The 41,702-nt window shown below is 40.9% G+C and carries 37 protein-coding genes and 12 tRNA genes; 26 read left to right on the forward strand and 23 right to left on the reverse strand.

Features of this window, described 5'->3' with window-relative positions; genetic code table 11:
• Positions 1–37 precede the first annotated feature (37 nt).
• Positions 38–113: transfer RNA gene (locus J8L98_RS22680), tRNA-Ala, on the reverse strand.
• 1,210 nt (positions 114–1,323) lie between these two features.
• Between J8L98_RS22680 and J8L98_RS22685 the strand changes: the two genes are divergently transcribed.
• The 8 genes from J8L98_RS22685 (at position 1,324) to J8L98_RS22720 (ending at position 3,807) form a co-directional block, all read left to right on the forward strand.
• A tRNA-Val gene (locus J8L98_RS22685) sits at positions 1,324–1,399 on the forward strand.
• Between the two features lie 19 nt (positions 1,400–1,418).
• Positions 1,419–1,494 (forward strand) — tRNA-Val (locus tag J8L98_RS22690).
• Between the two features lie 16 nt (positions 1,495–1,510).
• Positions 1,511–1,586 (forward strand) — tRNA-Val (locus J8L98_RS22695).
• A gap of 38 nt (positions 1,587–1,624) precedes the next feature.
• Positions 1,625–1,700: transfer RNA gene (locus J8L98_RS22700), tRNA-Val, on the forward strand.
• 16 nt (positions 1,701–1,716) lie between these two features.
• Positions 1,717–1,792 (forward strand) — tRNA-Val (locus J8L98_RS22705).
• Positions 1,793–1,826: 34 nt separating this feature from the next.
• Positions 1,827–1,902, forward strand: a tRNA-Val gene (locus J8L98_RS22710).
• Positions 1,903–1,923: 21 nt separating this feature from the next.
• Positions 1,924–1,999 (forward strand) — tRNA-Val (locus tag J8L98_RS22715).
• A gap of 173 nt (positions 2,000–2,172) precedes the next feature.
• Positions 2,173–3,807 (forward strand): tetratricopeptide repeat-containing response regulator, encoded by a 1,635-nt coding sequence (locus J8L98_RS22720; RefSeq protein WP_192508177.1) that lies wholly within the window; start codon positions 2,173–2,175, stop codon positions 3,805–3,807.
• Here J8L98_RS22720 and msrB read toward each other — a convergent pair.
• The 7 genes from msrB to J8L98_RS22755 all read right to left on the reverse strand — a co-directional run bounded on the left by msrB (position 3,804) and on the right by J8L98_RS22755 (position 15,071).
• Entirely contained in the window at positions 3,804–4,250 is a 447-nt protein-coding gene (gene msrB / locus J8L98_RS22725) for a peptide-methionine (R)-S-oxide reductase MsrB (RefSeq protein ID WP_210998340.1), read from the reverse strand. The two genes, J8L98_RS22720 and msrB, sit on opposite strands and share 4 nt — an antisense overlap.
• A gap of 574 nt (positions 4,251–4,824) precedes the next feature.
• Entirely contained in the window at positions 4,825–5,307 is a 483-nt protein-coding gene (locus J8L98_RS22730) for a DUF2919 domain-containing protein (RefSeq protein WP_210998341.1), read from the reverse strand.
• Between the two features lie 69 nt (positions 5,308–5,376).
• Positions 5,377–7,395 carry an NAD-dependent DNA ligase LigA gene (gene ligA / locus J8L98_RS22735; RefSeq protein WP_210998342.1) on the reverse strand — a complete coding sequence of 673 codons (2,019 nt, stop codon included), beginning with the start codon at positions 7,393–7,395 and terminating at the stop codon, positions 5,377–5,379.
• An 85-nt stretch (positions 7,396–7,480) separates the two neighbouring features.
• On the reverse strand, positions 7,481–8,212 hold the full coding sequence (gene zipA, locus J8L98_RS22740) for a cell division protein ZipA (RefSeq protein WP_210998343.1): 732 nt from the start codon (positions 8,210–8,212) through the stop codon (positions 7,481–7,483).
• A 17-nt stretch (positions 8,213–8,229) separates the two neighbouring features.
• Positions 8,230–11,622 (reverse strand): AAA family ATPase, encoded by a 3,393-nt coding sequence (locus J8L98_RS22745; protein WP_210998344.1) that lies wholly within the window; start codon positions 11,620–11,622, stop codon positions 8,230–8,232.
• Between the two features lie 49 nt (positions 11,623–11,671).
• Positions 11,672–12,403, reverse strand: coding sequence for an RNA methyltransferase (locus tag J8L98_RS22750; RefSeq protein ID WP_210998345.1), 732 nt, complete (start codon positions 12,401–12,403; stop codon positions 11,672–11,674).
• Positions 12,404–12,551: 148 nt separating this feature from the next.
• Positions 12,552–15,071 (reverse strand): S8 family serine peptidase, encoded by a 2,520-nt coding sequence (locus J8L98_RS22755; RefSeq protein WP_210998346.1) that lies wholly within the window; start codon positions 15,069–15,071, stop codon positions 12,552–12,554.
• A gap of 497 nt (positions 15,072–15,568) precedes the next feature.
• Here J8L98_RS22755 and J8L98_RS22760 point away from each other — a divergent pair, with 497 nt between their 5' ends.
• From J8L98_RS22760 to J8L98_RS22780, 5 genes are all read left to right on the forward strand, one after another.
• Positions 15,569–16,048, forward strand: coding sequence for a curlin subunit CsgB (locus J8L98_RS22760; RefSeq protein ID WP_210998347.1), 480 nt, complete (start codon positions 15,569–15,571; stop codon positions 16,046–16,048).
• 24 nt (positions 16,049–16,072) lie between these two features.
• Positions 16,073–17,587 (forward strand): curlin, encoded by a 1,515-nt coding sequence (locus J8L98_RS22765; protein WP_210998348.1) that lies wholly within the window; start codon positions 16,073–16,075, stop codon positions 17,585–17,587.
• Between the two features lie 65 nt (positions 17,588–17,652).
• The gene (locus J8L98_RS22770) at positions 17,653–18,036 is read left to right on the forward strand and encodes a CsgE family curli-type amyloid fiber assembly protein (protein WP_192508187.1); all 384 of its coding nucleotides are present in this window, start codon (positions 17,653–17,655) and stop codon (positions 18,034–18,036) included.
• 1 nt (position 18,037) lies between these two features.
• On the forward strand, positions 18,038–18,451 hold the full coding sequence (locus tag J8L98_RS22775) for a curli assembly protein CsgF (RefSeq protein WP_210998349.1): 414 nt from the start codon (positions 18,038–18,040) through the stop codon (positions 18,449–18,451).
• A complete protein-coding gene (locus tag J8L98_RS22780) occupies positions 18,448–19,242 on the forward strand; it encodes a CsgG/HfaB family protein (protein ID WP_210998350.1) in 795 nt (264 codons plus the stop codon). Before J8L98_RS22775 ends, J8L98_RS22780 begins: the two co-directional genes overlap by 4 nt.
• Here J8L98_RS22780 and J8L98_RS22785 read toward each other — a convergent pair.
• Positions 19,235–19,942, reverse strand: coding sequence for a response regulator transcription factor (locus J8L98_RS22785; protein WP_210998351.1), 708 nt, complete (start codon positions 19,940–19,942; stop codon positions 19,235–19,237). The genes J8L98_RS22780 and J8L98_RS22785 overlap by 8 nt on opposite strands.
• Positions 19,943–20,379: 437 nt before the next feature.
• Here J8L98_RS22785 and J8L98_RS22790 point away from each other — a divergent pair, with 437 nt between their 5' ends.
• Positions 20,380–20,676, forward strand: coding sequence for a hypothetical protein (locus tag J8L98_RS22790; protein ID WP_210998352.1), 297 nt, complete (start codon positions 20,380–20,382; stop codon positions 20,674–20,676).
• Positions 20,677–20,787: 111 nt separating this feature from the next.
• Here the strand turns inward: J8L98_RS22790 and J8L98_RS22795 are convergent, their stop codons facing one another.
• Complete coding sequence (locus J8L98_RS22795) at positions 20,788–21,378, reverse strand: hypothetical protein (RefSeq protein WP_210998353.1); 591 nt, start codon at positions 21,376–21,378, stop codon at positions 20,788–20,790.
• A gap of 54 nt (positions 21,379–21,432) precedes the next feature.
• Positions 21,433–21,714, reverse strand: coding sequence for a hypothetical protein (locus J8L98_RS22800; protein ID WP_210998354.1), 282 nt, complete (start codon positions 21,712–21,714; stop codon positions 21,433–21,435).
• A gap of 286 nt (positions 21,715–22,000) precedes the next feature.
• Here J8L98_RS22800 and cysZ point away from each other — a divergent pair, with 286 nt between their 5' ends.
• Together cysZ and J8L98_RS22810 are read left to right on the forward strand one after the other, a co-directional pair.
• Positions 22,001–22,726, forward strand: coding sequence for a sulfate transporter CysZ (cysZ, locus tag J8L98_RS22805; RefSeq protein ID WP_210998355.1), 726 nt, complete (start codon positions 22,001–22,003; stop codon positions 22,724–22,726).
• A 113-nt stretch (positions 22,727–22,839) separates the two neighbouring features.
• Positions 22,840–24,144, forward strand: a complete 1,305-nt coding sequence (locus J8L98_RS22810; protein WP_210998356.1) for a glycerophosphodiester phosphodiesterase family protein — start codon at positions 22,840–22,842, stop codon at positions 24,142–24,144.
• Between the two features lie 68 nt (positions 24,145–24,212).
• Here the strand turns inward: J8L98_RS22810 and rlmM are convergent, their stop codons facing one another.
• The 12 genes from rlmM to hemA form a co-directional block, all read right to left on the reverse strand.
• Positions 24,213–25,286, reverse strand: a complete 1,074-nt coding sequence (gene rlmM, locus J8L98_RS22815) for a 23S rRNA (cytidine(2498)-2'-O)-methyltransferase RlmM (protein WP_210998357.1) — start codon at positions 25,284–25,286, stop codon at positions 24,213–24,215.
• A 12-nt stretch (positions 25,287–25,298) separates the two neighbouring features.
• Positions 25,299–25,667: a DUF423 domain-containing protein gene (locus J8L98_RS22820; RefSeq protein ID WP_210998358.1), complete on the reverse strand. Its 369-nt coding sequence runs from the start codon at positions 25,665–25,667 to the stop codon at positions 25,299–25,301.
• Positions 25,660–26,289 (reverse strand): alpha/beta family hydrolase, encoded by a 630-nt coding sequence (locus J8L98_RS22825; protein ID WP_210998359.1) that lies wholly within the window; start codon positions 26,287–26,289, stop codon positions 25,660–25,662. The genes J8L98_RS22820 and J8L98_RS22825 overlap by 8 nt, the downstream gene beginning before the upstream one ends.
• 2 nt (positions 26,290–26,291) lie before the next feature.
• The gene (locus J8L98_RS22830; RefSeq protein ID WP_210998360.1) at positions 26,292–27,185 is read right to left on the reverse strand and encodes a transcriptional regulator GcvA; all 894 of its coding nucleotides are present in this window, start codon (positions 27,183–27,185) and stop codon (positions 26,292–26,294) included.
• Positions 27,186–27,236: 51 nt separating this feature from the next.
• Positions 27,237–28,091, reverse strand: a complete 855-nt coding sequence (gene kdsA / locus J8L98_RS22835) for a 3-deoxy-8-phosphooctulonate synthase (protein ID WP_210998361.1) — start codon at positions 28,089–28,091, stop codon at positions 27,237–27,239.
• Positions 28,092–28,103: 12 nt separating this feature from the next.
• Complete coding sequence (locus J8L98_RS22840) at positions 28,104–29,354, reverse strand: DUF819 family protein (RefSeq protein ID WP_210998362.1); 1,251 nt, start codon at positions 29,352–29,354, stop codon at positions 28,104–28,106.
• 27 nt (positions 29,355–29,381) lie between these two features.
• Positions 29,382–30,185, reverse strand: a complete 804-nt coding sequence (locus tag J8L98_RS22845; protein WP_210998363.1) for a tetratricopeptide repeat protein — start codon at positions 30,183–30,185, stop codon at positions 29,382–29,384.
• Positions 30,186–30,367: 182 nt separating this feature from the next.
• Positions 30,368–30,742 carry a SirB2 family protein gene (locus J8L98_RS22850; RefSeq protein WP_210998364.1) on the reverse strand — a complete coding sequence of 125 codons (375 nt, stop codon included), beginning with the start codon at positions 30,740–30,742 and terminating at the stop codon, positions 30,368–30,370.
• A 22-nt stretch (positions 30,743–30,764) separates the two neighbouring features.
• Positions 30,765–32,306 carry a DUF3369 domain-containing protein gene (locus J8L98_RS22855; RefSeq protein WP_210998365.1) on the reverse strand — a complete coding sequence of 514 codons (1,542 nt, stop codon included), beginning with the start codon at positions 32,304–32,306 and terminating at the stop codon, positions 30,765–30,767.
• A gap of 43 nt (positions 32,307–32,349) precedes the next feature.
• Positions 32,350–33,195: a peptide chain release factor N(5)-glutamine methyltransferase gene (prmC, locus tag J8L98_RS22860; RefSeq protein WP_210998366.1), complete on the reverse strand. Its 846-nt coding sequence runs from the start codon at positions 33,193–33,195 to the stop codon at positions 32,350–32,352.
• 2 nt (positions 33,196–33,197) lie between these two features.
• Positions 33,198–34,283, reverse strand: coding sequence for a peptide chain release factor 1 (gene prfA / locus J8L98_RS22865; RefSeq protein WP_210998367.1), 1,086 nt, complete (start codon positions 34,281–34,283; stop codon positions 33,198–33,200).
• A gap of 7 nt (positions 34,284–34,290) precedes the next feature.
• Positions 34,291–35,547 carry a glutamyl-tRNA reductase gene (hemA, locus tag J8L98_RS22870; protein ID WP_210998368.1) on the reverse strand — a complete coding sequence of 419 codons (1,257 nt, stop codon included), beginning with the start codon at positions 35,545–35,547 and terminating at the stop codon, positions 34,291–34,293.
• Positions 35,548–35,630: 83 nt separating this feature from the next.
• Between hemA and lolB the strand changes: the two genes are divergently transcribed.
• From lolB to J8L98_RS22920, 10 genes are all read left to right on the forward strand, one after another.
• The gene (gene lolB, locus J8L98_RS22875; protein WP_247682670.1) at positions 35,631–36,215 is read left to right on the forward strand and encodes a lipoprotein insertase outer membrane protein LolB; all 585 of its coding nucleotides are present in this window, start codon (positions 35,631–35,633) and stop codon (positions 36,213–36,215) included.
• A 1-nt stretch (position 36,216) separates the two neighbouring features.
• On the forward strand, positions 36,217–37,062 hold the full coding sequence (gene ispE, locus J8L98_RS22880; protein WP_210998369.1) for a 4-(cytidine 5'-diphospho)-2-C-methyl-D-erythritol kinase: 846 nt from the start codon (positions 36,217–36,219) through the stop codon (positions 37,060–37,062).
• A gap of 83 nt (positions 37,063–37,145) precedes the next feature.
• Positions 37,146–38,093: a ribose-phosphate pyrophosphokinase gene (locus tag J8L98_RS22885; RefSeq protein WP_192508208.1), complete on the forward strand. Its 948-nt coding sequence runs from the start codon at positions 37,146–37,148 to the stop codon at positions 38,091–38,093.
• A 175-nt stretch (positions 38,094–38,268) separates the two neighbouring features.
• Positions 38,269–38,883: a 50S ribosomal protein L25/general stress protein Ctc gene (locus tag J8L98_RS22890; RefSeq protein ID WP_210998370.1), complete on the forward strand. Its 615-nt coding sequence runs from the start codon at positions 38,269–38,271 to the stop codon at positions 38,881–38,883.
• 18 nt (positions 38,884–38,901) lie between these two features.
• The gene (gene pth, locus J8L98_RS22895; RefSeq protein WP_210998371.1) at positions 38,902–39,486 is read left to right on the forward strand and encodes an aminoacyl-tRNA hydrolase; all 585 of its coding nucleotides are present in this window, start codon (positions 38,902–38,904) and stop codon (positions 39,484–39,486) included.
• A 49-nt stretch (positions 39,487–39,535) separates the two neighbouring features.
• Entirely contained in the window at positions 39,536–40,627 is a 1,092-nt protein-coding gene (gene ychF / locus J8L98_RS22900) for a redox-regulated ATPase YchF (protein WP_119859670.1), read from the forward strand.
• Positions 40,628–41,227: 600 nt separating this feature from the next.
• Positions 41,228–41,304, forward strand: a tRNA-Met gene (locus tag J8L98_RS22905).
• Positions 41,305–41,349: 45 nt separating this feature from the next.
• A tRNA-Leu gene (locus tag J8L98_RS22910) sits at positions 41,350–41,434 on the forward strand.
• Positions 41,435–41,474: 40 nt separating this feature from the next.
• Positions 41,475–41,549: transfer RNA gene (locus J8L98_RS22915), tRNA-Gln, on the forward strand.
• A 2-nt stretch (positions 41,550–41,551) separates the two neighbouring features.
• A tRNA-Met gene (locus J8L98_RS22920) sits at positions 41,552–41,628 on the forward strand.
• The last annotated feature ends 74 nt before the right edge of the window (positions 41,629–41,702 follow it).

The following is a 41,702-nucleotide window of genomic DNA, read 5'->3' on the forward strand; positions in this document are numbered from 1 at the left end:
TTAAATGTGTACTCTAGGACAATGCACTATGATAATTTGGTGGAGCTATGCGGGATCGAACCGCAGACCTCTTCGCTGCCAGCGAAGCGCTCTCCCAGCTGAGCTATAGCCCCAAACCTAGCAAACTTTGAAAGATTAATCTTTCGTGTCTGTATCGCTGAGTGCGGGCCGCATTCTATGCAGGCACACAAACAAAGTCAACAGTTTTCACGGAACTTTTTATCGAGCGTTCTAAAAACCACCAACTTGGTGCTAATATAACCACACCGCCATCATGTTTCAATTAAAACCCTTGTTTTTGTTCAAAAAACTACCAATAGTCCACTCAAGTAATAATCAATCATAAGTATATGAGTGATTTAACATGATAATCCAACAGTAAGCACCCGATTGATTCATTTTATTTACAGTCATTGGCCAATGAAAGTATGCGTAAGTACCCATAGCCCTCTCTTCTATCACCTATGAAGCCATTCCACTTCTATAGGTAACCAGCTCTCCACCATAAATAGAGAATCCCGATTCAGAGGAATACTTTCTCGATTCACGTAACCACAATCAATTTAACTCCCAACATCAAAGTAAAGTGGTTCGCCAGCCATTAACAAATACGGCGGCTATTACACGACTCAGCTCAAAAAATGACGCCGTAACAAGCTGCGCTATTTATGCGTGCTTCTTGTTGACCTCCCCGTGTTGCTTTACTCGTTATAGTTACTCTTACTGATTAGGGGCTGTTGATCTTTCAGGTTCATTTTTGCAGCCGTTTGATTGGGTTTTATACAAGGCAGAGGTTGCGTGGCATGGTTATTCCATGTGAGTCAGCCGATAACACAGTAGAAAAGCCAATCAAGCGCTGCCTACCGGTTCTTTTGAGCACCCCTTTCTCTTTGTTGCTTAATATTCGCTTAGATTACTAAGCCACATTAAGCGCCGCGATAAAAGAGAACAAAAATAGAACAGCAAAGTTCAACAGCTCCTAGATAATTCTTACTCATTGGCACCTCTATGCTGCTCATTCATATGAAGCTCAATACTTCCAACTTATAGATTAACCCCTGCCTAATCAGCAAGAGTTACAACAAATGGCTATAAAAACAACACTTAAAAGCTAATGGCATACTCCATATTGCAGCAACATTGAGCGCCTTCTCAATTCAACTAAAAAATAAATTCCCTATAGGTAATAAATGAAGAGCTAAAGAAAATTGGCGATAAAAACCGCATATGAACTAATTTTGTAACTTCAAGTGTTGACTCTATTTCAAGTCTCCCTATAATAGCGCCCCACAATGACGCAGCAAACGTTGTTGATTTAGATATGGGTCGTTAGCTCAGTTGGGAGAGCATCGCCCTTACAAGGCGAGGGTCACTGGTTCAAGTCCAGTACGACCCACCATTATCTAAATATTCTATTTGGGTCGTTAGCTCAGTTGGGAGAGCATCGCCCTTACAAGGCGAGGGTCACTGGTTCAAGTCCAGTACGACCCACCAAATAGAATTATAATCTGGGTGATTAGCTCAGTTGGGAGAGCATCGCCCTTACAAGGCGAGGGTCACTGGTTCAAGTCCAGTATCACCCACCACTTTTTGTGGACATCAGATTATTTTGCAATTCTAAAATGGGTCGTTAGCTCAGTTGGGAGAGCATCGCCCTTACAAGGCGAGGGTCACTGGTTCAAGTCCAGTACGACCCACCATTTTAGAAACATTTGCGGGTCGTTAGCTCAGTTGGGAGAGCATCGCCCTTACAAGGCGAGGGTCACTGGTTCAAGTCCAGTACGACCCACCATTTTTATTATGGTGGTTGCAAATATTGATTATTTGGGTGATTAGCTCAGTTGGGAGAGCATCGCCCTTACAAGGCGAGGGTCACTGGTTCAAGTCCAGTATCACCCACCAAATAATCAAAAAACTATATGTGGGTGATTAGCTCAGTTGGGAGAGCATCGCCCTTACAAGGCGAGGGTCACTGGTTCAAGTCCAGTATCACCCACCACATATAGGTTTAGAATCCTTTTTACCCTTATACTTCATCTCTCTTTTCAGCTATATTTTTCGCTGAATCAATTACGCGAATTAAATTTTTTTGTCCACATAAAAGCTATTTCAAAAACCGCATTAACCGACTAAACTATTCACAGCACTATTTATTATAAGTTATTCATTTGCATGAGTGTTCAGCCATTTATCAACACCAAAATCTTAATTGTTGAAGAGCAACCTTTGGCGCTTAGCCATATGAAGCGCTCACTAGAGCAGTTAGATTTTCGTAACCTGAAATTTGCTGAACATGCACAAGCCGCGATAGAACACTGCCGAATTGATAAATTTGACCTCGTCATTTGCTCTTTTGATTTAACTAAACGTCAAGATGGTTATCAACTTTACGAAGAGTTAAAAAGTAAACGCCTTGTCAGAAATGCCACTTCCTTTATTTTTGTATCCGCCGAAACCAGTGGAGAATTGGTCCACAGTGTTATTGAATTGCAACCGGATGACTTTTTAGTAAAACCATTCACTATCAAAGAACTTCGAAGTAGGATTGAGCGCGTTCTTAAACGTAAACAATCTTTAAAAAAAATCTACACCTTTATTGATGATGGCAATGATTCAAAAGCTGTTAGGTTCATTGATGCAGAACTTGATAAGCGTGGACATACCCACAGCCCTATTTTACTAAAACTCAAAGGGGAAGCATTACTGCGCCTTGGCCGAGTTAAAGATGCAAAACAATTTTATAAATCGGCCTTGAATGTACAGAAATTTACATGGGCAAAAATTGGACTTATCGAAGCACTTATAGCGAATAACGAAGATGCGCTTGCTCAGCGTATGCTTAAAACCATGCTTGAGCGCTCTGAGACACGTTTAATTGCCCTAGACCTACTTGGGCGATTAGAAATTAAGTTAAGCCAGTTTGAAACGGCTCAGGGCTTCTTAAGTGAAGCATCCAAAATTGCCCCCCGTAACATTGATAGACAAAAGTCTCTAAGCCGCATTGCTTTGATAAACCACGATTATGAACGCAGCTATCATGCACAAAAAGACATTGCCCAGTACGCTAAGCATTCAATTCATGATAACCCTGAAATATACCTAAATACTGTGAGAGCCGGAATCGATTTCGCCTTAAGCACAGACCAAACTGAACAGATCAGCCGTATTACCCGGCAAACTCAGCAATATTTGGGTGAACTCAAAAAGCAATTCCCAAACGCTGATAATCAAGCGCAAATAGATGTACTTAATGCTCGTATTCATTATTTAAAAGATGAAAGTAGAAACGCCCGAAAACTCATTGAGCAATTAGAAGATGAGCCATCCATACGCTCAGTTGACGCCTCCTTGGATAAAGCGAAGGCGTACCATGAACTGGGGTTCCACCACAAAGCTCAAGAGCTGTTCGCGCAAATTGTGGCACATTGTGAACGCCACGATAATGTAAGTGATCCTATTACCATGCACTATATTCAGCAGCAGCAAAGTGAACGTCGTGATATCACCATGGGCCCAAAAGAATTAAACAACCATGCGGTCAATCAATTTAATCGTGGCCACCTTGATATGGCTTTAGAAGCATTTTCACAGGCTTTTCGGATTATGCCAAAAAACGCGAGCATTGCCCTTAACCTCCTGCAATGTTTGCTTGATAACACGGGTAAGAATGGCCAAACATTCAATTCAGCATTAGCAAAAAAGTGCATTTCAACATTGAACAGCAGCAGTACATTAGAACCCGAACAAATCACTCGATTGGATAAACTAATAGCCCAACTTAAAGAAATGGGCTTATCAGTGGATTAATCTGACACTTTTACCATTGAAAGCGCATTAACACAGTACCTTAAGCCACTAGGCTTTGGCCCATCAGGGAAAACATGCCCTAAATGAGCATCACATACATTGCATACGATCTCAATACGTTGCATAGCATGTGAGTCATCGCCAATATACGCAATGGCATTTTCAGTTGCAGGTTGCGTAAATGAAGGCCAACCAGAGCCACTATCAAACTTCTCTTGCGCATCAAATAACAGGTTATCACAACATACACAGCCATATTTACCAGGCTCAAATAAAGTACAACTACCACCACTAAAGGGCCGTTCCGTACCCTTGTTTCGCGTAATATAATATACCTCTTCTGGTAATTGAGATTGCCACTGAGCCGCTGTTTTTTCGACTCTGCGCGAAGGTGTTGGGTTGCCTTCATTACTGAATCTTAATATATCGCGCCATTTAAGCATGTTTATTACCTCAGTTAATTAATACATCATTAAAATAGTTTGGAAATTCATTTGCTAAACACTCAAACTGCGGCTGAATTCGAGTCATACAAAAGTCAGGGCGGATCAGTCATATCATAATGCTGATAATGCTGATAATGCTGATAATGCTCCTCTGATGGAAAAAACAAGCGTAAACCCAATACCAGAGTCTCCACAGCCCGTTCTTAGGAGAGTAAGTCAATCACGTCTGTTTTTTTGAGCCGAGCTAACACAATAAACTGCACTATGATATTTACGCCGTAACTGGTGCTCAGCTTTTGCACTATAAATCATTGAGTATACTTTGATCAGTACTGACAAAGGCACTATTTAGCCGTCAAATGTTGCCCTCACGCCCTCTGAAAATAATTCGTTAGGCGTGTGCAGCGCCAAATACCCCTGATCCACGTTACACACAGCACGTATCGACATAAAAACGGCTTCTGTTGTACATCTGTGATAGGCCCCACCAAGCCATAACATCAATATCAACAGACTCACCATCTACCTTATTACAACCAATATACTCCGTTACACCCGTATAATAAGACCTCTAGGTTTTTAATTTACTTTCGGGTTCTGGCCAGTCATTGAAAAAACAGACCAAATAACGGCTTTTCACTAAATACAAAATCACCCATAACAGCATCACCATCTGCACCGCTAAATAAAATGAAAATTGATAGTAACTTTGTGATGCTTGCAAAATTAACCATATTAGGTCAGCTGCTGCCGTGATGAGTAAAGGCCAACGCATATAGCGCCAGTATTTAGCCAACACTTGCGAACTTGTTGGCCTGCGCAATGAGAAAATGACCGTCGGGACCAAGGCGAGTGTGCCAATGGCCAAAGAGACGAAAAAGTGTTGTTTGGACTGAAAAAATAGTGACATAAAATCTAAATCAGGCCGCCTAGCTACCGCAGAAAAAATCCACAACAAGTAAGCACGTAGTAATACTAACAGAGTAAGATTAAACCCAACTGGGGTTCTATACACGCCATATTTATCCCAATACTCTGGACCATATTGCTTCATAACAACACTCCGGCCACCAGCAAGGAGCCCACTATTAATGAGTCATTACTGGTAGCGCTTCAGTTTCAATTATTCGTGCTCAGAAAATAATGCAACAAGTGCATCTTCATCAAGCACATCAATGCCTAAATCTTGTGCTTTCGTTAATTTAGACCCCGCCTTTTCACCTGCAACGAGCGCATGAGTATTTTTAGAAACACTGCCTGACACTTTCGCACCGAGTGCTTGTAAGCGTGCTTTAGCATCATTACGATTTAGCTGAGTTAAAGTCCCTGTCAGCACATAGGTCAGCCCTTCAAGCGGTTGACTTAATGATGACTTTTCAGCGATGTCTGGCCAGTTAACACCAACTTCAATAAGCGCACTCACGACGGTTTGATTGTGCGATTCATTAAAAAAGGCATGTAAATGCTGCGCAACAATAACGCCCACATCACTGACTTCTTGTAAACTATCAATGGTGGCTACTGAGACTTTTTCAAGCGTTAAGTAATGATTGGCAAGGTTTTGTGCCGTTGCCTCACCGACTTCCCTAATACCGAGCGCATAAAGAAACTTGGCCAAAGTCGTTGTTTTGGCGTCCTCTAACGCAGCCACCAAATTTTTCGCTGATTTTGGCCCCATACGTTCTAATGATTCAAAATGCCCTTGCTTTAATATGAACAAATCAGCAGGTGTATGTATCAGCTCTCGGTCAACCAGCTGCTCGACAATTTTATCCCCTAAGCCATCAATATCTAACGCTTTGCGCGATGCAAAATGCTTAATGGCTTGCTTTCGTTGTGCTTGGCATACTAAACCACCGGTACATCGCGTTGTAGCCTCTCCTTCTACTCGCTCAACATGAGAACTACACACTGGGCATGAATCAGGGAATATAATGTCTTTTACATCATTCGGACGCCGCTCTAACACGACTTGCGTCACTTGTGGGATCACATCCCCTGCTCTGCGCACAATGACAGTATCACCAATTTTAACGCTTAATCGTTCAACCTCGTCACGGTTGTGCAAAGTCGCGTTAGACACAGTCACCCCCCCCACAAACACGGGCTCAAGGCGTGCAACGGGTGTAATTGCCCCCGTTCGGCCTACCTGAAATTCCACATCAAGTAGCTGCGTGATTTCTTCCTGTGCTGGAAATTTAAATGCAATCGCCCACCTCGGTGCTCGCGCAACAAAGCCCAATTGCTGTTGATAAGCCTTGTCATTCACTTTAATAACGACCCCATCAATCTCATAGGGTAACTCTGTACGACGCTGCATAATATCTTGATAATATGCCAATGCAGACTGTGCTCCAGAAACCAACTTTGTTTCTGGACACATAGGCAGTCCCCATGCTTTCAACTGTTCAAGCTGCGAAAAATGCGTTTCTGGTAAATCAACCCCAGTGACAACCCCCATAGAGTAAGCGTACATCATCAGAGGTCTTTTAGCTGTGACCTTGGAGTCGAGTTGCCTCAAGCTCCCTGCGGCTGCATTTCTAGGGTTTGCAAACGTTTTCTCATCTTTCGCGGCTGCCGTTTTATTTAAACGTGCAAACCCTGCGCTATCCATAAATACTTCACCACGCACTTCCACTTCTTCAGGAATATTGTCTCCCCGCAAACGCAGTGGAATATTGCGTATCGTTTTAACATTCGCCGTTATATTCTCACCTACTTGCCCATCACCACGTGTAGCGGCTTGTACAAGCGCACCATTTCGATACAAAATAGACACGGCTAACCCATCTAACTTGGGTTCACAACAAAACTCTAACTCTTTACTTTCAAGCAATCGCTCTTTGATGCGACGGTTAAATGCGCTGAACTCTGTTTCATCAAATGCATTATCTAACGATAACATAGGCACCTGATGATTAACTTGCTCAAACTTACCAAGTGCTTCACCGCCTACTTTTTGTGAAGGTGAATCTGGAGTGAGATACTCAGGGTGAGCTTGCTCTAATGCCATTAGTTCACGCATGATACGATCATACTCAGCATCGGGAATAGATGGGTTGTCTAGCACATAATACTGATAATTATGTTCCTCTAATTGCTGCTTTAATAACTGAATTTGTTTATTAATTGACTCTGACATCTCAACCTCTGAAAAAACAAAAGCCACGAGTGTGCGCGGCTGCAACTCGTGGCTTATAAAAACGGCGATGGCGCCTAAACTTTAACTATGCAGCGTATTCACGTACTTTTTCTACGTAGGCACGCACGGCGTTCACAGACAAGGGCTCTCGATTGCTATCTAACACTGTCGCGCCAAACTCATCTGCTAGCTTTTTAGCCGCACCATGCAACATGTTAAAAGCGGCTAAACTATCACCTTCACATGGCAGCGTCATAAATAAGCTCACACCCGCAGTACCAAACTGTTCCATATTGTCTATATCGAATGTGCCTGGGTTAAACATATTAACTAAACGAAATAGCACAGGCCCATTACCTGATGGCTCTACATGACGATTAAAAAAGCCTTCATCTGAATACTTAAAACCCAAACTCAGTACTGTTGGTAACAAACGAGAACCAGCCATTGTCAGCCCTTCAGGCATCGCTATATGCAATATAATAAAATCACTTGGTTCTTGTGATGAGTGCTCTGCAGCGCCTGTCGTTGGCGTTTCAGTCTCACTGTCTGTTGACACATTTTGAGAGTGCTCATTCGTATCTTCTTCAGAGCTATTTATGACAGCTCCCTCATCAACAGCCGCAAAATTCATTTCACCCAGGTCAGGCTCATCATTATTTCGCAAAGAGTCTGTTTGCACGGGTTCAGGCTCTTTTTCTCGTTGCTGTTCTTGTGGCTGTTCCTTTTTACGAACAGACCATAAACCATGGATCAGTAATCCACCAATTACTAACGCGCTGATCACGATTAGCGCCCATCTCAATTCTGTGGCCATTGCTCACCTTTTTATTCTCATGCTTGTGCCATCTGCACTGCTTGTTCTACGTCAACGGCAACCATTCTCGAAACACCAGGTTCCGCCATAGTTACCCCCGTCAGCCTACCAGCCATTTCCATCGCTATTTTATTATGACTGATGTATATAAATTGCACCGAATGTGACATTTCCTCCACTAAACGACAAAAGCGTCCAACATTGGCATCATCTAGCGGTGCATCAACTTCATCTAACATACAAAAAGGTGCTGGATTCAGTCTAAATATAGAAAATACCAATGATAATGCGGTCAGCGCTTTTTCTCCACCACTTAGCAAATGAATTGTTGAGTTTTTCTTTCCCGGTGGCCTCGCCATGATACTGACGCCACTTTCTAATAAGTCATCACTTGTCAGTTCTAAGTATGCACTACCTCCGCCAAAAACTTTAGGAAATAACTCTTTTAAGTCATCATTTATTTGATCAAATGTGGTTTTAAATCGTATTTTCGTCTCTTTATCTATTTTGCGGATTGCATTCTCTAATGTCTTCAGTGCCGATGTTAAATCATCCAGTTGATCATCCAAATAAGTTTTTCTCTGCGCAGCCTCATCAAATTCTGTAATGGCAGCTAAATTAACCGCACCGAGTTCATTTAATGAAGAAATCGTCTGGTTTAACATAGTTTGTAAACCCGAAATATGTGCGCCATCAAATAAGTTGGCCTGTACTTTTTGCAAGTCTTGCTCTAATGCCTCAAGGGGCTCTAACGCCGCTTGTGCTTTAATCGCCAGCCCTTGTTCCTCTAACAGATGCTTTTGCAATAACTCTTTAAGTCGAGACACTTCACCGCTTGCTCCCTTTAAACTCACTTGTTTTTGTTGTAGCTGAGTTTTCGTTGCTTGTAATTGTACAGTCAGTGAATCGATAGCAGTCTGTTGTTTTGTCTGCTCGGCCAATAAGCTGACAATTTGCTCATCGACATCAAGCATAGGCTCCTGAAGTAATTGCTGCTCATCCAATAACCCTTGCGCCCTTTCATGCGCCACATCAAGGCTTTTTTGCACATGGTCAACTTTTGATTGTGCCAGTTGCAGGGTACTTCTAGCTTGCTGTTCTTTCAAGGTTTGTGCGTGTACATTCGCTAATGCACGATCTTTGTCGCGCAGCGCATGCTGCTGAGATTGTGCTTTTAGCTCGTAATCGGCTTTAGAGGCTGTAATGTGCAGTTGATGCTGTGATAAACGCGCTTGCGATTGTTCATATGCTGTTTGTAGTTTGGCTAATGCAGCTTGCTCAGTATGTAACTGACCTGACAACTCAGCTTGTTTTTTTTCCAGCATGGCATAACTTTCATGCCACTGTTCCACGGCTGATTTGAGCATTTCGTGGCGTGATTGCAACCCTGCAACTTGTTGCGCTAAAGCGTGTATTTCTTCCTTATTAACAACTTCAGCATGGGCGCTTTGTGCCCTTTGGGCTGTCAAAGTCTCCACTTCCTCTTCCAACTTAGTCAGTTGAGACTCTGCTTGCGGTACTTGTTGCTGCAACGCCCTTAACTTTGCATGTTGACTCAACAAACTATCTGAATCAGTGTGTTTGAGCGTCGCACGCCAATTTTTTCCATATAAGGTTCCAACCCTGTCGACCCCCAAAACCCAAAACTGAGAGGGATTAAATGACTCCCCTTGCGCTAACAACTGAATGTGATTTAATAGTGCTGGATACACACCGTCAGCAATAACTTCCGCGACAGACCCACTTATTACACCAGAAGCATCAGGCCACACAGCATCATCTGCAGCAGATGTGGTGACTTTCAAATGATTTAACCCAAGTAATGCCCTTTCCACAGGTATTTCAAACCCAGCTTTCACTCTTAATTCACTCAGTAAAGAAACATAAGGCTCACTGTTGTCTGGATCTAGTACTCCAGTCAGAGCCTCTATACTTGCAACCAAAGCTGTATTCTTTTGTTGGTGACTATCAAATGCCTGTCTAGCCACATTTAAATTACCGGTCAGTGTGTCTGTTACGTTTTGCTGGTCTTGAACTGAAGCTTGCAACCTAGCAATCTGGCGTGTTTTCGCCGCTAATTCATGTTGCACATCTGTGAGCTTTTTACTTGGATCTTCTTGCCCTAAAACTTGTATTTGCACTTCACATTCGCGATACTTTTCTGCTGTATGCTTTTCATGCTGCTGGCATTGTGTATACTGCTGCTCCGCTTTAATATGAGAAGATTGCGCACGTGCGACTTCGTCGACCAACTGCTGTTGGTGCGCTTCAACGCTCTGAAACTCTTGCAATACCTGCTGACAATATACTTCCAACTCTTCTAATTGAGTATGTGATGCAAGCACACTGTTTACACAGTCTTGTAATGCCCCATCTAGCACGACAATATCAGCTTGATTGATTTCTAGCTGCGCACGCTCTTCTATGACATTTTTACGGTGTTTATCTATTTGCGCCTGTAAGCCGCGAGATTTGTCTATAAAATGTATTTTTTGTTGTTCTGCTTTAGTCAAACTAGTATGTGTTTTATGCAGGCTCTGACGTTGTTCAGTCGCACTATCTGTAAGCTGCGCAATTTGGGTATCAAGGGTTGCCAAAATATCATTATGCCCACTATGCGCAACGTTCAAAAAATCGATTTCTGAGCGTACCTTTTCTATATGGTGTAATTTTTGTTGCTGTTTTTCGTGAAAATTTTGCCATTTAAGCACCGCAAGTTGCCCTTTATAAGTGCGCTCTTGCTGTTTAAGTGTACGGTATGATTTTGCATCTTTTGCTTGTATTGCAAGCCTATCTAGCTGTAATTGCAACTCTTTTCGGACATCGAGTAGACGTTCTAAATTTTCTCTGGTACTTTTAATTCGAGTTTGAGTTTCACGCCGGCGCTCTTTATATTTTGATACCCCAGCCGCTTCCTCTAAAAAAGTACGCAACTCTTGTGGTTTACTCTCGATCAGCCGCGAAATCATACCTTGCTCAATAATGGCATAACTACGAGGCCCAAGGCCAGTACCAAGAAAAATATCCGTGATATCACGTTTTCGACATTTACTGCCATTAAGAAAGTAAAGTGATTGACCATCTCGCGTTACAAGTCGTTTAATAGACACCTTGCTTCGGTCGGCCAAGGTTCCTGGTAAACGACCTTGTGCGTTATCAAACATGAGTTCAACTGACGCTTGCGATATAGGCTTTCGATTCGTTGAGCCGTTGAAAATTACGTCAGTCATCGCATCACCACGCAAATTCTTCGCCGAGCTTTCACCAAGTACCCATCGTACGGCATCAATAACATTCGACTTACCACAGCCATTGGGACCAACAACACAGGTCATTTGATCAACAAATGGAATTTTCGTGGGTTCAACGAAAGACTTAAAGCCCGCAAGTTTAATACTACTTAAGCGCATATACTAATTAGCTACTCATTAATATGAATATGTACAAACAAAAACATAGTTATTGGTGACGTTTGATATTATCTAAAATAATACCTGTCGCCATTGCCACATTAAGAGATTCCGCAACACCGAACGCAGGGATGGTTATAGGTGTATTTATGTACTTACTTACGGGCTCTCGGATACCGTGCGATTCGCTTCCCATCACGAGTACACCCTGAGTGGAAAACGCCGTTTTATGTACATTTTCGCCATTTAAATACGCACCATATATAGCACCCGAGTAAGACGCTAAAAACTCAGTTAAATCACAACGCACCACATTAATGCGAACAAAAGAGCCCATCGTTGCACTGATCACTTTTGGATTTAGATGATCGGCACAATCTTCACTGACAATAACTTGCTTTAATCCGTACCAATCAGCAACACGAATAATCGTCCCCAGATTACCAGGATCTGATACACCGTCTAAAGCCAAAACCATACCTGAGGTATCTATCTCGCTCCCCTTTGGAAACGGCACCACAGCAATTGCAGCACTATTGCTCACTAACGTACTTACTTTTGTTAAACTTTCACTATCCGCTTCTGTTACGTTAACGCCCTGCAACTTTGGTTGATAGCTAGACAAAAACTCTGCCGTTGCAAATAGTTGTTCAATTTTTAGACCTGCATCTAGTAATTCAAGGACATTCTTTTCTCCTTGAACTAAATATAGTTGATGCTGTTTGCGGTATTTTTTTTGCGCTAAAGCACGCAAGAGTTTGGATTGGTTCTTAGAGATCATAGCCACCTCAGTGTTGAGTGACGAAGATTATACCTGAGGTAAAGAAGATTGCGAATATCTCTTTGTATTGAAAAGGCGAAACAGTGGTTGATCCATTTCCCAAAAAAATAAGGCTCATATGAGCCTTATTTTGTACCTTGGGGAGTGATTAATTAAAAGTAACAGTCACTTCTTCAGAACAAATGTCTACAGAGTTAACTGATGTACATACTTTATATACATATTGACTTTGTGTAGCGCGACGAATGAAATCACGATACGCGCCGGTGTTCAAAGTCGTCGCCAGTAGCTCGCCATCACGGTAAACATCAACGGTTGATGTCGCCGCGCCTTGATATGATAATTCGATACGAGCAAAACCCAATCTTGTTTTGTTTGCACGCTTTACTTTGAGCTCTGGTGCAGTATCTGAATCACCGGCAACCACCACATCCATAGATCTTGAATCAGTCAATCCCGTGGCATCTGTTACGGTTAACGTCACTGGATACAAACCCGTTGCGCCATAGACATGTACAGGGTTTTGTTCTGATGATGTATTGCCATCACCGAAATCCCATGCCCAAGTCGAAATGTCATCATTTGCATCTCGGCTACCGTCAAAAAAGCTGACTTGTAACGAATCTACAACAGGTAAGAAATCTGCTTCAGGGGCTCTTGGACCTACTTCACCAAGACCTGTCAGTGTTAATGCCCACTGATTAATTGACCCAGTATCTTCAGCATACGTATCGACCACTTTTAGTGTCCAATCACCTTGTGCAACTTCACCATTAAATGCACTTGATGCAAAGGATTGATTGATATCGTCCGCACCACCGCCTGCTTTATTATGTAATGTTGCGGTAGTTCCTGCTGGTGAGGTTAGCGTAACAACCAAGTCACCAATATAAGTATGTGATATATCAACTAATGTGTCTGAACCAAATATGGTTACTTCGTCTGACACATTGATGATAGAAGATGCACCTGTAGGATCATTATCTGGAATATCAACTTTCTCATTATTACTATAATCAAACTCAGTTAATCCTTGAGGGTTTACATATAAAGATAATTGACTGTCTTTACGTAAATCACCACTGGTTGCTTCAACAGTAAATGAGTAGCTGCCCCATTGAGTATCCGCTGTTGTTGGCGCTGTTAATGTGAATGAGCCGCCTGGCTGCACTGTGCTTGTTGATAACACAGCCCCGGCTAAATCACTTGTTACTGCCAAGCTAATATCACCACTCCATCCTGCAACTGACGCAACTTCAAAAGTATAAGAAGCTGTTTCACCCGCAGTAATTTCTTGTGATACTGGCGTTGCTGATAGTCTAAAGCCTGGCGTTGGATCAGCCTCTTCCAACGCGGTTGCGACATTCAAGCGTTTGCCTGACACGGTCTTCCCGTTTAAAGCTGCATTATCATCACCAGAGTTCATAAGTAACTCTTTTAACTCTGCGGTCGTTAAATCAGGGTTAACAGATAATGCTAATGCTGCAGCACCAGCAACATGTGGAGTAGCCATGGAAGTACCAGAGTAACTATCATACCCACCGCCTGGGACTGTTGACACAATCGCTGAGCCAGGCGCACCTAGATCAACACTGGTCAAGCCCCATTGCGAGAAGCTCGACATAGCATCAGTATGTGTTGTGCTGGCAATTGACAATATTGATGCATGCTCATAGCTTGATGGGTAGTGTGGGTTAGTATCATTATCAACCGCGCTATTACCTGCTGCTGCTACGAATAAAATGCCCGCTTCTTCTGAACTGGTTAATGCATCTGACATTGCTTGGCTAAAACCACCGCCGCCCCAGCTATTATTAGAGACTCTGACGTCAACACCAGCATTTCTTAAGCCCACTAAATAATCGATACATTTTATTGCATTTGCTGATGAACCACTGCCTGACGCATCTAAGAATTTACAACCAACTATGGATACCTGTTGATTTACACCAACAACACCTACGCCATCGTTACCAACCGCACCAATCGTACCCGATACATGTGTACCATGGCCTTGGTCATCCATAGGGTCACCTACATCTGTTATCGCATTGATCCCATGCATGTCATCAATATAACCGTTGTTATCATTGTCAATACCGTCTCCAGCTATCTCATTTGGATTGATCCACATATTGGCAGTGAGGTCTGGGTGAGTATGATCAACACCGGTATCAATAACCCCTACCACAACATCACGACTACCCACCGAAATATCCCATGCCTCTACGGCATCAATATCTGCATCAGCTGTACCGCCTGTTTGACCTGTATTATGAAGGCCCCAAAGCTCAGAAAACTTAGGGTCATCTGGAGTACCTTGAATTGTTAGTCGGTAATTTGGCTCAACATACTGCACTGCTTCATGTTCAGAAAGTGCCTTTATAACGGCTTTTGGATTCTTTTTATCTAGTTTAAATTCAGCTAAGCGACCTTTTAAGACGTGCTTGTAGCCGTCGTCTATTTCGTCTTTATTTACATCGGTAATTTTTGCGCTGACTAATTGACGAGCGGCCAACCTTTGCGCTTTGGTTGCACTTTCTTTAAATACAACAATAACAGAGTCATTTGTTGCACTTGAATGTTCAGTATCAGTTACAACGTTGATAGCAGCTTGCGAAAAACACGGTAGTAACGCAAGCGTCAAAGCAGATAGTTTTAATTTCATTGTTAGATCCAGTATTTTCTCATAATACTCAAAATGGTTTTGCCCACCATTTAAATATTATTTAAATTAATTTTAGTGTTCGTCACACTCGTTTTCGGATCTCTCAATATCAATAACATACTCGTTTTCGCGAACACCTGTAAAAAACAGAGTGCTATCACGTGTAAGGTCAGCACGCCTTACAACAAGCAATAAAATAAGCAACGACTAATAGATAACATTAAAAAAATTGATGCTGCAAGCGTAAATATGAAAAACAGTAAAAACTGATTAGTACATTTAAAAAATACATTTTTTTAACAAAATAGTATGAGTCTACTTCTTAGCTATCATGCCAAAAAAGCCATCCTTTTTGACTGAAAATTTAAAAACTCAACACAAAAAACACCAATTGATTGATTTAAAACAATAAATAATTCAATAAAATTACCTATATATTATAGGTTACTGCTTTATTACAGTGAGTTCAGGTCATAAGTGAACACACGAAAAATAAAATGTTAACAAAAAACTCAAAGGACAATGCACATCAACAATTACTCTTGCCAATGCAAAAGTGTGTTGCTCTTTGTGTATTGTATTTGTTTTTTGTATCGTTAAAAATCAGTGCCAATAGCCATGACTTACAAGAATCTCCACTATCAATAAGCATACACCCGTCTTTTTTAGCTAGGGCTCAACACACCAGTGCGCTAGTTCAACAAAACGGTACATTTAATAAAGCAACAATATATCAATCTAGTGACGATTTGAACTCCGTGAATGTATTACAGCTTGGGACATACAACCTCGCAAACATTACACAAGTAGGATCAAATAACACCATCAACTTACTACAGCAAGGCAGTAATAACTCTGCTGTAATTATACAAGAAGGTGATGCAAATATCGTCAACCTAACGCAATTAGGCGAACACGCATTCGTTATCCATCAGCAAGGTAACGATATGATAGTGAACGTCAGCGTTACAAAATAATTCAATATAGAACAGGATATTACTATGCTAAAAAAATCACTCATTACATGTGCCATTGCGCTTGCTCTTGGTTATGGTAATGCAGCACTTGCTGCTGATTCAAAAGACACAGGCAATACAATTCACTCAGACTTTATGGCAAATGCACAACAAAATAAAGTGGAGATCAGTCAAACGTCTACTAACCCTTCGATAGGTAATGCCGTTTCTGTAACACAAACAGGTACTGTCAATGGTGCACAAATTACTGTCACCGGTGACGATAACCAGCTGAGCAGTGTACAAGCCGGTGACAATAACTTACAAACGACCACCATCACTGGTAACGATAACCACCTTGCCAATAATCAAAATGGCAGTGATGCTAAAACACAAATCAATATTACTGGTGACGCGAATATGCTTGCGATTACTCAAGACGGCTTAGCGGGTTTGGGTAACATTGGTAGTCAAGTAATCACTAATATCAACGGTACTGACAACAAACTTAGCATTGAACAAGGCGACGGTGGTCATTGGACATTTGTGAGAGACTTACAAGGTAACGAAAATGAAATTAACGTTACCCAAAATGGCGAATGGGGCGAGGTTCATTTAAATAGCATTCAAGGCGATGATAATGAAATTGATGTCGAGCAAGATGGGTTTTGGAATGTTGCAACGGTTGATAGCCTAGAAGGACACGAAAACGAAATTGAATTTGAACAAGAAGGCGACCGAAACCGTCTAACCGTTGAAGCCATTGTTGGTGACGACAATGACATTAAAGTTGAACAAATTGGCGATAGCAATAAGTTAGAGTTTGCAGCTGTAACAGGAGATGATAATAACCTATCGCTTGAACAAAATGGCGATAACAATACGCTAACAAGTGGCTTATTTGAAGGCAATGATAACGAAGTTGTTGCAAATCAAGTTGGTAATACCAATACGCTAGAGTTGGATATACAAGGTAACGACAATGACTTTGATGTTCGACAAAAAGGCGATGATAACAAAGCCTATTTAGGTGTTATTGGTGATAATAATACCTTCTCAACGATGCAAGATGGCAACGAAAACAATAGCCATATCGCAAATTTTAATGGCTCAAATAACACATTCTCGATTGCTCAAACTGGTGGGGATTTAAACCACGCAACAATCCAAACCTCTTACCCTGATACATCATTAGAAACGTCTAACAACACTATTGATGTAACGCAAACAGGCAGTGAGAATGACGTGAGCGTTACACTTAGTAGTGTAATTGCAAGTAACGACAACACAATTACATTTGTACAAGATGGTGGCCTAAATGCCATAGACTTAATGCTTGAAGGCACAGGTAATAGCATTGACATTGCACAAATTGGAGACATGAACATGGTCTCAGGTATCGATGGCGGGGCATTCCTATTGGCTGGCAATGAGCTGAGCTTAACAATCAACCAAACGGGTACTGGTAACCTTGTCGAAGGTGGTATGTCTCAATTAAATGGCGATGTTTCAATTACGCAAGTTGGCGACTTTAATACAACGACAGTAACACAAAAGTAATAGAGTATGACAAGGCAGTGCGGGCAGCTCCCGTACTGCTTTCATACAACTTAAGAGTCATTATTATGAATGCAGTACTGAAAATTTTCTTTTTCATAATTATTTCTACTTCCAATTCCATTCGTGCACAAGAAGATATTGGTGGTTTTTTATTAGATCAAAGCATTAGCCGATCTGGATACGAGTTTTATTATCAATTAAGCATGTTGTGGCAAGATATCCCCAATACATCAGGTGCAAGTGTTGTTATAAAAGAAACTTTAATTCCTCGTGCTGGGACAGTTTTAAAAGTTGAGCTCAATAACAAAATTGTTTATCAAACATTTATGGGGAGACGACTCAAACCGATTGATGAACAAGTCGAGCAGGCAGCCATTACGCTGGTCAACCTCATCGCATCAAACAACTTCAGTGAATTTAACCAAGACATGGCAAGCAGTGGTCTTTAATATGAAAAAAATACTCATTACTACCCTATTCATCTCACCACACTTACTGGCAAGTGAATTGGTCTATACACCAATAAACCCGAGCTTTGGCGGCAGCCCTCTCAATGCCAGCATGCTCATGAATAAGGCACAATCTCAGAATAAGCATAAAGCTCATACAACAGAAAAGACGTATGCGGAACGATTACAAGAGTCATTAGAGCGTTCATACATCAATAAAATCGTTCGAGAGCTCACTGACCTCGCATTTGGTGAAAACCCAGCTGATAATGTATTCGGACAAGACTCAACTTTTATAAGTGGTGACTACGAAATTAAGATGATCACCAGCAACTCTGACAGTATCACTGTACAGATCACTAATTTAATTGATGGTGAAGTTGTGACCATCGAAGTACCTAGGTTTAACCCATGATAAAGTACACAATAAAAATAATAATGATGACTATACTATTAGGGTACACTGTAGCCTGTTCAAACATATCGCAAGTGCTTCCCCCAGATATTAAAATAGCCCAAACATTAGAACAAACAGATACGTTCTCCGAATTGCAAACGCTACCAAAACCGATGGGGAGTATCCCTGTATCGGTCTATTCATTTCGAGATCAAACAGGTCAATATAAGCCAATTGCTAATGTAAGCTCATTTTCGACGGCTGTAACACAAGGTGCTTCAGCTATATTAGTACAAGCACTCAATGAAACAGATTGGTTTATACCTGTTGAGCGAGAAGGTTTACAAAATATCCTAACAGAGCGAAAAATAATACGAGCTGCGCAAGACAGCAATACAGGCACAAAGAATAAACTTCCTCCATTGAAAACAGCAAAAATACTGATTGAAGGTGGTATTATTAGTTACGATTCCAACACAAAAACCGGCGGTCTAGGGGCCGAATATTTTGGTATAAGTACTTCTGAATTATACCGAGAAGATGTTATTTCTATCTATATGCGTGCTGTTGACGTAAGAACTGGGGTTGTTCTCACATCAGTTGCAACAACCAAAACGGTGTTGAGCCATGAGGTTAGAGCTGGATTTTTCCGTTTCGTTAGTTATAAGCGCTTAGCCGAAGCTGAAGCCGGCTACACAAATAACGAACCTATGCATATTTGTGTAAAGCAGGCGATTGAAAAAGCGCTGGTAAACTTAATACAAAGTGGTATTAAAAAAGGAATTTGGTCACCTAAAAAACTCAGTTAGTATGGTAACGAGTTAACGCATCGGGGAAAAACTGTCTGGCCCAATTAAGTAACTCGATGCGATTACGCGATTTTGTCTTCTTAAAAGCACTGTATAAGTGTGTTTTTACCGTATGATCACTAATATGCAATTTGTTGGCTATTTCCTTATTCTGAGCCCCTTCTGCAATCAGCTTAATAATTGTTTTCTCACGCTTAGTTAAGTTATATTGCGTTTCATCAATCTCTGCAGCAGGTGTTATATTTTTTGTTTGTAAATGTTCCGATAACAACTCAGAGAATGTGCTACTAATTATGCTTCGACGAAACCACAACTCACCATCGATAATAGAACGGATACTTTTTAGCTGTACATCAGGCGTATCAGTATCATAAATCACACCTTTAATACCCGCCAGCAATGCGCTCCTTTCAGACACAGCGGTCTCTTTTACATTTACTAATACAATAGAGTTTCGTTTTGCAAGTGCACTTATATTTGCAGGGATATACTCATTCCATTTAACCCCAACCATATCAATAAACACGACATCATGAATATTGTCATCTGAGACTTGCTCGATAGCCATATCAAGATTCAATGAAAAAACACACTCAACTTCCAGCATGAGTAAAATACTTCGTAAATAATATAAATTACTCTGCTCTTTTACCGTTTGCTGTGCCGTAACAATTGTAGCCAAACGCGCAGCTTTTCCCATGTGATTACCTTTTCATTTTCCACAAGCACCCGATGAACTTGTTTCTGTTCCGATTAGAATTAAACTACACAAAAAAAACATATATGTAAATATTATGTTTTATTACAAAATAGTTTATCAAATGCAATAATCAATACCAAAACAAAAATTAAAGCCATTTAAAACAAAACAATACAACACAAAAACACCATTAATAGCGCTCATTAAAAAGCAAAAAAAAGCAAAAAAACTTATATTGACAGCAAACATTTCATCGATTTATTTTAACAAAACCATTCACTCTTCCGTACAAAAAGGTACATCTACTCTTGTTATCATTCAGTTTCTTCTCTTGATACTGACTTTTGCTAAAAATAAATCATAATTTTTCTAAAGTATTCACTTTATAGGTCGATAGCTTGTTTGAATAATCACTAATTATAAAAGGCATAAATTTAATGGGTATTGAGTTCGCGGTGCTCACACTAAATATGATAGTGCTGGTCATTGCCTATGGATTACTGAACCCAAGCTTTGCTGGTAATTGTTTACGTAAGATATTGATGCAAGATGTAATGGCACTCAGTGTATCGCTGCTTGTAATTGGAACAAGCTTCATGAACACAACTCTTAACTTCACCTTACTCGCATTTAATGTAAACTGGTTTTGGTTCACCTTACTGACGTTTATCATATTACAAGTACCTATGTTCATTTGGTACGCTAAACGATGGCAAGTTATGTTTTCCCGATAGTTACAATCATGAAAAAGGCGCCTAACGGCGCCTTGGCTTTTCTTTAATTTACATTACTTTTGGACAATCTAACCATCTGACACAACTGCACGCCCTATGGTTGGAAATTCTTTATATTTCAGTGTGGTGCCACAAAGAGTCAACAATTTCACTAAAAGTGTTTGCCTGCTTTGCTTGATTTAATGGTCGTTTGATCATTTTTGACAAATTGATTAAGTCAAAATATCCACAAAGCTGACCATTCTCTTCATCGATTACTAATAAATATTCATGACCTGCACTTTCCATCGTCTTTAAAATATCACCAATTTGTAACTGAGTGACAATATGGCTTGATATGCTATGTAATTGTGGCAAAGTGATCATGACTTGAGATACTGTAAGCTCGTGACGTTTGAGTCTTAACTTAGTTGCTATTTTTAATATGTGACGACTGGATAAACGCGCTCTTGAAATCATACCTTGTATTAAGCTTTGCTGATCAATAACAAAACTCGTACGTATATGCGTTTTATCTAAAATGAGCGCAGCCTCATTTAAATTAATACTTCCTTCGATCACTTGCGCTGGTATTACGTTGAAGCAATGCATAGCCTGGAATGCAGGACTGTCTAATGACAGCTGAGCATCATTATGTAATAACCAATCAACTTGGTCATATTTAGATAAACTTTGAGTGTTAATTGAAGTATAAACTGACATACTACCGCCTATTAATAATTTAAGCTGACAACAAAAATGAATTATGTTTTTTGCTTAAATTGTAGGCGGTGCTCGTATTATATAAATCGTATGCTTATCAAAACTCTGTGTTACTAAGCACGACTTATCACACTCAGGATATTGAACATGGTTGGGTTGTAAAAGTTCTGAAGCAGTGAATTCATCTGGTTCAATCTCGCTCTGATTAGATTCGTCAAAAATAATAAGCTGTTGCTGATAACTTAATTCAGTGGACGCATAGCCAAGCGGTGCGTTTGCTATTAAACATAACAATACACACAACACAGATATAATAAACCACCTAGGAAACTGCACGTTTATAAAGCTCCAAGCTCAAATATAAATGACTTTCAACCTTGTAGAATAGTGTATGGTCATCACCCGTGATAAACAAGTCACTACCATCAATAAATCTCACCTTGATGACGTAGCAGAATATGGAAAAAAAATAAAAACATTAATTTCATAATGTTAAAACAAAACCTACAGCCCTAAACTCCGATTTCTGCAACAGTTTGTTACTTAATTAGGCATACTTCATACATTGACTAAGATATACTGGGCGAAAAATATATCTCTTAAATTTTCATTGAGGTGTCAAGTGCAGTTAGCCCAAGGTATGGAATACTTTTTTTCCGGCTTTTCTTTAATTACGCAAAAAGGTCTAAAGCGCTTTGTTTTTATTCCTCTGCTAATTAATATTTTACTCTTTGGTAGTTCATTATTTTTCTTATACGATTGGCTCGTCGACGGGTTTAATTATCTAAACACTCTATTGCCGAATTGGTTAACCTGGCTAGAGTGGCTCATGTGGCCTATTGCAATATTAGTCATATTGTTCAGCTACTCCATGATATTTACTGTTATTACTAATTTTATTGCGGCCCCCTTTAACGGCTTATTGAGTGAAAAGGTTGAATTACATTTGACTGGACAGCCAGTCAATGATGACAACCTAGCGGATACATTTAAAGATGTTCCACGAATGTTTGCGCGCGAGTGGACCAAACTTTGTTACTATATACCACGTGCCCTCGGCTTTTTTATTCTCCTGTGGATTCTGCCTATTTTTGGCCAGATTTTATGGATATTATTTACCTGTTGGATGTACAACGTACAATACAACGATTACCCTTTCGATAATCACAAAATCCATTTTAAACAAATGAAAGCTGACTTAAAAAGTAAACAGGGTCTTTCATACGGGTTTGGTTTTGCCGTTTTTATTTTAACTTCTATTCCATTTATCAACTTAATTGTCATGCCTGTCGCTGTGTGTGGGGCAACACGATTATGGGTTGATAATTATCGAGTTGATTATCGTTAACACCCCCTTGAACTGGCATCGGTATGATGTCAGTTCAATTGTCATCTATCCCTCATCAACTTGTCACTTTAAACCTATAATTTATTTGCATAAATTATCAAAGAGTGACAACAATGCCTATTAGAATGATATTCGCAGTATCTACTATCGTACTCGCGGGTTGTGCCAGTGATAACGATATTATTAGCACTGAGAAAGTGACTGTAAGTACTCCGCACATCGAAAATAATAATAAACCCACAGCGGTGATAAATAATGTCCAAGTTGGAGCCCGGCCACAATTTTTAGTAAACCAGCTTTCTAGCGGAGTACTAAAAAGTAAGCTTGATGCATGTAGTAATGGACCATTTTATAAAACCGATTTTTCTATCGGCCACCGTGGTGCGCCTTTGCAATTTCCTGAACATACTAAAGAGTCTTACATCGCCGCGGCCAAAATGGGAGCTGGTATTTTAGAATGTGACGTTACATTTACCAAAGATAAGGCCCTGGTGTGTCGTCACTCTCAATGTGATTTGCATACGACGACCAATATTCTTACTATCCCTGAACTTGCTGAAAAGTGCACTCAACCGTTTACACCCGCAGATCCAACCACTCAGAGTCTTGCTTCTGCAATGTGCTGTACGTCAGATATCACTCTGTCTGAGTTCAAACAACTTTCAGCTAAAATGGATAGTGCAAATAGCCAAGCAACAACGATCAATGACTACCTCAATGGCACTGCAAATTGGCGTACTGATTTATACGCAACTCAAGGGACCCTATTAACCCACAGAGAAAGTATTGAATTATTTAAGTCTTTAAATGTGAAAATGACACCTGAACTTAAGTCAGCAAGTGTTGCAATGCCATTCAATGGCATGACACAAAAAATGTATGCCCAAAAAATGTTAGATGAGTATCATGCTGCTGATGTACCCGCCAGCCGAGTCTTTCCGCAATCATTCAATTTAGAAGATGTAAAATACTGGCTAGAGCATGAACCTGAATTTGCACAGCAAGCTGTATTTTTAGATGACCGCTATAATAGCGCTGGCTTCAACCCACTTAATGCACAAACCTGGCAACCAAGCATGACACAGCTTGTTGATGAAGGGGTAAAAATCATCGCTCCACCATTATGGGTGCTCGTAACACTGGATAATAATAACCAAATTGTTCCTTCTGATTACGCTATCGCTGCTAAGCAAGCCGGATTAAAAATAATCACATGGACATTAGAGCGTTCGGCGTCGCTTGAACATGGCGGTGGTTGGTACTATCAATCTATCAAAGATGCGATAAACAGCGATGATGATGCGCTGATACTACTTGATGTGCTCGCGCAGCAAGTGGGGGTAATTGGCGTATTCAGTGATTGGCCAGCAACGACAACTTACTACGCAAGTTGTATGGGTATAAAACAAAGCCAGTAAACGTGTGTATGTCAGAACATAACAGTATCGCTGTCGCCGTTATGTTCTGAGTGAGTTCATCACCAAACTTATTTGGATAGCTTCTTTACTTGAATATGAACGGTTATTTCTTCTCTATCATGATACAAGTGCTTTGCTTGTAAACGATAATCAACGCCGTACTCAGCCAGCTCTTCATGAATAAGCGTTAAGCATTCATACACAGTGTCAAAACGCTTTTTCATGGGTAATTTAAGGTTAAATATCAACTCTTTTGCATACCCATTGACTATCCAATCTAACATCAAGTTAGCGACTTTAAGCGGTTTTTCTATCATATCGCATACTAACCAAGTCACATTTTTCTTTTCCGGCAAGTATTTGAAACCATCAACTGTGTAATGCTTAACTTGGCCAGACTCCATTAATGCATCATTCATTGGTCCATTATCAATTGCGGTAACAAACATGCCTCTACGTACTAATTGGTACGTCCACCCACCAGGACAAGCCCCTAAATCAACCGCCCGCATTCCAGGCTCAACTCGCCCTTCGTTCTCACTTTTGCCAATAAACACATTAAATGCCTCATCTAGCTTTAATGTTGATCGGCTTGGTGCATCACTTGGCATACGCAAACGTGGTATCCCCATAAAAAATGGCGAGTTATTCGAGCTAAATGAATAACCTACATACGCAGTATCATTGCTTAAAAACAATACATGTAACACTGGCTTTGTTGGTTTGTGATCACGTGTTAGTTTATTTTGCTTTTCTAAACTCTTGGCTAATGGTGTTGAGAATTTCTTGCAGAATTTGGAAAGTTCTTTACCACTATTTGTGTCTGGAGTTTCAACTCGTAAATCACCACAAAGCGGAAAGTCGCCCACAACGGCTTTAATCTCACTAACACGGTCTTCAACTGGCATATTATTCAGCAACACACCGGCAAACCATTGACGAGCAAAGACTAAACTTTTGAAGTCTACTTTTTTTACAAGTAGCTCTGCTTGTTGGGGGTCAAAACATTCAAAAATAACATAACCTGTATTCGGCTTCGCTTTTACATATCCGGCGACAGCTTGCAATGCGGCATGATGGTTAATTTCTGCAGCGGCATCACTTTCAAACCCACTGCGGCAATAAATAACGACACTTGACATTTGTGCTCTCTTTTAAAATGAATGTTTCGCGATTTTATAAATCAATACAGACCAACCAGCCAGAAAACACAACCCACCTATCGGAGTTATTGGCCCTAGCCATTTCAGGCCTGTTATTGATAGTAAGTATAAACTTCCACTGAATAATACTATACCTACCATAAAGAACCAACCTGCTGCAGACACACTCACCCCCCACCGAAGCAGCATCGCAACCGCAACCAGTGCCAAACCATGCGTCATTTGATACTCTGCCGCTGTTTTAAAAACGCCAATTGAGTATTCGCTCACATAGTGTTTCAAGCCATGCGCTGCAAATGCACCCAATGCGACCGACAGCAGACTGAAAATACAACCAGCCAGCAAATATAATTTAATCATGGATCACTCCTTTAATAAAATCGGCAGTCTCTTTAGCCGCTTTCAATAAATGAGACTCTTCACTGAATCCACTTTTTTTACGAGGCTTTAAAGAATGATCGCCATCTGCAAACCAGCATAATTGAATAGGCTCCACAAGTCCCATCGCTTGTACTTCTTCATGCGTACCAAATGTGTCTCTCTCCCCCTGCAAAATTAGAAACGGGCATTCTATTTGCGTAAAATGCTCAGTCCTTAATTTTTCAGGCTTTCCAGGTGGGTGAAATGGGTAACCCATCGCTATTACACCTCGCACAGGTTGTGCTGTTTGTACTGCCAACATGGATGCCATACGCCCGCCCATTGACTTACCACCAAGGAACAAAGGTATACCCGGCGTTATATGCGTCAGAACCTTTTCATAGTAGGCTAGTAGCTTAGGTGCCCTGTCAGGTGGTCGACGCTTTTCCAATTGTTTTGCCAATTGCATATATTCAAAGTTAAATAGCCCAACCTGAATATGATGTGCGCACAAGTGCTTGGCCATCGTTTGCATAAACTCGGAATCTGAGCCCGCACCCGCTCCGTGTGCAAAAACAAACTGCGCTATTGCTGGTTGCTGCGATTTAAACCACTCAATCATCGTTATATTTGTTCCTGCTCAACCATACTCAACATCCAGTCTTTAAATGATACAATTTTCCCAAGCTCCGCTTGGGATTCTCTGAGCACTAAATAGTACGCATTCTTACTTTCAAGGCTATGGCTAAAAGGAATAATTAGCCGTCCAGCATCTAAATCAGGCTTAGCCAGCACACTGTTGCCCAGCGCCACACCTTGCCCATGTATGGCTGCTTGCAATACCATAGATGAATGACTAAATATCGGGCCTTGATTTACTTGAACATTACGGACACCCGCCGTTTTCATCCACGCCTTCCAAGCCCGTCGAGTCATATCGTGCAATAACGTATGATGCTCTAAATCACTCGCTTGATCTAAAGGTTTTGGACCACTTAACAACAACGGACTACACAAAGGCACTAAATATTCAGTATGCAACTTATGAGTTTGCACACCACTCCAATGACCTCGGCCATAGTATATTGCGACATCTACATCATCAGTTAATGAATTTTCATCATGATCTTGGGCCTTAATCCGTACATCTATTTCAGGGTGCAATTCATTAAATTGACTTAATCTAGGTACTAACCATTGAATAGCGAAACTTGGTGTTAAACTCACTGTAATCGAGCCTTTAGCCCCTCGCGCAAGCAGTTTTTCTGTTGAGTCTATAAGCTGAGAAAATATTTCCTTAATATCCAGAAAATAACCTTGACCTTCTTCTGTTAATAACAAGGAGCGGTTTTTTCTTAAAAATAACTTTAAACCCAAGTGCTCTTCTAATATTTTAATTTGATGGCTTACAGCGGCCTGCGTAACAAATAACTCTTCTGCTGCTTTAGTGAAACTCAAGTGTCTTGCCGCAGCTTCAAAGGCCTTAAGAGCATTTAGTGGGGGAAGTCGTCTCGACATGAATGCGATGCCTTCGTTAAAAAGCAGCCCATAGAGCTGCCATGATTATTATTATAAATCAGCTGCGCTTGTGTCTAAAGCAGGGAAGCTTTTCACCAACTCATCAACTGCTTTCATCTGCTTCAAATACCCTTCAAGTTTTGCTAATGGTAATGCACATGGTCCATCACACTTTGCCTCATTTGGGTTTGGGTGTGCTTCAATAAACAATCCAGCTAAACCCAAAGCCATGCCACTGCGAGCAAGCTCTGCGGCTTGAGTTCTGCGACCATCAGCTGAATCTTCACGCCCACCTGGGCGCTGTAATGCATGAGTTGCATCAAAAATAACAGGCGCCATATGCTTCATGTCATCCATACCTAGCATATCGACAACTAAGTTATTGTAACCAAAGCTACTGCCACGCTCACACAAAATAACTTTATCGTTGCCTGCTTCATTTAGCTTGGTAATGATATGACGCATTTCACGGGGTGCTAAGAATTGCGGCTTTTTCACATTAATAACCGCGTCAGTTTTAGCCATAGCCACAACCAAATCAGTTTGACGTGCTAAAAACGCTGGTAATTGGATAATATCGACAACTTCTGCCACAGGTGCAGCCTGATGAGGTTCATGAACATCTGTGATTAGAGGTACATTGAAAGTTCGCTTAACTTCTTCAAATATTTTAAGCCCTTCGTCCATTCCAGGCCCTCGATATGAGTTAATTGAAGAACGATTCGCTTTATCAAAAGACGCCTTAAACACATAAGGAATATTTAACTTCGTTGTCACTTCAGCATAGTGTTCTGCGATGGTCATCGCTAAGTCGCGAGACTCTAGCACATTCATACCACCAAACAATACAAACGGTTTGTCATTCGCCACTTCAACATTGGCGACCTTAATTAATTGCGTATTCATACTCTTTCCAACTTAACTGCCTATTATGCGTAATAATTGCCCGCACAACCAAGCCATATAGGTACCTAGTGCATAGCCAAGTACCGCTAATAAAACTCCAACTGGTGCCAAGGCTGGGTGAAAAGCCGACGCAACAACTGGCGCAGATGCAGCCCCACCTATATTCGCTTTACTTCCCACCGCCACATAAAAAATAGGTGCTTTAATAATCTTAGCGACAAGAAACAATAAACCGATGTGTACAGCCATCCAGATCAAACCAATCACGACATATTTTGGCGCTTCAACAATTTTAGTAATATCCATATGTAAACCGATGGTCGCAACCAAGATATACAAAAAGCTGGAGCCAATTTTAGATGCCCCCACAGCTTCATAATTGCGTGCCTTCGTAAACGATAATGCTAAACCTATTGTGGTCACTAAAACAATAACCCAAAACAATTTACTATGTAGAGAAAACTTTTTAAGTTCTGGGTAGTGCTCCACAAAAAATGGGACCAATAAATCGGCTGCAAAATGCGCCAATCCAGTGGCACCAAACGCAAATGCAATAAGTAGCATCAAATCTTTTAATTCAGGCTTTCGTGCATGCTCTTGCTCAAACTTTTGAACTTTATCGATAAGCCTATCAATTGATGAAGTATCCGCACCTGAACGCGCATCAATTTCTTTATGTCGCCCAGCAATATAAAGTAATGCCGCCATCCACAAATTTGCTACCACAATGTCAACCGTGACCATGATAGTAAATATCTCTCCACCAGCCCCATAAATTTCTTTCATGGCGACCATATTCGCACCACCACCGATCCAGCTCCCTGCAAGCGCTGCCATTCCTCTCCATACAGCTTCAGGACCAGCCCCTCCCAATAACTCAGGCATCGCAGCGGACGTAATTAATAGTGCAATAGGCCCACCGATTACTACGCCAACCGTACCGGTCAAAAACATAATAACGGCTTTTTTTCCAAGTTCGGATACCGCTTTAAGATCGATACTGAGGGTGAGCAAAACAAGACAGGCGGGTAATAGAAAGTACTTAGCAACACTATAAACATCATTATTGTTGCCATCAACGATACCAAACGTATTTAGTAATGAGGGTAAAAAATAGCACATCAATAAAGCGGGAACATACTTATAAAATTTGGCCCACATACCCGCTTTTAGGTTTGATGTGTAGAAAACGAATCCTAATATTATTGAGATCAAACCCAAAATAACGGCATTATTTGTGACTAAAGCGCTGCTTTCCTGCATTGTACCCTCTCACGTTTTTATTTTTATTTAATGCAATACATGACTATGATCTGCGAGTTCAGATATTTGATGCTCAATAATATCAATTGTTGGATCATCTGGACATTCATCAACAAAATACTGTAAGTCTTCTTTGGCCATCTTAGGGCAGTTAATTTGGTTCAGTAAGTATCCTCGATCTCTTCGTTCGTAAGGATCATCCCCTAGCATGCCCATGAGTAGCTCTACACAACTTAATGCGTGACCAAACTTATCCGCTGCAATAAACGCCCATTTTTGCTGCGCTAAATACAATTTAAAAGCTTCATCACCAGTGACTATTTCCAGTGGTTCGTCCTGCTTTTCCTGCTCATTTTCAGGTACTATATACCAAGTTTGTTGACCACTACAGGGTTCAACAATATATCCTTCATCATAGCTAAAGCCGACGTGAACCATTACCTCACCTTGTTCCATCGCTAAATTTGCAGCTAATCCAGCGCGCTCTAAAAGGTGGCAAAGCACAATAGACAAAGCTGTTGGTGAACCGCTACGCATTTTTAATACATAACACACACTATTCAGCTGATGCTCTGGTGCATTTTGTTCACTACCACAAAAAAGCCACTGTGTATAAAAAGCATCGAGTATTGCACTCAAGCGTTGATGTAAGTCAGGCACTTTATGACTGATTTGATCAACCTGCAACTCTAATTCAGCTAATTGGCAATAGCTATGTTCCAGTACAGCTTGCGCATCCCAATGCGATTCAGCACCAATACAGCGTAATAGTGTTTGTTGCGATATATAATCTTGTGCTCTTTCGCGCTCTTCAAACCAAGTATCAGTCATAACTACCGAGTGTTCTCATTATTTTTTTTAATCGAACGGCTAGTTTACCACTTTTTAGAAAAGACCCAAGCATGGAAATTACCGCCAGTACAGTACACGTCATAGTAAGGGGTTGATTGTTGTTATTTGTGGAAATATAAGAGTATGCATAAACAATATACGATCATTTATGCATCAAAGGGTTACAATATAAAGCTTGATTTTGAACCGGCTAAATAGCCAACAGCAAGTAATGCGCAAACCGCGATGAATAAAGTACTCACTTGAACGCGTTTAGTTTTAGCCTTTGCACTTACAATACCCACAGCTATATATACCACAACTAAAATAATTTTTTCCATTAACCAAGGCTGGTTGACCGGATTTAAACTAGCAAATACAGCTAATACGACCGCAGATACGAGCAATAATGTATCTATACTATGGCTCGCAATAAACACGCCTTTATGTGCCGCGAGTTTACCGGTTCTCAATCGTGAAAACGCACGCGTAAAAAATAATAAGATACTTAAAACAGCAAACATAACGTGTGTATGCTTTAGGGCAATATATTCCATAATTTCTCGTTGTTATATGTGTTTAATCAGGAAAGCGTACTAAAATCGCTTCTAGATCTTCGATGATTTCATTAAATGCATCAACCAATTTCGGGTCAAAATGTAGCCCTTTTTGTTTATTTATTTCTTCAACAACCTGCTCTGCCTCCCAGGGCGCTTTATAACAACGTTTATGTCGTAATGCATCATAAACGTCTGCGAGTGCAACAATACGACCAAATACGTGTATGTCTTCCCCTTTCTTTCCTAAAGGATATCCAGTGCCATCCCATTTTTCGTGATGATCTCTGGCAATAATTGCGCCTGTATTTACTATCTCACGACGAGAATCTTTTAAGATCTGAAAACCTTTATCCGTATGGGTTTGCATAACCTTCCATTCATCATCACCCAGTTTGGCTGGTTTATTTAAGATTGCATCCGGTATACCCACTTTACCAACGTCATGTAAAGGAGAGGCCATTCTCACCAACTCCGCTTCTCGGCTGCTTAATCCATACGCTTGTGCTAACGCATAACAAATATATGCCACGCGCTTGACATGATTACCCGTTTCTGTAGAGCGCAACTCTAGAGCTTCACTGAGTCGATAAACAAGTTCTTGTTGTGTATCTTCTATTTCAGCCTGCAACTGCACATTCTCATAAGCCAACTGTACATTTTGCGTAAAGATTTTGATTAAGTGTTTTTGTGTATCTGTTAAAAACTCAGGGATCCCTGAGATAAATAACATAGAGCTATGGTTATACTCACTTGAGCAATAAGCAAAGAGATAATTATCTTTATAAATAATACCTTTTTGCTGCAATGCCTCATTACACGCCGCTAACTGCTCTGGTTTAAGTACTTCAGAAATTGGCTTACCTTCAGACTCTTCAAATTCCCCACGACCGGTAAAAACAATCAGTTGATCATTTTTTTGATAAGGTTCGTTACTTGCAACCAATGATGTGGCATAAATAGCCTCGTCAACGGTTCCCAACAAAGATGTAAGCTGTTGCATTACCCCTTTGATGAAATGCTCTATTGAATGTGTTGCAAAAATATCCCTCGACGCACAAATAATTTTTTCTAACCCTTGTCGAGATTGATCTATTGCTAAAATATCGCGGTATGAACGTAAGCTCGACATCACCACTGTAAATAGTTTTTGCGCGGTTAATTCAGTTTTTGATTTATAATCATTGATATCATAATTTACAATAACTTGCCGCTCAGGTGCCTGCCCTGGTTGGCCTGTTCTTAATATAATTCGAATGTGATTATTTTTTGCTGTTTCGCGAATATACTTCGCCACCTGCAACCCTGCATCATCCGTTTCCATGACAACGTCGAGTAAAACAATGGCTGCATCTGGATGATCAATTATCACTTTGCGCGCTTCTTCACCAGAATACGCGCTGAGAAATTCTAACCGCTTTTTCTGAAATTCAAAGTCACTCAATGCCAATTTAGTAACTGCATGTACTTCAGGTTCATCATCAACAATTATGACTTTCCAAGTGCCACTGGCTTCTTGTTCAACCACTTCATTTGGCTCATCTGAAAACAAAAAATCATCCATTGCTTGCATCCTTTAAACGCACTGCTGTTATAGGGGTAAAGTCTTACTTAGGCCTAGTCGCTAAAGTAACACGATCACAGCCTGACATATCTTTTATAGTAAGTATATTGGTATACGCCATTTGTGCAAAATACTGCTGCAATTTAATAGCTTGCTGGTAACCATGTTCAATTAATAAAACGCCACCTGGCTTTAAATGATCGCGGCCTTTATCAATGATATTTTTTATATCAGACATTCCTTCATCTAACGCAACCAGTGCGGATAAAGGCTCAAAACGTACATCACCTTGCGTTAGGTGTATATCATCTGCTTCTATGTAAGGTGGGTTACTAACAATTAAATCGAAGTGCTGTCCAGCGACAGACTGATACCAATCGCTTTGCATAATAGTAACATTTTCAATTGCTAATTTGCGTTTATTGCTTTGCGCTAATGCAACAGCATCATTAGAAAAATCAACCGCGGTGATCTGCCAAGCTGGCATCTCCGAAGCCAACGCTAGCGCTATTGCGCCCGTACCAGTACCTAAATCAAGCACTTGTGCATCTTCAGCGAATGTGAGGCTTAATACATACTCCACTAAAGTTTCGGTATCTGGCCGAGGGATCAAAGTACTGCTGTTCACGTTTAATGGTAAGCTCCAAAACTCCCTCTCACCAATAATATGTGCAACTGGTTCCCCTTTTACTCGTCGCGCCACCGATTTTTTAAACTCATTGTATTGCACATCTACCAATTGTGCGTCAGGCCATGCAAATAAATAACTTCGTGGTTTTGCAAGTATATGGAGTAGCAATACTTCGGCATCGAGCTTAGCGGTATCTGATAAATCAGCAAATTCCGAGGTGGCCCAAGCTATCGCTTGGGCTACGGTATAGCAACTCACAGTTATTCATCACCCATTGCTGCAAGCAGATCAGCTTGATGTTCTAGCAATAGAGGATCAACGATGGCACCTAATTCTCCGGCTACTATTTCATTCAAACGATACAGTGTCAGGTTAATTCGATGATCGGTAATACGGCCCTGAGGATAATTATACGTTCTTATTCGCTCAGAACGGTCTCCGCTTCCAACTAAATTACGGCGCTCTGACGCTTCAGCTGCTTGACGTTTTTCATCTTCAGCTTGTTGTAAACGCGCTCCTAAGACTGACATAGCTTTAGCACGGTTTTTATGCTGAGAACGCTCATCTTGACATTCAACAACAACACCGGTTGGAAGGTGGGTGATCCGTATTGCAGAATCAGTTTTATTAACATGCTGACCACCAGCACCAGAGGCACGGAATGTGTCCACTTTTAGGTCCGCACTATTTATTTGAATCGCTTCCGCTTCTGGCACCTCAGCCATAACTGCAACAGTACATGCAGATGTATGAACGCGACCTTGAGATTCAGTTTCTGGAACACGCTGTACACGATGCGCCCCTGATTCAAACTTTAATTTACCATAAACGCCATCGCCACTAATATTGGCAATCACTTCACGGTACCCGCCGTGTTCACCTTCATTAACACTGATTATTTCTATTTTCCACTTTTGCGTTTCAGCATAACGACTGTACATACGGAATAGATCTCCCGCAAAAATAGCCGCTTCATCGCCCCCTGTACCAGCACGCACTTCCAAAAACACGTTGTTATTATCTTTAGGATCTTTTGGCAACATTAACACTTGTAGATCATCTTCAAGCTGAATAATAGATGCTTTCGCCTCTTTATATTCTTCTTGCGCCATTTCTCGCATATCTGGATCCGAATCTTTTAACATCTCTTCAGCTGTTGACACATCTTCCTGTGCTTGCTGATACGAACCAAATGTTTTAACAACATCTTCTAACTCAGAATATTCTTTTGACAATGCTCGAAAACGATTTTGATCACTAATAATACTGGGATCACTCAACATCGCTTGTACTTCTTCATAGCGCTCAGTTAAGGTCTCTAGCTTACGATATACAGACTCTTTCATTAACTTATTATTCCTGCTCAATTCCTAATGTTTGTTTCAGTTGTGCCAACTGCTCTATATCACCCAGCTTAGCCGCCTCTTGAATTGCGCGTGTTGGCGCATGCGTTAAGCGATTGGTAAGCTTATTGGCCAATTCCAGCAAGACTTTTTCTGATGACTTACCTGATTGTAACTGATTGAGTGCTTTATCAACCAGTTCATTTTTTACCTCTTGCGCATTTTTGCGATATTCACGAATTACATCAACTGACTGCAAAGAACGCTGCCATTGAATAAATTCCAGCGTTTTATCTTCTATTATTTTTTGTGCTTGACGTGCAGCTTGCTCTCTACTTGCCATGTTTTCACTGACAATGGTTTGCAAGTCATCCACTGAATACAAATATGCGGCATCCAATTCCCCTACCTGACTCTCAATATCTCTTGGCACAGCAATATCAATGAGTAGCATGGGTTTGTGACGTCGTTGCTTTAAAGCTTGCTCCACAACCCCCTTACCTATAATAGGTAAAGTACTCGCTGTTGAGCTAATAACGATATCTGACTTATGTAGCTCGTCTGGCAACTGGGCCAACGAAATCACATTTCCTTCAATGTCTTCAGCCAACCCCTGCGCGCGTTCAATGGTTCTATTTGCCACCGTTATTGACTTGGGATGATGTTGGTACAAATGTTTTGCAACCAATTCAATGGTCTCACCCGCGCCAATCAAAAGCACTCGCGTTTTATCTAGTTTGCCGTATATATGTTTCGCCAAATTCACCGCGGCATAAGCAACGGATACTGCACTGGCCCCTATTTCAGTCTCTGTTCTTACTTGTTTAGCGACTGAAAAGGTTTTTTGAAACAGCCGTTCGAAAGTTGGGCGAATGCCATTATGATGCTTAGCAGTATTATAAGCTTGTTTAATTTGCCCCAAGATCTGTGGTTCACCTAACACCAAAGAATCCAGTCCACAAGCAACTCGCATTAAATGATTAATGGCATCATTATTATGGTGAATATAAATATTATCACTCAGTTGAGCTTCATTAATATTATGAAAGGATGCCAACCAGCTGAGAAGCGCTTGGGAATTTTCACTCTCAAGGCTACAATAGAGCTCGGTGCGATTACAGGTCGAGACAATGACAGACTCTTTAAATTGCGCACTTTGCGCAAGTTGCGTGAGTGCATCTGATAGTTGCTCAGGCGAAAACGCGACTTTTTCGCGTAATTCAACCGATGCGGTTTTGTGATTTATACCAAGTGCGATGATGGTCATAGATGCCAGTATTGCCCGAGCCCTGCTTCAAAGCGGGCTATTTTACCAAAATTCAATCGAATATGGAAAGTAAGGAACTTCATTTGACACAATTTCATTTGATTTTGCTCATGTTTTTTTTATTTATCAGCGGATGTGCGCAAAAAATATCACCAATTAACACAGAAAACACCCTGCATTCAAACTTATTTGAGGAACATTCAGTATGGCAAGTTCAAGGAAAGCTGGCTTTTATTAGCCCAAAAGAACGCCAATCCGCCAATTTTAACTGGCAATTCAACAACGCTAAACAACATCTCATTCTCACCAGCTTTATTGGTACTCGCTTGCTTGAACTCATAGAACATCAAAACCATAGTGAACTCATTTATGATGGAAAAACATACCTAGACGACAATAGCAGCGCTTTAATAAAACGCCTAAGCGGTTTTACATTACCAATGAGCCAAGCCCCTCTTTGGCTCTCGGCGACCGTTGAGAGTGATGCAAATGAATACGATACTCAACAACGGCTAGTATCGACCACTTGGGTCGATCCACAAGGTCAAGTGTGGCACGCACAATATCAAAAATATAGTTTACATCGTCAAATGTGGCTGCCTTCACGGATGATATTGACACATAAAAATCTCAGCATAAAAATTCAGTTAAACAGATGGCAATTTTAATATGACACCCGTTTCAATTATCGCTCCAGCAAAACTTAACCTCTTTTTACACATAAACCATCAGCGTGCTGATGGTTATCACGAGCTGGAAACCTTATTTACATTTTTAGACTTTGGTGATGAATTAACTTTCACATTAATAAGTGAAAAAGAGATCATACTTTGTGGTGATATCAGCGACATTCCACAACAGGATAATTTAATCTATAAAGCGGCTTTAGCGTTACAACCTTACAAAAATACCCCTTTAGGAATTAATATTAAATTAATTAAAAAATTACCTATGGGTGGTGGTGTAGGTGGTGGCTCTTCCGATGCAGCAACCACTTTATTAACTTTAAACCACCTCTGGCAGTGTGACTTAAGCATTGCGGAATTAGCAAAAATAGGACTCAATTTAGGCGCTGATGTGCCGGTATTCATTCATGGTAAAACCGCGATAGCACAAGGGATTGGTGAAGAATTAACAAGCATAAACTTACCAAAAAAATGGTATTGTGTCGTTTTCCCAAATGTACATATTAGTACCGCTGAAATATTTACTCATCCTGAATTACCGCGCAATACTCCTAAGCTATCTGAGGATTGGAAACTGGCCGATACAAGCAACGATTGTGAAGCTTTAGTCAAAAAGCTCAATTGTGAGGTTGAAAAGACCCTGCTCTGGTTGCTAAAATACGGCCCGTCCAGAATGACGGGAACAGGGGCGTGCTGCTTTGTTGAACTTGATTCACAAATAGCCGCACAGCGTGTGCTCAATTCATTACCGTCATGCTGGCATGGGTTTGTAGCCCCGAACACCACGATTTCTCCTGCTCATACGCAGTTAGAAAACTGGTTAAAATAGTAGAAGTATATTGTTTAAGTTAGCCTGTTTTGACTCTGTCATTGCATGTTAGTCCAAAAATTCAGTGCCTGAGGAACCCTACCGTGCCTGACATGAAGCTCTTCGCTGGTAACGCAACACCTGAGTTAGCTCAAAAAGTTGCAAAACGTTTATTCATTGAATTAGGTGATGCTGTAGTTGGTCGTTTTAGCGACGGCGAAATCAGTGTTCAAATCAATGAAAACGTACGCGGATCGGATGTTTTCATTATCCAGTCAACTTGTGCCCCTACTAACGATAACCTTATGGAACTTATCGTTATGGTCGATGCTTTGCGTCGTGCCTCTGCAGGTCGTATTACAGCTGTAATCCCTTACTTTGGGTATGCCCGTCAAGACCGTCGTGTACGTTCAGCCCGTGTACCAATTACTGCTAAGGTCGTTGCAGACTTCCTATCAAGTGTTGGTGTAGACCGTGTATTAACGGCTGATCTTCACGCAGAACAAATCCAAGGATTCTTTGACGTACCTGTCGATAACGTTTTCGGTAGCCCTGTTTTACTCGATGACATGAAAGAACGTGAGTTCGATGATGTTGTAGTTGTATCACCTGATATCGGTGGTGTTGTTCGTGCTCGAGCAATCGCCAAGTTATTAAACGACACTGACCTTGCAATCATTGATAAACGTCGTCCACAAGCGAACGTATCACAAGTTATGCACATTATTGGTGACGTTGCTGGCCGTGATTGTATTATCGTCGACGACATGATTGATACTGGCGGTACTTTATGTAAAGCCGCAGAAGCATTAAAAGAGCACGGCGCCAAGCGTGTATTTGCTTATGCGACACACCCGGTATTATCTGGTGCGGCAGCTGAAAATTTACGTAACTCAGTCATCGATGAAGTTATCGTGACAGATTCAATTCCTCTGTCTGAAGAATTACGTAGTCTAGATAACATTAAAGTACTTACTCTCGCAGATATGTTGGCTGAAACTATTCGCCGTATCAGCAACGAAGAGTCTATCTCTGCAATGTTCCAACACTGATATTTATTATGTGTGACACATTCTAAGAGAATAAAAAGCACCCAAAGGGTGCTTTTTTTGTATCTATAGTTTTATTTACGCGATGCCAATGGTATAGTAGCGCGCCTTTTTTAGGTTGTGAGGTACTTGGTCGCGAGTACCTTAAAATATTAATCAAATTATTTTTGGAGACATCATGTCTAACGAATTATACACATTGAATGCCGAAGTACGTGCTGACCTAGGTACGGGTGCGAGCCGCCGCCTACGTCACGCAGACAAAGTTCCAGCGATCCTTTACGGTGCAGATAAAGAAGCGCTAGCGCTTACTCTTGAGCACAACAAAGTGATCAAAGCACAAGAAGATGAAGGTTTCTACAGCCACATCCTTACGCTAAACATCGCTGGTGAGTCTGTTGAAGCAATTCTTAAAGACATTCAACGTCACCCATTTAAGCCTAAAGTAATGCACATGGATTTCCAACGTGTAGATGCTTCTCACAAAATCCACACTAAAGTACCTGTACACTTCCTAAACGAAGATGCGGCAACTAAAGGTGGAAACACAGTAGCACACCAAGTAACTGAAATTGAAATCACATGTCTTCCAGCTGCACTACCTGAGTTCATCGAAATCGATGTAGCTGCACTAGAAGTTGGTGTTACTCTTCACCTTTCAGACGTTACTCTTCCAGCTGGCGTTACTTCAGTTGAGCTTGCTAAAGGTGCAGGTCACGACCAAGCGGTTGTTACTCTAAACGCGCCTAAAGGCGCTGCTTCTGAAGAAGAAGCTGAAGAAGCTGCAGAATAATTTTAAGGTGTCAGCACCTTGAATAATATTCAAATGCTTGTGGGTCTGGCTAATCCAGGCCCCGAATATCAAAACACACGTCACAATGCTGGTGCATGGTTCATAGAAGAGCTAGCCAGACGCTATAATTGCCAACTAAAACCTGATGCCAAATACCACGGTCTAACAGGTAAAGTACTCATCAATAACCAAGAATTTAAACTACTAGTCCCGACTACTTTCATGAACTTAAGTGGTAAATCAGTGAGCAGCTTAGCAAATTTCTTTAAAATTCCTGTTGAGAATATTCTCGTTGCACATGATGAAATGGATTTAGACCCTGGTGTTGCTAAATTAAAAAAAGGCGGCGGACATGGGGGGCATAATGGTTTAAAAGACATTATCGCCAAAATGGCGAACAATAAAGACTTTATGCGACTTCGTATCGGTATTGGTCACCCTGGACACCGAGATAAAGTGACAGGCTGGGTATTAGGAAAAGCCCCTCAAGTAGACCAAGAAGTTATTGATGCAGCGGTTGATGAAGCTGTACGTTGTATGGAAATATTAGCGAAAGATGGTGTGCTAAAAGCACAAAACAGACTACATTCATTTAAGCCGTAAATAACGCATCGTTATTACGGTTTTTTGAGTAACATAAAGGTTCAAAACTATGGGTTTTAAATGTGGCATCGTCGGTTTACCTAATGTAGGTAAATCAACTTTATTTAATGCATTAACCAAAGCCGGCATTGAAGCCGCTAACTTTCCATTTTGTACAATCGAGCCAAACACTGGTGTAGTACCAGTGCCTGACGCTCGTTTAGACCAACTTGCTGAAATTGTTAATCCACAGCGTATTATCCCAACTTCAATGGAGTTTGTAGATATTGCTGGGTTGGTTAAAGGCGCATCAAAAGGTGAAGGCTTAGGTAACCAGTTCTTAGCTAATATTCGTGAAACAGATGCAATAGGACACGTTGTCCGCTGTTTTGAAGATGAAAATATCGTTCATGTCTCAGGTACTATCGATCCAGCAGATGATATTGACGTTATCAATACCGAGCTAGTACTTGCTGATATGGATGCCGCAGATCGCGCAGCCCAGCGTAATGCAAAAAAAGCCAAGGGTGGCGATAAAGACGCAAAATATCAAAATGATGTTTTGGTCAAAGTAAAAGCGCACCTTGATGAAGGTTTAACGTTGCGCTCATTAGAGCTAACCAAAGAAGAAAAAGATGCAATAAAAAGCATTAACTTCCTAACGATTAAACCAACCATGTATATTGCCAATGTGACTGAAGATGGTTTTGAAAATAACCCATTCTTAGATAAGGTCCGTGAAATAGCAGCAGCAGAAGACGCGGTCGTTATTCCGGTATGTGCGGCAATTGAGTCTGAGCTTTCTGAACTAGAAGAAGATGACAAACGTGAATTTATGGAAGATCTTGGCCTAGAAGAACCAGGACTTAACCTTGTGATCCGCGGTGGCTATGAACTTCTTAAGTTGCAAACTTACTTTACTGCAGGTGTAAAAGAAGTACGTGCTTGGACCATTCCTGTTGGGGCTACTGCACCACAAGCCGCTGGTAAAATTCATACTGACTTTGAGCGAGGCTTTATCCGTGCTCAAACCATCGCATTCAATGACTACATTGAGTTTCGCGGTGAAAGTGGCTCGAAAGACGCAGGTAAAATGCGTCAAGAAGGTAAAGATTACATCGTTAAAGATGGTGATGTCTTAAACTTCTTATTCAATGTTTAATTAAGCATTGAATCTTAATATAAAGGGCCAATTATGGCCCTTTTTGCTTTTTAATCGTATTACTGCAAAAAATATCTTCTGCGATAACACACCTTACCAACTAGGTTAAATTAATCGTCAGGTAGCACTATCAACCAACACCTCAGTAACCCGACAAAACTTCATCATGGCGTTACTGTTTCAATAGACATTATGTTTTCACGTAGATAATACCTAGTTTAGAGCGCTTGAGTGATCAATAACACAATACAACTGCAGAACGCATAAAGAAACTCGAAAGAAAAGCGTGTAAAGGCAAGCAACGCTCACACTAAGCTGATCAGCAGCTTGATGGCTTTGTGCACATTATTTTACCAATACACGGATATTGATGACTTCCCTAGTAAAACTAGTCATCAGAGTATTTTTCGCCAAATATAGATATACACACGCTATTTGTATAAAATCTCTCCTGTGACTTGTGTTTATTGGGCTAATTCGTTTATTTAATCTGCAAACAAACCTCTGGCAGCGATTTTTTGCAAAAAAGGTGTTGACGACTTTAGGCCATATCAGCATAATACGCCCCGCACCAGCAACGGTGAGATATAAAAAAGACATGGCTATGTAGCTCAGCTGGTTAGAGCACATCACTCATAATGATGGGGTCCCCTGTTCAAATCAGGGCATAGCCACCACTCTTTTTACTACCAAAATCTCATTATAAATTGCTGACGCTTTATGCGGGGGTGGCGGAATTGGTAGACGCGCTGGATTTAGGTTCCAGTATCTTAGGGTGTGAGAGTTCAAGTCTCTCCCTCCGCACCAACTTCTCGATAAGAAGTAAACTTATCAACTAAGTAATTGTTGGAATATCGCCAAGCGGTAAGGCAGCAGGTTTTGATCCTGCCATTCCCAGGTTCAAATCCTGGTATTCCAGCCAATGGCTATGTAGCTCAGCTGGTTAGAGCACATCACTCATAATGATGGGGTCCCCTGTTCAAATCAGGGCATAGCCACCATTTACTTACCCTCTGTGCGGGGGTGGCGGAATTGGTAGACGCGCTGGATTTAGGTTCCAGTATCTTAGGTTCCA

It is taken from the genome of Pseudoalteromonas sp. MMG013, assembly GCF_018100885.1.
Classification (GTDB): domain Bacteria; phylum Pseudomonadota; class Gammaproteobacteria; order Enterobacterales; family Alteromonadaceae; genus Pseudoalteromonas; species Pseudoalteromonas aurantia.

What these genes read in the sequence shown, in the direction of transcription:
- J8L98_RS22720 (WP_192508177.1), top strand. Translation starts at nt 2,173, where the DNA reads ATGAGTGTTCAGCCATTTATCAACACCAAAATCTTAATTGTTGAAGAG.
- msrB (WP_210998340.1), bottom strand. Translation starts at nt 4,250, where the DNA reads ATGCTTAAATGGCGCGATATATTAAGATTCAGTAATGAAGGCAACCCA.
- J8L98_RS22730 (WP_210998341.1), bottom strand. Translation starts at nt 5,307, where the DNA reads ATGAAGCAATATGGTCCAGAGTATTGGGATAAATATGGCGTGTATAGA.
- ligA (WP_210998342.1), bottom strand. Translation starts at nt 7,395, where the DNA reads ATGTCAGAGTCAATTAATAAACAAATTCAGTTATTAAAGCAGCAATTA.
- zipA (WP_210998343.1), bottom strand. Translation starts at nt 8,212, where the DNA reads ATGGCCACAGAATTGAGATGGGCGCTAATCGTGATCAGCGCGTTAGTA.
- J8L98_RS22745 (WP_210998344.1), bottom strand. Translation starts at nt 11,622, where the DNA reads ATGCGCTTAAGTAGTATTAAACTTGCGGGCTTTAAGTCTTTCGTTGAA.
- J8L98_RS22750 (WP_210998345.1), bottom strand. Translation starts at nt 12,403, where the DNA reads ATGATCTCTAAGAACCAATCCAAACTCTTGCGTGCTTTAGCGCAAAAA.
- J8L98_RS22755 (WP_210998346.1), bottom strand. Translation starts at nt 15,071, where the DNA reads ATGAAATTAAAACTATCTGCTTTGACGCTTGCGTTACTACCGTGTTTT.
- J8L98_RS22760 (WP_210998347.1), top strand. Translation starts at nt 15,569, where the DNA reads ATGTTAACAAAAAACTCAAAGGACAATGCACATCAACAATTACTCTTG.
- J8L98_RS22765 (WP_210998348.1), top strand. Translation starts at nt 16,073, where the DNA reads ATGCTAAAAAAATCACTCATTACATGTGCCATTGCGCTTGCTCTTGGT.
- J8L98_RS22770 (WP_192508187.1), top strand. Translation starts at nt 17,653, where the DNA reads ATGAATGCAGTACTGAAAATTTTCTTTTTCATAATTATTTCTACTTCC.
- J8L98_RS22775 (WP_210998349.1), top strand. Translation starts at nt 18,038, where the DNA reads ATGAAAAAAATACTCATTACTACCCTATTCATCTCACCACACTTACTG.
- J8L98_RS22780 (WP_210998350.1), top strand. Translation starts at nt 18,448, where the DNA reads ATGATAAAGTACACAATAAAAATAATAATGATGACTATACTATTAGGG.
- J8L98_RS22785 (WP_210998351.1), bottom strand. Translation starts at nt 19,942, where the DNA reads ATGGGAAAAGCTGCGCGTTTGGCTACAATTGTTACGGCACAGCAAACG.
- J8L98_RS22790 (WP_210998352.1), top strand. Translation starts at nt 20,380, where the DNA reads ATGGGTATTGAGTTCGCGGTGCTCACACTAAATATGATAGTGCTGGTC.
- J8L98_RS22795 (WP_210998353.1), bottom strand. Translation starts at nt 21,378, where the DNA reads ATGTCAGTTTATACTTCAATTAACACTCAAAGTTTATCTAAATATGAC.
- J8L98_RS22810 (WP_210998356.1), top strand. Translation starts at nt 22,840, where the DNA reads ATGCCTATTAGAATGATATTCGCAGTATCTACTATCGTACTCGCGGGT.
- rlmM (WP_210998357.1), bottom strand. Translation starts at nt 25,286, where the DNA reads ATGTCAAGTGTCGTTATTTATTGCCGCAGTGGGTTTGAAAGTGATGCC.
- J8L98_RS22820 (WP_210998358.1), bottom strand. Translation starts at nt 25,667, where the DNA reads ATGATTAAATTATATTTGCTGGCTGGTTGTATTTTCAGTCTGCTGTCG.
- J8L98_RS22825 (WP_210998359.1), bottom strand. Translation starts at nt 26,289, where the DNA reads ATGATTGAGTGGTTTAAATCGCAGCAACCAGCAATAGCGCAGTTTGTT.
- J8L98_RS22830 (WP_210998360.1), bottom strand. Translation starts at nt 27,185, where the DNA reads ATGTCGAGACGACTTCCCCCACTAAATGCTCTTAAGGCCTTTGAAGCT.
- kdsA (WP_210998361.1), bottom strand. Translation starts at nt 28,091, where the DNA reads ATGAATACGCAATTAATTAAGGTCGCCAATGTTGAAGTGGCGAATGAC.
- J8L98_RS22840 (WP_210998362.1), bottom strand. Translation starts at nt 29,354, where the DNA reads ATGCAGGAAAGCAGCGCTTTAGTCACAAATAATGCCGTTATTTTGGGT.
- J8L98_RS22845 (WP_210998363.1), bottom strand. Translation starts at nt 30,185, where the DNA reads ATGACTGATACTTGGTTTGAAGAGCGCGAAAGAGCACAAGATTATATA.
- J8L98_RS22850 (WP_210998364.1), bottom strand. Translation starts at nt 30,742, where the DNA reads ATGGAATATATTGCCCTAAAGCATACACACGTTATGTTTGCTGTTTTA.
- J8L98_RS22855 (WP_210998365.1), bottom strand. Translation starts at nt 32,306, where the DNA reads ATGGATGATTTTTTGTTTTCAGATGAGCCAAATGAAGTGGTTGAACAA.
- prfA (WP_210998367.1), bottom strand. Translation starts at nt 34,283, where the DNA reads ATGAAAGAGTCTGTATATCGTAAGCTAGAGACCTTAACTGAGCGCTAT.
- hemA (WP_210998368.1), bottom strand. Translation starts at nt 35,547, where the DNA reads ATGACCATCATCGCACTTGGTATAAATCACAAAACCGCATCGGTTGAA.
- ispE (WP_210998369.1), top strand. Translation starts at nt 36,217, where the DNA reads ATGACACCCGTTTCAATTATCGCTCCAGCAAAACTTAACCTCTTTTTA.
- J8L98_RS22890 (WP_210998370.1), top strand. Translation starts at nt 38,269, where the DNA reads ATGTCTAACGAATTATACACATTGAATGCCGAAGTACGTGCTGACCTA.
- ychF (WP_119859670.1), top strand. Translation starts at nt 39,536, where the DNA reads ATGGGTTTTAAATGTGGCATCGTCGGTTTACCTAATGTAGGTAAATCA.